Annotated in this window: 50 protein-coding genes and 1 pseudogene (2 of these 51 cut by a window edge); 24 read left to right on the top strand and 27 right to left on the bottom strand. The window is 48.0% G+C overall.

Annotated elements, in window-relative coordinates; translation table 11 throughout:
• The 6 genes in view from ACRJJO_RS05090 to ACRJJO_RS05065 are tightly spaced (at most 18 nt apart) and all read left to right on the top strand, a layout consistent with a single transcriptional unit that may run on beyond the window.
• Nucleotides 1-59, top strand: the 3' end of a protein-coding gene (locus ACRJJO_RS05090; protein ID WP_431064813.1) for a DUF499 domain-containing protein. 3,070 nt of this gene lie to the left of the window's left edge; only the last 59 of its 3,129 coding nucleotides appear in the window; the start codon falls outside the window, past its left edge; its stop codon occupies nucleotides 57-59.
• Entirely contained in the window at nucleotides 56-688 is a 633-nt protein-coding gene (locus ACRJJO_RS05085) for a DUF3780 domain-containing protein (protein ID WP_431064812.1), read from the top strand. Before ACRJJO_RS05090 ends, ACRJJO_RS05085 begins: the two co-directional genes overlap by 4 nt.
• Nucleotides 657-3,650: an anti-phage-associated DUF1156 domain-containing protein gene (locus ACRJJO_RS05080; RefSeq protein ID WP_431064811.1), complete on the top strand. Its 2,994-nt coding sequence runs from the start codon at nucleotides 657-659 to the stop codon at nucleotides 3,648-3,650. Before ACRJJO_RS05085 ends, ACRJJO_RS05080 begins: the two co-directional genes overlap by 32 nt.
• An 18-nt stretch (nucleotides 3,651-3,668) precedes the next feature.
• Entirely contained in the window at nucleotides 3,669-3,866 is a 198-nt protein-coding gene (locus ACRJJO_RS05075) for a type II toxin-antitoxin system VapB family antitoxin (RefSeq protein ID WP_431064810.1), read from the top strand.
• Complete coding sequence (gene vapC / locus ACRJJO_RS05070) at nucleotides 3,863-4,282, top strand: type II toxin-antitoxin system VapC family toxin (RefSeq protein WP_431064809.1); 420 nt, start codon at nucleotides 3,863-3,865, stop codon at nucleotides 4,280-4,282. The genes ACRJJO_RS05075 and vapC overlap by 4 nt, the downstream gene beginning before the upstream one ends.
• The gene (locus ACRJJO_RS05065; RefSeq protein ID WP_431064808.1) at nucleotides 4,283-6,982 is read left to right on the top strand and encodes a phospholipase D-like domain-containing anti-phage protein; all 2,700 of its coding nucleotides are present in this window, start codon (nucleotides 4,283-4,285) and stop codon (nucleotides 6,980-6,982) included. It abuts the gene before it with no gap.
• A 159-nt stretch (nucleotides 6,983-7,141) separates the two neighbouring features.
• Here the strand turns inward: ACRJJO_RS05065 and ACRJJO_RS05060 are convergent, their stop codons facing one another.
• Nucleotides 7,142-7,360, bottom strand: coding sequence for a hypothetical protein (locus ACRJJO_RS05060; RefSeq protein WP_431064807.1), 219 nt, complete (start codon nucleotides 7,358-7,360; stop codon nucleotides 7,142-7,144).
• Between the two features lie 602 nt (nucleotides 7,361-7,962).
• Here ACRJJO_RS05060 and ACRJJO_RS05055 point away from each other — a divergent pair.
• From ACRJJO_RS05055 to ACRJJO_RS05045, 3 genes are all read left to right on the top strand, one after another.
• The gene (locus ACRJJO_RS05055) at nucleotides 7,963-8,268 is read left to right on the top strand and encodes a helix-turn-helix domain-containing protein (protein ID WP_431064806.1); all 306 of its coding nucleotides are present in this window, start codon (nucleotides 7,963-7,965) and stop codon (nucleotides 8,266-8,268) included.
• Nucleotides 8,269-8,395: 127 nt separating this feature from the next.
• The gene (locus ACRJJO_RS05050; RefSeq protein WP_431064805.1) at nucleotides 8,396-9,193 is read left to right on the top strand and encodes a reverse transcriptase family protein; all 798 of its coding nucleotides are present in this window, start codon (nucleotides 8,396-8,398) and stop codon (nucleotides 9,191-9,193) included.
• Nucleotides 9,194-9,493: 300 nt separating this feature from the next.
• Nucleotides 9,494-10,051, top strand: a complete 558-nt coding sequence (locus ACRJJO_RS05045) for a recombinase family protein (protein WP_431064804.1) — start codon at nucleotides 9,494-9,496, stop codon at nucleotides 10,049-10,051.
• A gap of 339 nt (nucleotides 10,052-10,390) precedes the next feature.
• On the opposite strand, the gene ACRJJO_RS05040 is transcribed toward ACRJJO_RS05045, so the two are convergent.
• The 15 genes and pseudogenes from ACRJJO_RS05040 to ACRJJO_RS04970 all read right to left on the bottom strand — a co-directional run bounded on the left by ACRJJO_RS05040 (nucleotide 10,391) and on the right by ACRJJO_RS04970 (nucleotide 31,123).
• A complete protein-coding gene (locus ACRJJO_RS05040; RefSeq protein ID WP_431064803.1) occupies nucleotides 10,391-11,002 on the bottom strand; it encodes a cation transporter in 612 nt (203 codons plus the stop codon).
• Between the two features lie 81 nt (nucleotides 11,003-11,083).
• Nucleotides 11,084-11,512, bottom strand: coding sequence for a putative iron-sulfur cluster-binding metallochaperone (locus ACRJJO_RS05035; protein WP_404361552.1), 429 nt, complete (start codon nucleotides 11,510-11,512; stop codon nucleotides 11,084-11,086).
• A 23-nt stretch (nucleotides 11,513-11,535) separates the two neighbouring features.
• Nucleotides 11,536-12,239: pseudogene (locus ACRJJO_RS05030) on the bottom strand (mercuric transporter MerT family protein).
• Between the two features lie 80 nt (nucleotides 12,240-12,319).
• A complete protein-coding gene (locus ACRJJO_RS05025; protein ID WP_431064802.1) occupies nucleotides 12,320-12,727 on the bottom strand; it encodes a MerR family DNA-binding protein in 408 nt (135 codons plus the stop codon).
• A 119-nt stretch (nucleotides 12,728-12,846) separates the two neighbouring features.
• Entirely contained in the window at nucleotides 12,847-15,999 is a 3,153-nt protein-coding gene (locus tag ACRJJO_RS05020) for an efflux RND transporter permease subunit (RefSeq protein ID WP_431064801.1), read from the bottom strand.
• The gene (locus ACRJJO_RS05015) at nucleotides 15,993-17,486 is read right to left on the bottom strand and encodes an efflux RND transporter periplasmic adaptor subunit (protein ID WP_431064800.1); all 1,494 of its coding nucleotides are present in this window, start codon (nucleotides 17,484-17,486) and stop codon (nucleotides 15,993-15,995) included. The genes ACRJJO_RS05020 and ACRJJO_RS05015 overlap by 7 nt, the downstream gene beginning before the upstream one ends.
• Nucleotides 17,483-18,838, bottom strand: coding sequence for a TolC family protein (locus tag ACRJJO_RS05010; protein WP_431064799.1), 1,356 nt, complete (start codon nucleotides 18,836-18,838; stop codon nucleotides 17,483-17,485). The genes ACRJJO_RS05015 and ACRJJO_RS05010 overlap by 4 nt, the downstream gene beginning before the upstream one ends.
• A gap of 754 nt (nucleotides 18,839-19,592) precedes the next feature.
• A complete protein-coding gene (locus ACRJJO_RS05005) occupies nucleotides 19,593-20,543 on the bottom strand; it encodes an arsenic resistance protein (protein ID WP_036293968.1) in 951 nt (316 codons plus the stop codon).
• A gap of 209 nt (nucleotides 20,544-20,752) precedes the next feature.
• Nucleotides 20,753-23,080, bottom strand: a complete 2,328-nt coding sequence (locus tag ACRJJO_RS05000; protein ID WP_431064798.1) for a heavy metal translocating P-type ATPase — start codon at nucleotides 23,078-23,080, stop codon at nucleotides 20,753-20,755.
• Nucleotides 23,081-23,101: 21 nt separating this feature from the next.
• Nucleotides 23,102-23,443: a P-II family nitrogen regulator gene (locus tag ACRJJO_RS04995; RefSeq protein WP_431064797.1), complete on the bottom strand. Its 342-nt coding sequence runs from the start codon at nucleotides 23,441-23,443 to the stop codon at nucleotides 23,102-23,104.
• Between the two features lie 78 nt (nucleotides 23,444-23,521).
• Nucleotides 23,522-26,623 carry an efflux RND transporter permease subunit gene (locus ACRJJO_RS04990; RefSeq protein ID WP_431064796.1) on the bottom strand — a complete coding sequence of 1,034 codons (3,102 nt, stop codon included), beginning with the start codon at nucleotides 26,621-26,623 and terminating at the stop codon, nucleotides 23,522-23,524.
• A 109-nt stretch (nucleotides 26,624-26,732) separates the two neighbouring features.
• Nucleotides 26,733-27,944, bottom strand: a complete 1,212-nt coding sequence (locus ACRJJO_RS04985) for an efflux RND transporter periplasmic adaptor subunit (protein WP_341328785.1) — start codon at nucleotides 27,942-27,944, stop codon at nucleotides 26,733-26,735.
• Nucleotides 27,941-29,371 carry a TolC family protein gene (locus ACRJJO_RS04980; protein ID WP_341328784.1) on the bottom strand — a complete coding sequence of 477 codons (1,431 nt, stop codon included), beginning with the start codon at nucleotides 29,369-29,371 and terminating at the stop codon, nucleotides 27,941-27,943. The genes ACRJJO_RS04985 and ACRJJO_RS04980 overlap by 4 nt, the downstream gene beginning before the upstream one ends.
• 395 nt (nucleotides 29,372-29,766) lie before the next feature.
• Entirely contained in the window at nucleotides 29,767-30,123 is a 357-nt protein-coding gene (locus tag ACRJJO_RS04975; RefSeq protein WP_341328783.1) for a hypothetical protein, read from the bottom strand.
• Nucleotides 30,124-30,514: 391 nt separating this feature from the next.
• The gene (locus tag ACRJJO_RS04970; protein ID WP_341328782.1) at nucleotides 30,515-31,123 is read right to left on the bottom strand and encodes a recombinase family protein; all 609 of its coding nucleotides are present in this window, start codon (nucleotides 31,121-31,123) and stop codon (nucleotides 30,515-30,517) included.
• 164 nt (nucleotides 31,124-31,287) lie between these two features.
• Between ACRJJO_RS04970 and ACRJJO_RS04965 the strand changes: the two genes are divergently transcribed.
• The 7 genes from ACRJJO_RS04965 to ACRJJO_RS04935 all read left to right on the top strand — a co-directional run bounded on the left by ACRJJO_RS04965 (nucleotide 31,288) and on the right by ACRJJO_RS04935 (nucleotide 37,948).
• Nucleotides 31,288-34,275 (top strand): Tn3 family transposase, encoded by a 2,988-nt coding sequence (locus ACRJJO_RS04965; RefSeq protein ID WP_431064795.1) that lies wholly within the window; start codon nucleotides 31,288-31,290, stop codon nucleotides 34,273-34,275.
• 442 nt (nucleotides 34,276-34,717) lie between these two features.
• Nucleotides 34,718-35,641, top strand: coding sequence for a hypothetical protein (locus ACRJJO_RS04960; RefSeq protein ID WP_431064794.1), 924 nt, complete (start codon nucleotides 34,718-34,720; stop codon nucleotides 35,639-35,641).
• A 17-nt stretch (nucleotides 35,642-35,658) separates the two neighbouring features.
• Nucleotides 35,659-35,949, top strand: coding sequence for a hypothetical protein (locus ACRJJO_RS04955; protein ID WP_431064793.1), 291 nt, complete (start codon nucleotides 35,659-35,661; stop codon nucleotides 35,947-35,949).
• 34 nt (nucleotides 35,950-35,983) lie between these two features.
• Nucleotides 35,984-36,379, top strand: coding sequence for an XRE family transcriptional regulator (locus ACRJJO_RS04950; RefSeq protein WP_431064792.1), 396 nt, complete (start codon nucleotides 35,984-35,986; stop codon nucleotides 36,377-36,379).
• Entirely contained in the window at nucleotides 36,376-37,227 is an 852-nt protein-coding gene (locus tag ACRJJO_RS04945; protein WP_431064791.1) for a hypothetical protein, read from the top strand. Before ACRJJO_RS04950 ends, ACRJJO_RS04945 begins: the two co-directional genes overlap by 4 nt.
• A 114-nt stretch (nucleotides 37,228-37,341) precedes the next feature.
• A complete protein-coding gene (locus ACRJJO_RS04940) occupies nucleotides 37,342-37,584 on the top strand; it encodes a hypothetical protein (protein ID WP_431064790.1) in 243 nt (80 codons plus the stop codon).
• A gap of 58 nt (nucleotides 37,585-37,642) precedes the next feature.
• Nucleotides 37,643-37,948: a hypothetical protein gene (locus ACRJJO_RS04935; RefSeq protein ID WP_431064789.1), complete on the top strand. Its 306-nt coding sequence runs from the start codon at nucleotides 37,643-37,645 to the stop codon at nucleotides 37,946-37,948.
• Between the two features lie 239 nt (nucleotides 37,949-38,187).
• Here the strand turns inward: ACRJJO_RS04935 and ACRJJO_RS04930 are convergent, their stop codons facing one another.
• The 3 genes from ACRJJO_RS04930 to lexA form a co-directional block, all read right to left on the bottom strand.
• Nucleotides 38,188-39,066, bottom strand: coding sequence for an ImmA/IrrE family metallo-endopeptidase (locus ACRJJO_RS04930; RefSeq protein ID WP_431064788.1), 879 nt, complete (start codon nucleotides 39,064-39,066; stop codon nucleotides 38,188-38,190).
• 277 nt (nucleotides 39,067-39,343) lie between these two features.
• Nucleotides 39,344-39,487 (bottom strand): hypothetical protein, encoded by a 144-nt coding sequence (locus ACRJJO_RS04925; RefSeq protein ID WP_431064787.1) that lies wholly within the window; start codon nucleotides 39,485-39,487, stop codon nucleotides 39,344-39,346.
• A gap of 29 nt (nucleotides 39,488-39,516) precedes the next feature.
• A complete protein-coding gene (gene lexA, locus ACRJJO_RS04920; protein ID WP_431064786.1) occupies nucleotides 39,517-40,143 on the bottom strand; it encodes a transcriptional repressor LexA in 627 nt (208 codons plus the stop codon).
• Nucleotides 40,144-40,258: 115 nt separating this feature from the next.
• On the opposite strand from lexA, the gene ACRJJO_RS04915 reads away from it, so the two are divergent.
• From ACRJJO_RS04915 to ACRJJO_RS04895, 5 genes are all read left to right on the top strand, one after another.
• Nucleotides 40,259-40,693, top strand: a complete 435-nt coding sequence (locus tag ACRJJO_RS04915; RefSeq protein ID WP_431064785.1) for a LexA family protein — start codon at nucleotides 40,259-40,261, stop codon at nucleotides 40,691-40,693.
• Entirely contained in the window at nucleotides 40,693-41,982 is a 1,290-nt protein-coding gene (locus ACRJJO_RS04910; RefSeq protein ID WP_431064784.1) for a Y-family DNA polymerase, read from the top strand. Before ACRJJO_RS04915 ends, ACRJJO_RS04910 begins: the two co-directional genes overlap by 1 nt.
• A 154-nt stretch (nucleotides 41,983-42,136) precedes the next feature.
• Nucleotides 42,137-43,390, top strand: a complete 1,254-nt coding sequence (locus tag ACRJJO_RS04905) for a DNA/RNA non-specific endonuclease (RefSeq protein WP_431064783.1) — start codon at nucleotides 42,137-42,139, stop codon at nucleotides 43,388-43,390.
• An 89-nt stretch (nucleotides 43,391-43,479) separates the two neighbouring features.
• Complete coding sequence (locus tag ACRJJO_RS04900; protein ID WP_431064782.1) at nucleotides 43,480-43,875, top strand: thiol-disulfide oxidoreductase DCC family protein; 396 nt, start codon at nucleotides 43,480-43,482, stop codon at nucleotides 43,873-43,875.
• Between the two features lie 414 nt (nucleotides 43,876-44,289).
• Entirely contained in the window at nucleotides 44,290-44,736 is a 447-nt protein-coding gene (locus ACRJJO_RS04895; RefSeq protein WP_431064781.1) for a hypothetical protein, read from the top strand.
• A 309-nt stretch (nucleotides 44,737-45,045) separates the two neighbouring features.
• Here ACRJJO_RS04895 and ACRJJO_RS04890 read toward each other — a convergent pair whose 3' ends face one another.
• Genes ACRJJO_RS04890 through ACRJJO_RS04875 form a run of 4 tightly spaced genes read right to left on the bottom strand, consistent with a single transcriptional unit; the run spans nucleotide 45,046 to nucleotide 49,463 of the window.
• On the bottom strand, nucleotides 45,046-45,948 hold the full coding sequence (locus ACRJJO_RS04890; protein ID WP_431064835.1) for an ATP-dependent DNA helicase: 903 nt from the start codon (nucleotides 45,946-45,948) through the stop codon (nucleotides 45,046-45,048).
• Nucleotides 45,949-45,994: 46 nt separating this feature from the next.
• Nucleotides 45,995-48,565, bottom strand: coding sequence for a Tn3 family transposase (locus ACRJJO_RS04885; RefSeq protein ID WP_431064780.1), 2,571 nt, complete (start codon nucleotides 48,563-48,565; stop codon nucleotides 45,995-45,997).
• The gene (locus tag ACRJJO_RS04880; protein ID WP_431064779.1) at nucleotides 48,566-48,868 is read right to left on the bottom strand and encodes a DUF4158 domain-containing protein; all 303 of its coding nucleotides are present in this window, start codon (nucleotides 48,866-48,868) and stop codon (nucleotides 48,566-48,568) included.
• Nucleotides 48,858-49,463, bottom strand: a complete 606-nt coding sequence (locus ACRJJO_RS04875; RefSeq protein ID WP_431064778.1) for a recombinase family protein — start codon at nucleotides 49,461-49,463, stop codon at nucleotides 48,858-48,860. The genes ACRJJO_RS04880 and ACRJJO_RS04875 overlap by 11 nt, the downstream gene beginning before the upstream one ends.
• A 164-nt stretch (nucleotides 49,464-49,627) precedes the next feature.
• Here ACRJJO_RS04875 and ACRJJO_RS04870 point away from each other — a divergent pair, with 164 nt between their 5' ends.
• A complete protein-coding gene (locus ACRJJO_RS04870; RefSeq protein WP_431064777.1) occupies nucleotides 49,628-52,540 on the top strand; it encodes a Tn3 family transposase in 2,913 nt (970 codons plus the stop codon).
• Between the two features lie 618 nt (nucleotides 52,541-53,158).
• Here the strand turns inward: ACRJJO_RS04870 and ACRJJO_RS04865 are convergent.
• Nucleotides 53,159-54,127: a hypothetical protein gene (locus ACRJJO_RS04865; protein ID WP_431064776.1), complete on the bottom strand. Its 969-nt coding sequence runs from the start codon at nucleotides 54,125-54,127 to the stop codon at nucleotides 53,159-53,161.
• Between the two features lie 631 nt (nucleotides 54,128-54,758).
• On the opposite strand from ACRJJO_RS04865, the gene ACRJJO_RS04860 reads away from it, so the two are divergent.
• On the top strand, nucleotides 54,759-55,124 hold the full coding sequence (locus tag ACRJJO_RS04860; RefSeq protein WP_431064775.1) for a hypothetical protein: 366 nt from the start codon (nucleotides 54,759-54,761) through the stop codon (nucleotides 55,122-55,124).
• Between the two features lie 247 nt (nucleotides 55,125-55,371).
• Here ACRJJO_RS04860 and ACRJJO_RS04855 read toward each other — a convergent pair whose 3' ends face one another.
• From ACRJJO_RS04855 to ACRJJO_RS04845, 3 genes are all read right to left on the bottom strand, one after another.
• Nucleotides 55,372-56,322, bottom strand: coding sequence for a hypothetical protein (locus ACRJJO_RS04855; protein ID WP_431064774.1), 951 nt, complete (start codon nucleotides 56,320-56,322; stop codon nucleotides 55,372-55,374).
• A gap of 350 nt (nucleotides 56,323-56,672) precedes the next feature.
• On the bottom strand, nucleotides 56,673-56,966 hold the full coding sequence (locus tag ACRJJO_RS04850; protein ID WP_431064773.1) for a type II toxin-antitoxin system RelE/ParE family toxin: 294 nt from the start codon (nucleotides 56,964-56,966) through the stop codon (nucleotides 56,673-56,675).
• Nucleotides 56,954-57,226, bottom strand: a complete 273-nt coding sequence (locus tag ACRJJO_RS04845; RefSeq protein ID WP_017842796.1) for a CopG family ribbon-helix-helix protein — start codon at nucleotides 57,224-57,226, stop codon at nucleotides 56,954-56,956. The genes ACRJJO_RS04850 and ACRJJO_RS04845 overlap by 13 nt, the downstream gene beginning before the upstream one ends.
• Before the next feature lie 195 nt (nucleotides 57,227-57,421).
• Here ACRJJO_RS04845 and ACRJJO_RS04840 point away from each other — a divergent pair, with 195 nt between their 5' ends.
• Nucleotides 57,422-57,671: the 5' portion of a tyrosine-type recombinase/integrase gene (locus ACRJJO_RS04840; RefSeq protein ID WP_431064772.1), read on the top strand. Its footprint extends 719 nt past the window's final position; 250 of the gene's 969 nt are visible here — the first part of the coding sequence; its start codon is at nucleotides 57,422-57,424; its stop codon lies off the right edge, out of view.

The raw sequence follows: 57,671 nt of genomic DNA, 5'->3' as shown, positions 1-57,671 counted from the left end.
TAATCGATTGGTTGGCGGAAATCGGTCGCCAGTTACAACCTGGCGAAGTGCGTCAATGACCGGTGCTCAGCCTGAAAATACCCGAGGACAAGCCAAAAAGCCTCAACCCTTGGGTTTTGGTTTCGATCCTGAGCAAACCGATCACTGCTTTATTGTGACAGTGCCCAGTTCAAAGGCCAAAGATGCCAAGGTACTTATATCGGAACATTTTCACTGGATTAAACCTGAGAAAGGTGAAGAAATAAACCCCACCTTTAACGACATTGATGCCCAGTTAAAAGCAGTTTTGAATCGTTACACATGGGAACAAATCGAAGAGCATGTCAAGGCGGAGTTCAACCGTCGCTTGCGGAATTTGGGCGTTAAAACTGGGCGGTGGCTGAAAAAAGGCCAAATACCCATTGATAGAACCTTGGGCAAAGAACTGACATTATTGGCTTGGGCTTTGGAAGATGCAGACCCGGAGCTGGCTGTCACCGCTGTGCATAACTGGTTAGGTTTAGTACCGGAAGAACGTTGGTGGCTATACACCATGACCAATGCGGCCACCGGCCATGCCACGAAAGGCCGCAACAAAGGTTGGCGTAAAGCCGTACGTTTTGCATTAACTGAAAATCCGGTGATGGAAGGTGTGTTGCGCAATAGACGCGCAGAATTTGAACTGTCGCTTATGCCAGGAAAAATCTAGTCTAGCGTCATTTCTGAATAATATTTTAATAAAAACTAATCCTATGCCATCCAACAATAAAACGTTTATTGAAACCCAGTTTCCGGTTTCACTAATTTCAAAAGAGTCATACAAGGAACGAAAAGCCAATCTGGGTCAGACATTGACTGGCTTAGGAAAATGGTGGGGGCGTAAACCACTTATCTTAATACGCGCATCTATCTTAGGCATGTTAATGCCAGCTAGCGACGACCCACAAAAAGATCGAGAGATTTTCCTAAAAATTCTCACCATGGATGCTGAAGGTCTCTGGCAACGCCGCACAAAGGCTATTTCGGCAAAAACGCTTTATGAATGGCTGCCCAAAAGTGAAGCTGAGCTGTTTTTTGAAGAAAATACTCGCGGTGGGGTAAGGTGGATAGCGGATTTGGACCCCAAATTAAAAGATGAAGTGACCCGGCGCTATTTTGATCACTTGAGTTACGACGGAAAATTGGAATATTGTGATCGCCCTGAACAAACCGAAGGGCCGAGTGATTCCTCTTGGCAAGATATAAATGCTCATTTAGACACCACGGCAAACAACCTTCAACAACTTGTTGATCAGCTCGGTCATTTTCGATTTGGTCATACTCCAAAAGTGGGAGATGCCTTTTGTGGTGGTGGTTCGATTCCATTTGAAGCTGCTCGTATAGGCTGCGAGGCATACGGTTCTGATCTCAATCCTGCCGCAACCTTACTCACTTGGGCAAGTATCCATCTAATTGGTGGTGGCAAAGAAGTCCAAGAAAAAATTCAGGCATCTCAACAAGCTGCATTTGATGCTGCCGACAAACAAATTACTGATTGGGGTATTGAGCATAATGATAAGGGTTGGCGTGCAGATGCATATCTATATTGTGTCGAAGCGATTTGCCCAGCTACTGGTTATTTATTACCTCTTGCTCCCAGTTGGGTTATTTCTGAGAAAGATAATATTTGTGCTGTGTTAAGGCCCAATCATGCCAATAAACGTTACGATATTGACGTGATTGTAAATGCCAATGAGGATGTTTTTGCTAAAGCCCAGCAAGGTACTATCCAAAAAGGACGTATGGTTTGCCCGGAAACAGGTGAAAGCTTTGCTATTTCAGCCATCCGGGGCGATAAATCTATCAAGGGAAAGACAATTTACGGATTAAGGTTGTGGGAAAAGCAAGACTTAGTGCCAAGGCAAGAAGACGTTTTCCAAGAACGTTTGTATTGTATACGGTGGGCAGAAACTTATTGGACAACAAATCCTCAAGGTGAAGCCGTTCAAAAAATTCGTAAACATTACTGTGCAGCAGCAGAAGATGATTTTTTGCGAGAGCGCAAAGTTTTGCAATTATTGCAGGAGCGTTTTTTCGATTGGCAATACAAGGGATTTATTCCCAATCGTGAAATTGAACGTGGTGGGGATAAAACAGAGGAGCCGATAAGAACAAGGGGGTGGAGCTATTGGCATCATTTGTTTACACCGCGTCAGTTGTTAATAGGTGGACTGCTCCAAGAACTATCACTCAATGAAGATAAAAATATTGCCGTGGCCAGTTATCTTGGAATTGCAAAATACGCTGATTGGAACTCAAGGCTATGTGCATGGATGCAACATGCAAGCAACTTAAAAGGAAATCAAACCTTTGTTAATCATGCTTTAAATACACTTTATAATTTTTCCGTTAGACCTCTTCAAAAAATTAAAGGGACATGGCTTTCGTCTTCTGAATACACTCCATACAGCTTACATAGCAAAAGTTCAATTTTCACGTTAGATGCTCGCGAAACTTCAAATTGGATGGACCTCTGGATTACTGACCCACCTTATGCAGATGCCATTAATTACCATGAACTTGGTAATTATTTTTTAGCTTGGTATGAACAAGGCATTGAGCGAACTTTTCCTGAATGGAGTCCCACCATTCGTAGCGCTTTAGCTGTCAAAGGGAACAGTCATGACTTTAAAAAAGCTATGGTTGAAATCTATTCGAGCTTATGTCGGCATATTCCTGATAACGGGTTGCAAATGGTGCAATTTACCCATCAAGATCCAGCAGTTTGGGCCGATTTGGGCATGATTTTATGGGCTGCCGGACTTCATGTCAGTTCAGCGTGGACTATTGCTACAGAAACTTCTACGGGTCTTAAAAAAGGAAATTACGTACAAGGTACAGTATTACTCGTACTTCGTAAGCGAACCAATGATGACGTGGTTTTCCCTGATGAGTTACCCAATATGATCGAGGATGAAGTCCGCGCTCAACTCGACGATATGTTGGCATTGGATGATCAAGAACAACCTAATTTTGGCGACACCGACTATCAATTGGCTGCTTATGCAGCAGCCTTGCGGGTGATGACCCAGTTCGCTTCTATTGAGGGGATTAATATTGAAAATGAGCTGTATCGTGATAAGCAGAAAAATCAAAAATCTGAATTCGAGAAACTCATTGATCAGGCTGTAGAGATTGCCTGTAATCATCTAATCCCCGTGGGTTTTGATGAATTTCATTGGAAAGGCTTGGCGGCAGCTGAACGCTTGTATTTAAAAGGCCTGGGATTGGAAAAACACGGTGAATTGCGCTCTGGTGCTTATCAAGAACTGGCAAAAGGCTTTGGTGTGCGTGAATACACTTTTATGTTTGCCAAAACCAAAGCCAATGAGGTACGTTTTAAAACCGGCACGGAATTCAAGCGAGCCAATTTAGGCGGGGATAACTTTGCTGGATCGTTGATGCGCCATGTATTGTTTGCCTTACATGAAACCGTTACGAAAGAAAACGCCAGAGAAGGCGTAAATTATCTGGTTGCAGAAGTGTCTGACTTCTGGGGCAACCGTAAGAAAATCATTGAAATATTGCGTTATTTGAATCGTCTTGCCCATATCGATCATATGCCGCACTGGGAAACCGACGCAGAAGCGGCGCAAACCCTGGCTGGGGCCATAGAGAACTACCACGCATAATTATTGGAGCATAGAGTCATGACAACCCATCTTGCTATTGATGATAATTTAATAAATGAAGCGCTCAAGCTAGGACATTTTAAAACCAAGGAAGATACTGTTGTGACGGCATTGAAAGAATTTATTAATCGACGTAAACAGATGGAGATTGTTGACTTATTTGGTCAATTCGACCCTGATCAAGATTACGATTATAAGCAGGGACGACGTTCTTGAAAGTATTGGTCGACACCTGTATCTGGTCGCACGCATTACGCTCTAAAAAGCCTGAGTTTGAAGCTCAGGCAAAAGCGCTAGCGGCTTTAATTGCCGATCAGCGTGTTTTGATCATGGGAGCTATCCGGCAGGAAGTACTGTCTGGTTATAGTGATCCGACCAAGTTTGAGACATTAAAAACCAAGCTCAATTATTTCGATAATACGCCCGTGCTGGATGAGGATTATGTGGTTGCTGCCAAGTTTTATAACCAATGCCGTCAAAATGGCATTCAAGGTTCGCACATTGATTTGCTGATCTGTGCGGTTGCGGTGCGCTTGGATTGTCCGATATTTACTACCGATAAGGATTTTGGCTTTTACCAACAACACTTGCCAATCAAGCTGTTTTCCACTGAAACGCCATTGTTTCAATAAATGATTACTCGTCATTCATCACGCGAAAACCTACTACAAGAAAGCTTTTTAAACCAAAGGCTGCAAAATGCACAAAGTTATGACCGCATTGCCGGTTACTTTAGATCCAGTATTTTTGAAGTAGCAGGTGAAGCGTTAGACACGGTTACCGGTACCATTCGTGTTGTTTGCAATTCTGACTTGAACCCCGACGATGTCCTTACCGCCAAAGTGGCTCAACAAGCGCTGCGTAAGTCTTGGTGCGCAGGCTCACCGGAGTTGTTACCGGAAGCTAATCGAGGCCGATTTTTCAAGCTATACGAGTATTTAATTTCGGGCAAATTACAAGTCAGGGTTTTGCCCGATGCGACCTTCGGTTTGATCCATGGCAAGGCCGGTGTAATCACGTTAAGTGATGGCTCTAAAACCTGTTTTCTGGGCAGCATCAACGAGTCGTTGACCGCATGGAAGCTGAATTATGAATTGCTTTGGGAAGATAATTCTATCGACGCAATTAATTGGGTACAGCGCGAATTCGATACCTTGTGGAATCACTACCACGCCGTCCCGCTAAGCGATTTTGTGATTGCGGATATTAAGCGCATCGCTGAGCGTGAAACAGTCAGCTCTACGCAATGGCAAGAGAAGCCTGCGCCTGAACAGGCTATCATAGAAACCCCGGTTTACCGCAAAGAGCTGGGCTTATGGCCACATCAAAAATTTTTTGTGCAACGCGCATTTGCCGATCATCAAAATGGTGGGGCTCGGTATATATTGGCCGATCAGGTTGGTTTAGGTAAAACTGTTCAATTAGCGCTTGCCGGGATGTTAATGGCAATGACCGGTACCAAACCGGTTTTAGTATTAGCTCCCAAACCTCTATTGTGGCAATGGCAGGATGAATTGCTAGAATTATTGGAAATACCTTCGGCAATATGGACCGGAAAAAACTGGGTTGATGAACAAGGTATTGTTTGGCCTTCAACAGGCCCGGAAAGCATTACCAAATGCCCGCGCAAGTTGGGTATCGTTTCGCAAGGCTTAATAACATCTGGGTCCAGTATCGCGGATTTACTATTGAGCATTCAATATGAATGCGTCATTGTCGATGAGGCGCATCGTTCGCGTCGCCGAAAGGTGAACGATAAGTCGGTCGAAGAAAAGGCGGAACCGAACAATTTAATGGCGTTCCTACTGAAAATGGGTTTTAGAACCAAAAGCTTGTTGCTGGCAACAGCAACTCCCGTACAGTTGCACCCCATCGAGGCTTTCGATTTATTAACTGTGCTAGCCCAAGGTAATGACCAAGTTTTAGGTGATGCCTGGAGCCCGTGGCGTAATGCAGAAAACACCGTGCCATTAGTTATGGGAGAAACTGAATTCCAAAATTCTGAAGCTTTGGCTTGGGAATGGATACGTAATCCCCTACCCAATGAGCGTGAACATGCCAGTTTCAGATTATTGCGCCGTCGGTTAAATTTAAGGCCGAGCGATTATATTGCACCGTCTGAAGCCTATAACCAACTATCAGGGCCAGATAAGACACAAATAAGACGAGTCCTGGGTAACTATGGACGAGAGTTCAACCCATTTATTTTGCACATTATTCGCCGTACACGGGCATATCTAGAAAGCACAATAGATACGACAACTGGCGAGCCCTATCTACAACCCGTGAAAGTAAAGTTGTTTGGCGAACGCCCTCATGAATCCATTGTTTTGCCGTTGTATTTTCAGCGAGCTTACACTTTAGCCGAGGAATTTTGTACTGCGCTGAGCTCACGAGTGAAAGGTGGCGGCTTTTTTAAAACCTTATTGCTAAGACGTATTGGCAGCACAATGTACGCCGGTCAAAGAACCGTTGAGAAGTTGCTGAATGAATGGAATACCGAAGCCGATGGTGAATTGATGGCTTCGGAAGATGAAGACGATACGGAAATTTTAGCGGCTGACACCATGAAAGATCTAACCGCGAATGAAATCCGGTTATTACAGCAATGTTTAACGGCTTTGCAATCAGATCGTGAAAATGACCCAAAATATCAAAGCGTGGTTGACTATTTGTTTGATAAAGGCTGGCTGGAGTTGGGCTGCATCATCTTCTCGCAATACTATGATTCGGTCTGGTGGTTAGCCAACCAGTTGTCGGAGCATCATATTCCTGATGAGCAGATTGCTATTTATGCGGGTAGTAACCGATCCGGTCTATTAATCAATGGCCAATTCAAACGCATGCCACGTGATGAAATCAAGCGCATGGTGCGTACTGGTGCATTGCGCTTGGTTCTCGGTACCGATGCTGCTAGCGAGGGCCTTAACCTGCAAAGGTTAGGCACCTTAATCAATCTTGACTTACCCTGGAACCCAACGCGTTTAGAACAGCGTAAAGGCCGTATTCAGCGTATTGGTCAGCTTCGAGAGGAGGTGCTTCTCTATAACATGCGTTACCGAGGGTCTGTAGAAGACCGGGTACATGAGTTGCTTTCAGAGCGCTTAGAAGATATTTTTGAGCTATTCGGTCAGGTGCCAGACATTCTGGAAGATGCTTGGGTTGATATCGCCATGGGGGATGAGCAGGAAGCAAAACGAAAGATACGCAGCATTCCTCAGCGCCATCCATTTGATGAGCGTTATAGTCAGGTAGCAGACATTGATTGGGATAGTTGTAGCAAAGTTTTGGAATCTGGAGATCGCCGCAAAATGTTGATTGGGGGATGGTGAGGTTAAATACAGAGCGTACTGCTTAAGTATTTTTAATTGGTAACCACAGAATTCGTAAAAAAATCGTACGCTAAGGCTCTTCAGATATAAGCAGCGGTCTAAATTGCCCAGCATTTAATCTTAAAGTATTCGGCGTCACAATATTTCCTGATGGCAAAGCTAAACGGCGCCCCTATATCTCGGCAAAAAGTACAAAGCCGACGCCGCCACCGCCACCTTCAAACGCCCCGCCACTTCCTCGACCGTACTACCCAGATCGGCCAACATCGTTTTTCCCGCTTGAACACCCTTCTCGGTCAACGCTGGCGGTCGCCCGCGGCCTCCAATCCAGGTGAACGTAGGGATTTGTGCGAAAATGGCAATAGCAGATAGACTCATGTGATCCTGGCTCGAAGGTACGCAAACTACTCATAAAGCGGACATTAAATATCCGGTCCCCGGGAAGAAGTAACCACCTCAAAATTTATTCTTGTTCGCAAATAGCGATGTTTTGTTTGCAAATAGCGATTATTTCTAATATGCTTCTCCCCACGTTGGAAAAGGGAGCCCGTCACCAGTTAATTGAGTGGGTCTAACCTGCTCGCGGAGACCCAGTCTCTACCTTTTGCGCCGCTCATGCTGCCGGGTCAAGCTAAATCGATCCATCTAGCCCAAGTGTGCGTTCACGTCGTGTGGTGACACCACGACGTGAAAACAGGGGTTTATTGCCAGTCACTCCCGACGTTCCTCTGGTAACGGTGACCCAACACTCATTCCGGGTGTTGTTAACTAGAGGAAATATGCTATGAAAATAGACTTTTTTAACGTTGTCTGGCAATCGCTTAAGGAGCGGAAACCTGAGAAGAAGGACCGCAGCAAAACTTGGACACTGCTCAAGTGGTTATTAAGGGTTAGTGTTTTTGTTTGGAAGATACTGAAGTTTTTCTTTGACGAGGGTGACACTGCTTAGGCGGTCCCCTGATTTTTTATCAGAGGTTATTATGATCAATCGAGCATTAAAAACTATTCGCCAGTTTCATGGTTTGACTCAGGCGGAGTTGGCTTTAAAGCTGGATATGTCGAAATCTTATCTTAGTGAAATTGAGTCAGGTAAAAAATCGGTTGGATACGATTTGCTAGAAAAATACTCTGAACTTTTCGATGTGCCTGTATCATCATTGGTATTCTTCTCGGAAAATCTTGAAAATTCAGACGCCATCCCAGAGAAATTTAGAAGCGTTGTAGCTGACAAAATTTTAAAAATTATGGAATGGGTTGTGGTACGAAATGAAGCGAAAACGACGTAAGCCAAAAATCATAACTAAGAAAAAATCGTACCCTTTACAAGACTCCGTCTTCTACAAACTATCCAGCAAAAAGCGTTTAGCTAATCTATTGTCGTCCACTTCTCAAGAACTGAAATCTCTCACGGGTATGGACAATTATCGTTGCTTCACTCAAACAAAGAACGGAAAGCCAAGGCTAATCCAAGAGCCACTACCCAAGCTAGATAAAATTCACTCCAGAGTTGCGAGCTTATTGTGTCGAATCGAGACTATTGACGGATTGCATTCTGGGAAAAAAGGAAGATCAAATATTTCCAATGCGCTTGCCCACATTGGTCTGGGTAAGAAGGTAATTACCGCCGATATTAAGAGCTTTTTCCCTACCACGACTAGGCTAAGCGTATTTGATTTCTTTTATAACACCATGCAATGTGCTCCTGATATTGCAGACCTGTTATCTAAGGTTCTTACCTATGATGAACACGTTCCAACAGGAAGTCGAGTCAGTATGCCGCTTGCATATTTTGCAAACAAAAAAATGTTTGACGAGATCGAGTCTGCTGCTAATGAATGTGGGGCTACGATGACCATTTACGTTGACGATTTAACATTTTCCGGTGTCATGCTCCAGAAAAGTTTTGCTGGTCAGCTAGAAGTAATAGCCAAAAAGTATGGGCATAAAATACATCCGTCAAAGACACGTTTTTATGGCGCCAATGAAGTCAAACTAATTACAGGTACAGCCATAAAGGGAAACGAGATTGCTCCCAGAAATAAACACCTAAAACAGTTACGAGGCGAGCTGTCTGAATGGTTAGAGAGTCCCAACAAAGATAAAAAGCTCACCAATTGTGTTTTGGGGCGAATGACATATATTGGGAGCATAGACTCCCGATACAAAGACAAAGCCAGAAGCTTTAGAAAAACGCATTCAAATAATCGATGAATTTCTGCTAAGTCTTGGGTTGTGAATGTCCTCTTTTTGCCGATCCAAGGATTCTAAAATCTGGCTGGGTTTGCATCGAACTTAGTGGCAATTTTTCGAATGGAATGCCCGATAGCTTTGAAGCCAGAACCAAGTGGCTGATTTTTTCCAAATTCTACGCCCTCACTCATACATCAACACTCTCAATAGACCTTGATCTAAAGATAGAGTCACAACCCCGCTCAAAACCCTATCAATAGACCTTTATTTGCATTATGATAGACGCTCTATCACAGTATCTAAAATTCTATTGAGAGAAATATGATTATCGGTTACGCCAGAACGTCGACAACTGAACAAATTGCAGGGCTTGAAGCACAACTTCGAGAACTCGAAGCGGCTCAGTGCAAAAAAATCTTCCAGGAACAGGTTTCCTCGGTTTCCGTCCGGGCTCAGTTAGAAGCGGCCTTGGAGTTTACCCGGGAAGGCGATGTCTTGGTTGTGACAAAGCTGGACCGGTTAGCTCGATCGGTTGCGGATCTCATGGCCATTATTCAGACGCTGGAAAAAAAGCAGGCCGGCCTGCGCATTCTTAACCTGGGCATGGATACGCAGACGCCCACCGGCAAGCTGATGCTCACCGTCTTGGGCGGTGTCGCTCAATTCGAGCGGGAAATCATGTTGGAGAGGCAGCGGGAAGGCGTCGCCAAGGCAAAAGCCGCCGGCAAGTATAAAGGCCGAAAGCCCTTGGCCGCTGAACTCCGCCAGGAAGTCATTGAACTCGCGGCCAATGGCGTAACAAAAACGCAGATTGCCCGGCAGCTTAACATCGGCGAGGCCAGTGTTTACCGGATTTTAGCTGCCAACAAAAAGGACTAAATAGGAGGACCGTAAGGATTCCTTCGTAAATGAGTAACATCCTAATCAGGTATGCTTCATTTTAATAGAATGCAGACCGATGTTTTACACATTCTAAAGGAAGGGAACGGCCAAAAGAAGACTTTGATACTTTGATCCCGAGTGACGGCAACGGACTATGTAGCGACCTTTAAATTTTTTCTCTGCTTTACTCCTAAACGCTATTTACATGGTGTCGCCGTATAGCAGTAGCCAAATTTTAGCCCGTTAGGTCTATTGCCGATGGCTTATTTTCCAGTCAAGCATCTTGCGTATGGATGCTGTACGGATTCCCCCCTGAACGGCTTTGGCTCCTTTAATCTACTCTGTGCGAAGTTCTTTGATAGCCGAAGAAATGACGCGACCTGAAGAGCGTATCAGCAGCAATACCAAACCGATCGCCACCACAATGTCGGGCCAACCGGAACCAGTCAACCAAACGGCGCCCGCTGCGACGAAAACCGATAGATTGGCCGCAATGTCGTTACGCGAGCACTCCCAGACCGAACTCATATTGACATCTTCGTGACGATGCCGCCAAAGTAGGTAAAGACACAGACCGTTGGCAATCAAACCGAGTAGACTGAAGCTTCCCATCACTTCGAAGATAGGCATCGTCGGAACATAGAACTGGTAACCAATCTGGGCGATGACGGTGACCGAAGCCAGCCCAATGAGCGCACCCTTGAACAAGGCGACCTTGGCCTTGACGGTAGCATCCTTCGTCACCGCATAAAGGCTTAGGGCATAGGTCAACGCATCGCCCAGATTGTCGAGGCTGTCCGCCAACAGGGATGTCGACTTGCCGTACACCGCGGCGCCGGCGATGACGAAGAACATCGCCGCATTGATGGCAAGGACGATTTGCAAGGTGCCGCGCTGACGTTCGCGCATGCGGTCTAAAGAACAATGATTATCGCAACAACCGGCCATGGATTTCTCGCTAATAATTTAACAGATAGGTTTGAACTCTCGGTAAAACGACCTTTATTACTTACGGGGCGTTATGTAATTTTACGTATTTTCCAAACGTTTGAAATTGGCTAAACAGCATTGGCCCGAAGGATTTCTGATTTCACAGGCGCATTCGCCGGATTGGGTTCGTTGAATGACGAAGTTTTTGATCGACTCTCCCTGACTAGTCGTAATCGCAGATAAGTACTCTTCCGCATCGATATCGAAACAATAACATAGCTTGCCATTTTGAATCGCCTGGAAGGTTCTTAGTTGTTGTTTGAGAATAATGTCGCCCGCGATGGAAAAGTAGGCAATCGGGCATTGTATCGATGGACAGAAATAATAGTTATCGGGTGCTATCAGTTGATTTTCCGGGAATCGGACCTGATGGTAAAGCGTCGCCATGCCGACTTTTATGCATGTTGAACCACACTCGGGACAAGCTTGTTTTGTTTTTACAGAGGTTTTCGAACAACAATCGGACATGGATAGATAGTTACTTGCGACAGTTATTGACGGACAATGCGCGCGGTCGCTGGATAACCGGCATCGCTGCTTGCCTTGATTAAAGCCTGAAGATCGGTTTGCCGAGGATCGAAACCGACTTCCGCCGTTTTCGAATCGAAGTCGATTGTGACGCGTTGTACGCCTTCGACGTTCTGCAAGGCCTTTTTGATGGTGAACCTGCACAGCGGGCAAGTCATGTTATGGATGTCCAGCGTCACCACTTGCGTAGCGTTTTGATGTTCAAAGGCTATGCCGGCATGAAGGATAGGCACGAACAGAACGAGTAATGACATACTCAACATCAACCAACAGGTTTTCATCGTCATAGTGATTTATCTCAGAACAATAATAATGGTGCAAACCAAGGAAACGCCAGCAGCAATAGAATCAGGGTGGAGCCGATCCAAAAAATGATACGTTGTCGACGCCGAACATCGGAATGACCGCAGACATGGGCCTCATTACAGCGAGAAGGGAGCCAATAGAGCCGCCGAAAACCTAGGATGATAAAAGCCAATGCCAGGGTGACAAAGAAAGGGCGAGTCGATTCCAATGACGTCAGCGTGCTCATCCAGGCGCCGCCAATACCCAAAGAGACCAGCAAAAGCGGGCCGACACAACAGGCCGAAGCACCGATCGCGGCCAATCCGGCACCTATGCCCAGCCAAACGGAATGTTTATTGGACTTTTCAGGATTTGTTTGCATGGAGACTCATCCTAACTGAACGTTGGCCGGCAGTCTAAACCCTGTTCTCAAGAACAGGGTCAAGCGGGAAGCGATCTTTTCTAATCGGGACTTACCGTATCGTCATCGTTAAACGCGTCAAGAATGGCGCATTGCTCCTTTGCACTTGTCTGGCGACAGCTATCGACCAGCTTTTCCAGTGTCTGCTTGAGCGTCATCAACGCGTTGATTTGTTGGTCGATTTGCCGACATTTTTGCTCGGCGAGCTGTCGTACATCGGCACACTGTTTGCCATCGAGCGACAGCAGAGCAGCAATTTCTTTTAACGTAAAACCGGCCTGCTGGGCTCGTTTGATAAACCGAATCTTGGAAACCGCCCCGGCCTGATAATGGCGATAGCCATTGAGCGGCTTCTCTGGTTCGTCTAACAACCCGATACGTTGATAGTGACGAATGGTTTCTATCGTGACGCCGCTTTGCTTGGCCAGTTTACCGATGGTCAGTTTCATTCGCTTTTTATGAAATCTCTGATTGTGATAATCAATCGTTGCGCAGCCGTTAAGAATAACAAAGATTCAGTCGCGGTTGTTGGATAAATCGGCGATAGTCGATTCGAAACAGCTTCATCTTATCGGAATTTCCAACTCTTCCAATAAGAATAAAGTGCCGGAAAAACGATTAACGCGACGATCAGCGTCGACACGATTCCGCCCACCATCGGTGCCGCGATGCGTTTCATCACGTCAGCGCCGGTTCCCGTCTGCCAAAGAATAGGCGTCAGGCCGATCAGAGTGGTGATACCCGTCATCAGTTTCGGGCGAATGCGGCGGGCAGCGCCTTCAACGATCGCTTCGGTAAGATCCTGCTGTGTTTGCAAGCGGTTTTCTGTTGAGCGCTTTCGATAGCTCATGTCCAGATACAGCGTCATCAGCACGCCCATTTCGGCTGCAAGCCCAGCCAGCGCGATCATGCCTACCCACACCGCGACGCTTAAATTGTAATCGAGCCAATACAACAGCCAGACGGCGCCGATCAGCGAAAACGGAATCGTCAGCATGATAATCAAGGACTCGCCGATGGAGCCGTGGTTTAAGAACAACATCAGAAACACGATCGCCAGCGTCAACGGCACTAGCATGCTTAATTCGGCCTTGGCCTGCTCGAAATACTTGTATTGCCCGGCCCATTCCAAGCGGACGCCTGGCGGCAACGCAACTTCGTCCTGAACGACTTGTTTCGCCAAGTCCACGTAATCGGCAATGCCGGTGTCTTTAACATCGACCAACACAAAAGAAACCATAAAACCGTCTTCGTTACGCAGCATCGGCGGTCCGCTGATAAATTCGAGGCTGGCTAACTGGCTGATAGGGACTTGCGCGCCGCCGGGCGTCGGCACCAACACCCGGCTCAAGGCTTCCGGGTTGTCGCGAAACTCGCGGGCATAGCGTAGATTAATCGCATAGCGTTCGCGCCCTTCTATAGTGCGAGACACCGTTTGTCCGCCTACTGCGGCCGTCAGCACCTGTTCCACGTCATCCACCGTCAGGCCGTAACGGGAAATTTTGTCGCGGTCGATGACGAAATCGATGAAATTGCCACCGGTCAGGCGTTCGCTAAATGCGCTCCGGGTAAAGGGCTGGGTGCGCTTATCCTGTTGTAAGGCCTGCTCAATAGCCAGCGAGGTGCTTTCTATCGTTTTCAGATCGTCGCCGAACACCTTGATGCCCAGATTGGATCGAATGCCGGTGGCCAGCATCTCAGTGCGGGTCTGGATCGGCATCCACCAGATATTGGGCATGCCCGGAAAGCGCAGGGTCTTGTCCATTTCGGCGATCAGATCGTCCCAACTCAGGCCGGCACGCCACTCGGCTTTAGGCTTTAACGTGACGACGGCTTCCACCATCGATAACGGGGCCGGATCGGTCGGACTGGTGGAGCGACCGATCTTGCCGAACACTCGTTCCACTTCCGGAAATGCCTTCAATTGCCGGTCCATCGCTTGTAGCACCTTGCCTGCTTCGGTGATCGACATGCCCGGCAACGTGGTGGGCATGTAGAGTAGGCTGCCTTCGTTCAGCGGCGGCATGAACTCGTTGCCGAGCTTAAAAAACACCGGTAACGAACCAAGCAGCGACAGTAGTGCAATGCCGACCACCCAGCCGCGAAAGCGAAGCACCCAACGGACCACCGGTATGTACACGGACACGATTTTTTGCGACAAGCGGTTTTGCTCTCCGTGCAGTTTGCCGCGAATCAAATGCACCGCCAAGGCCGGAATCAGTGTGACAGCCAGCAAAGCGGCAAAACCCATCGCATAGGTTTTGGTGTAGGCCAATGGCTTGAACAAGCGGCCTTCCGTCCCGTGCAGCGCAAACACCGGCAAAAACGAGACCGTGATGATCAACAACGCGAAGAAGATGCTGGGGCCGACCTCCTGCATGGCCTGGATGATGATGCTGCGCCGTTCCGAGTCGCCTATGTTTTCCCGGTTTTCCAGACGTTTATGAATATTTTCGATGATCGTGATTGCCGCATCGACCATTGCGCCGATGGCCACAGCGATGCCGCCCAAGGACATGATGTCCGCGGTCAGATGCTGTGCCGACATCGGTATGAAAGCCAGCAAAATGGCGACGGGCAAGGTTAGAATCGCGATCAGCGACGAACGGAAATGCCATAAAAAGCCAACGATAACCAGCGAAACCACCAGCATTTCTTCGAACAAGGTATGCTTCAACGTGGCGATCGCACGTTCGATCAAGTCCGAGCGATCGTAGACCGTGACGATTTCGACGCCCGGTGGCAAGGAGCGTTTGATGTTGGCAAGGCGTTGTTTGACCCGATCGATGACGTCCAGCGCATCTTCTCCGTAGCGCATGATGACGATGCCGCCGACCGTTTCGCCGTGGCCGTCCAGTTCCGCCAAACCTCGGCGCATGGCCGGTCCCAAGCTCACCTTCGCGACCTGGCCGATGGTGATCGGCGCACCGGCCGGATTGGCCACCAAGGCGATGCGTTCGATATCGGCGATGCCGTGGATATAACCTCGGCCACGGATAAAATGTTCGTGGCCTGCGATTTCAAGCACCCTGCCGCCGACATCGTTGTTGGAGCGGCGGATGGCACTGGCCACCTGGTTCAGGCTAATGCCATAGCCGGCTAATTTGTCGGGATCGACCGTGACTTGGTATTCCTTCTCGAAACCGCCGATAGCCGCCACTTCCGCCACGCCTTCGACCGACTCCAGCCAATAGCGCAGCTTGAAGTCTTGCAGGCTACGCAGTTCGGCTAGGTCATTTTGCCCGGAGTAATCGACCAGCGCATATTGGTACACCCAGCCCACGCCGGTGGCATCCGGGCCCATGGTCGGCTGCGTACCGTCGGGTAATTGCGTTGACACGGCATCCAGGTATTCGCCGACCCGGGAACGCGCCCAGTAAATATCCGTGTCTTCCTCGAAGATCACATAAACAAAACTTTGCCCCATGAAGCTTTGGCCACGCACCAAACGCACGTTGGGCGCCGCCAACAGCGCCGTGGTCAGCGGATAGGTGATCTGATCTTCGACCAAATCGGGGCTACGTCCGGGCCAGTCGGTGTAGATAATGACCTGGGCATCGGACAAGTCGGGAATGGCGTCCAGCGGTGTGGCGAGCAGTGACCTATAACCCCAGAAAGCGCAGATCGACACGATCAGCAGGGTCACCAGGGCATTGTTGGCGCAATAGGCGATCAGTCGCTGAATCAGGCCCGGATGATGGTTATGCGTTTCGTCTACCATTGTTCCAATCCCGATTTAAGTTTGCTTTCCGATGCGATCAGGAAATTACCGGAGGTGACGATCTCATCGCCCTCAACCAACCCTTCCAGCACCTCAATGTAATCGGCATTGCGCAGCCCGGTCTTGATTTTTTTAGGCAGCAAGCGGCCTTCGCCCAAATCGACAAATACCACCCGCTTTTCGCCGGCATAGATCACCGCCTGTTCCGGAACCAGCAAACGCTTGCCTAGGTCGATTTGAAGATTCATGCGGGCATAGCGGTCGGGACGCAGCTCACCGTCCGAATTCGGCAACGTCATGCGCACCCGCGCGCTACGGCTTACATGATCCAGGCTCGGTTCGATGAAATCGATAGTGCCGCAAAAACGCCTATCCGGTTGATCCTCCAGCACGACTTCGGCGCGCATGCCGGGCTTGAGCCACGGCAAGTCGGATTCGTAAACCTGAGCGTCCACCCAAACCTTGGATAAATCGGCTATGCGTAACAGCGGCATGCCGGCCTTGACGGCGGAACCGGCCACGATATGTTTTTCGACCAGGGTGCCGCTGACGGGGGACGCTATCGTCAAATATTCCAAGGCCTTACCGCGACGGGCCATGTCTTGAATCTGAGCCGGCGCGATGCCCCACAGCGTCATGCGGCGCCGCGCCGCGTCGGCCAGATTGCCTAAACGCTCGTCGCTTCGTCGCAAACTATCGAGGTATTCTTCCTGGGTAGCGACCAATTGCGGATTGTAGACGGTCAACAAGGCTTGGCCTTTTTTCACCACCTTGCCGACATAATCCGCATTAAGCTCACCGATCCAGCCGTCGAACTTGAGACTGATGTCGGTTAGGCGGGTTTCGTCATAGACGATTTGCGCCGGCGAGCGGATAGTTTTAATAAGCTGACGGTATCCGACTCGGCCGGTGGTCACGCCGATTAGTTGCCGACGGTGCGCATCGATCGTGAAAGTGCCTGGTTGTTGCGGAACGGCCTGACCGGAGACGACTTGTCTCGGCTGATGGTCGCTGGCCGTGGAGGACGTCAACTCGACACCTTTTCGGCCGGTGCTCATATCGAAGGTCAGCTGCGCACTGCCTTTGGCTTCGGATCGAATGGACAGCGTCAACGGCCAGTAGCCAGCCATCGGCAGTTCATAATGACCGCGATAATGGCCGGGACTGTCCATTTTCATTTCGATCGGCACCGGCATGGCCGGCATGGAGCCCATTGCCGGCATCTCCGACACGGCCTTGATGCGGGCATCGGAAACGGGCTGCAAGTCTTTGTCTCGGATAAACAAGCTAATTGTGTTTTTGCCTACTTTAGGTTTTTCAGGGATCAGCGTGACATCTATGCCGAAAGGTCCAGCCCAATGGCTGGGCGCATTGTTGGATTTTGGTACGGTATCGCCGGTTGAATGATGGCCAGTCAACGTCATCGCACTGAATACCGCCAGCAAAACGGCAACGCCTATAAAAACAACTTTTTGCCTGGTGTTCATAGCGCTGCCCCCTGCGTTAGTTGTATGGCTGAAAAAGGCGATACGCTGCCGACCGCCTGCTCCAGTTCAGCCAGATGGCGGTGCATATCCGCCAATGCCCGTTCGCTCTTTAATTGGATTTGAATCAGATTTTTCTCGCTGCTGAGCAAGGTCAGAAAATCGCCGTCACCGCTTCGATAATTGATCATTGCCGTTTTTAGGGTTTCGTCCGCCAACGGTAACAATTTGTCTTGATATAACTGATAGACATGCAGGCTTTCAACGGTCAGCTCGTAAGCAATCTGCACTTGTTCTCTGATCTTTGCTATGCGGTCGACACGACTCCATTCCTGTTGTTTTAGACGGGCCCGCGCTTCATCTTCAGCTGCCTGGCGTTTGTCTTGGTCCAATGGCAGATTGACTTCGACACCGACGATGAAGCGTTGCTCATCTTGCCGCCAAAAGTTGTTGTAACCCGCCGAAACCTTAAAATCGGGATAAAAGTCCTTTTCGGCTAAATCGCCACGTGTTTTGGACCCTTGGATGCGAGCAGCCAGTTCTTTCAATTCCGGTCGCGATTGCAAGGCAATTTCTTGTAATGCCGCCGGTTTGGGCAGGGATAGTGCAGTGCTTAGTTTGGCTGGAGGCTGCAAAGGGGTTTCCGGCAGGCGGTTCAGTAACGTATTCAGGCGAGCCAGCAACGTTCGCCTTTCCCGCTCCAATGCGATTTTTTGGTGGTCGAGCAAGGCAATTTCGACCTCGGCCTGCAATGCATCCTGCTTGCTGGCGAGGCCTGTTGCGTAGTGATTGAGAGCGATGCCGTGAAATTCGTTTAATAAGCGTCGGTTGATTTCATTTACATTGAGCGCTTGATGAATGTAATACCAATCCGCAAACAATGTCTTCGCGGTCGCCATGAGCAGCAAGCGCAACGTGCCGACGTTTTCTTTGGCCGCCTCGGCGTCGAAAGCCGCCGCCTCAGCCCGTAGTCGCCTTTTTCCGGGCCAGGGTAGTTTTTGCGAAATAATTGTATTCTGCGAAAAACCGCTTTGCTGACTGTCTATCGTCAGCGGTGCAAAGCTGTGCGAAACCATTGGATCATCCAAGGCCGATGCTTGCACTGTCATACTATTTGCGGCTTGCCATATTGCCTGGACAATTTCCAATTGCGGATTTGCGGCCAGAATATCGGCGACCAATTTGATGGATGATAGGGTTTCTTGAGCTTCGTTGTCAGACGAAGCATCATTACTGAAAATGGTTGGCTCATTAGAAGGAAGGACGGCATGGGGCACGTCGGCTAAGCCGATTGTCGCCCAAGTGAAGATCACAGCCAATAATTGCCATCGGCAGTCATAAAAGCATAATTTCATGAATATTCTCTAAATGAAAATCATCACAGGTGTAAACAAGCGCATTCCCGGGTGACAGGAGGCTTGTTACGTTCATACACCAAAGCTAGGTGCTTGGATTTTTATCAGTAGAGACCGGCTTATAACCGTATGCGAAGAGTACGCAGATAGACTGGCCTGTTACCGCTTATCGGCAACGGTTCGTGCGGAAAGATTGCAAGGATGGGCTGGGCTGGCAGGAGAGTATTCGTTTCCTGGAATCCAACAAGCGGTGGGGGTTGCGGGCTATCCAGCAATAAGGTTAGCGTTTCAACCGTGCTAGAAGCGTGTGTCATGGCCACATCGGTCAATGAGTCCTGGCTGATTTCACAACACTGGCTTTGAGTTGAATTTGCCTGCATCGCGCAACCCTTGGTCATTGGACACGCGTCGGGCATAGCTTCATCGCAACAACACACCATTTTCGGTTTGCCATGCATGAATTCGCAGGCAAACAACAACTGGGTATGGGACAGCAAGGTTGCACCGAGAAAGATGCAACAAAGTAAGCGCTGTAATATTAAGTTGCGGAAAATAACCATGCCGTAATTGTAGTTGAATGATCTAGGCGTTCAAAGTTTATTAAGACAAAAAGCGTTAAAAATTGTCACTTTTCATTTACCGATATCTTAATTATGTTTGCTGATCTAGGGGTCAGCTCACGAAACGGAAAAAATCGTACGCTAAGCGTAGCATGTCCGATCCAGACGGACGACTGTCCGTTGTTCCGAGGAGTCTATCGAAAGAGCTTGCGTGGTATCCACCACAGATAGAACACCATTCCGAAGAGTTCGACCAGAGACTGTAAGACAATTACCACTGCCGCCACTTCCCAGCCATCCGGCAAAGAAAACGCAAAAGGAAGGACGACAAACGAATTGCGGGTGCCCAGGCTGAATGCCAGTGTTCGCCCTTGATCGGTCGGCAGCGCCATCAATCTCGCCAGCCCTTTGGCGATCAGAGCGGCCAACACCAGAAATGCCACGAACAACGGTACGACGACTGGGAAAAGACTCAGTGCATTCCGCACCGCACTGATTTGCACTCCGGCGATCAGGAAGACGACTAGAGCCAATAGTGGCACCGGCCACCAGGCCAACCGCTCACGCAGCTTTTCCCGTGTCGGTTGAGCCTCAAACCAGCGCTCCGATACGGCTGCTGCGATCATCGGCACGATGACAACGAGCAGCGCGGGCCATATTTCGGTGAAGCTAAGGGGTGCGGCCAGTTTGGTGTCGAGCATGAGCCATAGGTAGACTGGCAGAAGCAGGAGTTCCAACAGCAGGTTAAGTGGCGTCACTGCGATGGCTCGAGGCACGTTCCCTGCGCCCAGTTGACTGAAGGTAATGAACCAGTCGGTGCAGGGCACCAACAATACCAACAGTACGCCAAGACGCACAACCGGGTCGACAGGTAGCCATTGCAGAAGTGTCCAACTCAGCAGAGGCAAGGCAATGAAATTGCCGGCCAGTATCGCGGCAACAAATCGCCGGTCGCGAAAAGCTTCACGCAGATGGAGCAACGGCACTTGTACAAAGGTTGTATATAGTAGAAGCACCAACGCCGGCCATAGCAGTTTTTCAAAGAGGTGGGTAACGTCGGGCCAGGTGCTGCCCACCAGCAAGCCGCCGATGATAGTTGACAGATAAATCCAAACCTGTCGACGTTCGAGGGTTAGACGATCCAAGGATGCGCTCCAGTTGGTTAGTGATATCGAGCATCGAGGGCCGATACGCCTGAACTGTCATTTTAAGGCATACCCAAATTTGACAAAATAGAATATAGTGCGGAATCCGGTGAACAGATTTTTTGAAGATCACTTGACCGACTATTTTATGTCAGCCATTTGAAATTTGGCATAGACCGAACTGTTGCTCTGAGAAAAATAACGGTTTCTCAATTAAGAAACATTGGTTTAGCATCTTTTGGTTTTAGTAATCTGAGTCCATTGGCCACCACCAATAAAGAGGCCCCCATATCCGCTGCAATGGCTTGCCATAATGTAGCGACTCCGGCGAAGGCTAATATTGCAAAAGCAGCTTTCAGCGACAGTGCAAAAACAATATTTTGCCGGATAATTCGCAACGTTCTTTTTGAATGCTTGATTAGCCAGGGTAATTTGGATAGATCATCACCCATCAAGGCAATATCCGCTGTTTCTATGGCCGCATCCGAGCCCATCACGCCCATGGCAATGCCCAGGCTGGCTCTGGCCAATGCCGGGGCGTCATTGATACCATCGCCGATCATGGCGACATTTCCGTATTGCTCGACCAATTGACTGACTTTTTTCACTTTGTCCGCAGGCAGTAATTCCGCGTGAACTTCATTCAGTCCGATTTGCCGGGCGATATTTTCAGCCGTGACCTGATTATCGCCGGTCAGCATCGCTAGATGTTTTATGCCGCAATGTTTCAGGGATTGTAAAATCGATTGGATGTGAGGCCGCGGTTGATCAGAGACGGCAATGAGACCACAGACATGTTGATCATTGCCGATGGCGATCACGGTTTGCCCGGTCTTTTCCAATGTCTTTGCCTGTTCACTGATTTCCTCAGTTTCCTGCCCGCGTTCCAACAGATAACGCCTGGAACCCAGCCAGAAATCCGTGTCGTTAAATAAACCCGTTACCCCTTTACCCGGCAAAACGCTTACATTATCCGCATTGGCGATTTGAATGCCCTGGCTTTCGCTATAGTTTAAAATGGCTTTGGCGAGTGGATGGTTGCTGCGCGACTCTAAGGCAGCGGCTCGGCTGAGCAGTTCTTCCTGGGTATGATGATTGAAAGGATAAAGCCCTGTCACGACAGGATCTCCAAGCGTCAACGTGCCGGTTTTATCAAAAGCAATGGCGTTAAGGTGTGCCGGGGCTTCGATGTAAATCCCGCCTTTTACCAGGATACCCTGTCTGGCGGCACAAGCTAATGCGGCAACGATACTGACCGGAGTGGAAATGACCAGCGCGCAAGGGCAGGCAATCACCAATAACACCAGCGCTTTGTACAGCCACAGCTGCCAAATTCCCGAAAAAAATAAAACCGGAATCGCAAAAACAGCTAAGGCCAATAGCATCACAATAGGGGTGTAAATACGGGCAAACTTCTCTACCCATTGTTCGGCTCTGGCACGTTTGCTATGGGCTTCGTCAACCATCCGAATAATATGCGCCAGCGTGGTGTCGGAAGCGATTTTGCCCGCTTTGACTTCTAACACGGCTTCGCCGTTGATACTGCCGGCGAACACTTCATCACCGCTTTGTTTGCTGACAGGGACGCTCTCACCCGTAATCGGCGCCTGATTGACGGAACCCATACCGGCTACCACTTCACCGTCCAGTGGAATTTTATCGCCGGATTTAACAATAAATGTTGTACCGACCGTAACGCTTGCCGCCGGTATCTGACGCTCCTGCCCATTCATATCCTTGATGGTGACATCGGAAGGCGCTAAATCCAGCAAGGCTTCTACGGCTTGTCGGGCGCGGCCGATACTCCAGCTTTCAATGGCTAAAGATAAAGAAAATAAAAAACTGACCGCTGCCGCTTCAAACCATTCATTAATGAACATGGCGCCAATAATGGCGACCAGCATCAATAAGTTCATATCGGCACGGAGCCGTTTTAACGCATAAAAGGCTTTTACAATCACATGACGAACGCCAAAAATAATAGCCAGACCATAAGCTGCCTTTTCGGGGAACGGCATGGTTTGTGAACTATGGGCATATAACAGGCTTTTAAGATATAAGGCCAAGTCCTGCCAGGAATAAGTCCAAGTCTCAGGGACTAGCCATAATTGTTGAATATCGCTAAAACCACCGGCAATGACAACATGCATCAATATCCCTATAACAATGCACAAACCACTGACGGTTGCGTAAAAGGTCTGTGATCGTTGCCGTTGCTTGACATCGGTTGCCGTTTGTCCCGGTTTCCAGCGTGTGGCTTTCATTCCGGTTGCAGCAACCGCCTTGACGATAGCCTTTTCTGGCACCCGTTTAGTATCGCTAAGAATCGTCATCCGGCCATTAATCACATCAAAAGCCAAGTTGTCTGCGCCACCCACTAAAGGGCCGATTTCTGATTTTAAAATCGTCACTTCCTCAACACAGTCGAGTCCTTCAATTTTGAAGATCATGCCATGAGTAGGCAGTGATGCGGGCGGTTGATTCTCGGTTGGCTCGTTATGACAACAGGGTGTTTCCGATTGATTCGACGTACTCATAATGCTAAGACCTCAATAAGATTAAATCGCCATTTCACCGGTATCACCCGTACTAATCCGAACCGCATCCAGTACGGGGAGTAGATAAATTTTTCCATCGCCCCTGAGACCCGTATGCGCACTTTCCTGTATCGCGGCAATGACCTGTTCGACTAGATCGTCACAACAGGCTATTTCCAGTTTTAAGCGGGAAACCAAGCCATATGTTTCTTCATCAAAGATAGCATCTGAAGTTTCTTTACGACTACGTCCACAGCCTTGCATTTTTAGCACGCTGATTCCTGTTAGTCCTTCGATTTTATGTAATGCCAGCATGACATTCTCAAGTTTATGGGGTTTTATATAGGCAATCACTTGTTTCATAATACTTACTCATAGTTTACTGATTTAAAAATGGATGATTGCCCGAATCAAACAGTATCCAGATTCGGGCAATATTGACTATTTTGCTTGCCTGCCTTCTGTTACAAACCATTTATACAATGCCGGTATAACTAACAAGGTCAGTAATGTTGAAGTCACAAGCCCGCCAACCACAACGGTGGCTAAAGGTTTTTGCACCTCAGAGCCTGTGCCGGATGCCAGCAATAACGGAATGAGTCCCAATGCCGTGGTGACAGCCGTCATTAACACCGGCCTGACTCTCAAACACGCCCCCTGAACAGACGCTTCATCAATCGCCACGCCATCCCGGATCAATTGGTTCAGATAAGTCACCAGCACCATGCCGTTTTCCAGGGCAATGCCGAACAGCGCGATAAACCCGACCGATGCAGGAACGGAAAGATTTTGTCCACTGATCCACAAGGCAATCACACCGCCGACTAATGCCAATGGAATATTCAATAAGATCAGGGCGGCGTTTTTAACCGAGCCAAAACTACTGTATAGCAGCAGTGAAATAAATACTAAAGTCACCGGAATCACAATGGCCAGACGTTTATTCGCTTCCTGCTGCAACCGGAACTGTCCTCCCCAGGTGGTATAATAACCGGGAGGCAGTTTTATTTGACTATCAATTACTTGCTGTGCCTCTTCAACAAAAGACACAATATCCCGATCAATGACATTCGCTTGAATGCTGATAAAACGCTGGTTGTTTTCCCGGGTGATTTGTCTCGGCCCTACAATTTCTTCAATACTGGCAATTTGAGCTAATGGGACTTTGATTCCATCCGGCCCACTGATCAGTAAATTACGAATTGCTTCGATATTATCCCTATCTTGCTTTTGGTAACGCACCAGAATATCAAAGCGCCGAATACCCTCAAATACTTGTCCTGCCGTCGTGCCACCAATTGCACTTTTAATGACGTCTTGAACATCAATTAAATTAAGACCATAGCGGGCAATGGCTTGGCGATCCGGCGTAATCACTAATTGAGGCGTGCCGGAGACCTGGTCCACCTGCACATCGGCGGCGCCCTCAACCTTTCTGACAACGGCAGCGATTTCATCCGCTTTGCTTTTTAGTTGCTGCAAGTCATCGCCAAAGAGTTTAACGGCCAGCTCCGCCTTGACGCCTTCCATTAGCTCATCCACAGTCATTTCAATCGGTTGAGTTAAATTCGCGGTGATACCCGGTAAATCAGCCACTATTTTCCGAATGTCCTTTTCGATAAGTCCTTGATTTCCTGGCTCTCGCCATTCATCCTTGCTTTTAAGAATAAGATACATTTCCGCTGAATTGATCGGGTCGGCATGGGCGCCGACTTCGCCCCGTCCAATTCGGCTGGTGACTTCAATCACCTCAGGAATTTTCAATAAGCGTCTTTCCACAATCAATGCATTTCGTTTACTTTCATTAATGGAGATTGACGGCGCCATGGTCAAACGAACAACGATGGTGCCTTCCTGCAACTTTGGCGTGAATTCAGAACCCAGAAAAGGAAATACCGCCATCCCCAGTAACAAAAGCCCGCCAGACAGGAGGGTCGCAACTTTACGATGGTTGACGAAGTATTCAACCAAAGGGCGATAAGGTTTCAGCAAGGCATTGAGGATGCGCTCATCCAGGCTGATTTTGCCATCAGCCTGTACGGATGCGCGTCTCATAAATACATCGGATAAAACCGGTGCGATAAAAAGCGCATACACCAATGAACCCAACATCGCCAATGCCACGGTATAGGCTAACGGCCTAAAGGTTTTGCCTTCCACCCCTTCTAAGGTAAATAGTGGTAAAAACACGATGATAATAATGGCAATGGCAAACAAAATCGGCTTTCCCACTTCGCGGCAGGCTCTACCGACAACGTGTAAACGTGACTCATCGTGATTGGATTCTCTTAATAGACGGTCTACATTTTCGACCATCACAATGGTGCCATCGACCATCATGCCAATAGCAATCGCCAGCCCGCCTAATGACATTAAATTAGCCGACATACCCAGTAAGCCCATGCCGATAAAGGCAAACATCACCGAAAAAGGAATGGACAGGGCAACGACCAGGCTGGGGCGAAAACCGCCCATAAACACCAGTAATACCAGTGCCACCAGAATAATGCCTTGCACCAACGCACTGCTGACCGTGTTGACGGCCCCTTCAACAATATCCTTTTGTTGATAATAAGGCACAATACTGACGCCTTCCGGTAAGGTTTTATTGATGTCTTGAATTTTTTGCTCAACCCGTTCAATCACCGTGGAGGCATTGGTGCCATACAATTTAATGGCCATGCCGGCAACCACTTCACCCTCGCCATTTCGGGTCTGTAGTCCACGCCGGATCGCGCCGCCAATTTTTATCTCAGCCAGTTCCGATAAATAGACGGGGCGGCCATCCACGGTTTTAACCACAATATTTTCAATATCCGTAATGCCTTTAGCCAAGCCCACGGAACGAATGATGAACTGTTCGTTGTTTTTTTCCAGGTATTGCGCGCCGACATTAAGATTATTGGAACGGACACGTTGAATCAGTTCATCCATTGAAATGTCGTAGCGCAGCAAAGCATCTGGCTTTACCACGACATGAAATTGTTTTTCAAAACCGCCGATGCCCAGAACCTCGGTCACGCCCCGTACTGTTTGCAGATTGAATTTAACGATCCAGTCCTGCATGGTGCGCAATTCCTCCAGTGAATACTTGTGCGACTCATCCTTGAGATAATAAAAAAGCACCAATCCCATACCGGTTGAGATCGGTCCCATCGCCGGTTCGCCGAAACTGGCCGGAATCTGGTCACGCGCTTCCTGCAAGCGTTCGCCGACCACTTGCCGGGCAAAATAAATGTCTATATCGTCCTGAAAATAAATACTGACTACCGACAAGCCGAAATTGGACAACGAACGAATCTTTTCTATACCGGGTAACCCGGTCATCGCCGCTTCAACCGGATAGGTCACGTACATTTCAATTTCTTCAGGCGCCAGTCCTTCAGTTATGGTGAATACTTGCACCAGATTGGGTGAGACATCCGGAAAAGCATCGACCGGCAACTTTTGGTAACTGCGATAGCCCGCTGCGATGACCAGAATGCCAAGCACAAGCATCAACAGGCGGCTGCGTAAAGATAAATTAATTATTTGATTGATCATAAATTCTCCATAATAGGATGAGCTGACGATAGGAAGCGCACCTGTGATGTGCTTCTATCTGATGCGCTTCGTGCCTCAGCGCATCCTACATTTGTTTGTACACTCGAAATCAATGATGATGTCCTTCGCCAAACTCTCCTTTTTGCAACTGTGCTTTCAAGGAAAAGGCATTCTGGCTGACGTAAGTTTGGCCAGGCTTTAAACCTTGGAGAATTTCCACATTTTTAAAATCTCTACGCCCGGTCTGAACCGGCTGGGGTTCAAAATCCCCGTCTTCATGCCGGACAAAAACCACTGTTTTTCCTTCCAGGGTTTGTAAGGCCGATAAAGGGATAACCAGCGCGGCATCGTGCTCTGCTATAACGACATTGCCGCTGACAAACATGCCCGGACGCCAGCGTCCGTCCGCATTTTCCAACACCACGCGGGCTGTTGCGCTCCGGGTTTTTTCATCAAGGGTCGGACTCATCCAGCTTAGGGTGCCGACTGCGGCCGCTTCTGTTTCAGCCCCTCCAAAACGACTGCCGACCCGTACCGGTTGGCCCAAATGAATCAAAGCCAAATCCTTTTGATAGACGGTCAGATTGACCCAAATTTCAGATAAATCGGCAATGGTAAAACTACGGGTATCGGTTGTAATCAATTCACCGTAAACAGCATGTTTGTCGATGATGACGCCGTCCGCGGGCGCGCGTAATTCATAGCGGGTTAGATCTTTATTCACATCCTGTAAAACAGCGCTGATTGACGTTTCAGACAAGCCTAACGCCAGCAGTTGTTGTTTTGCCGCCTTCCGCTTGATCGACATTTCCGCCTGTTCTTGTTTGGCTTTAAGATAATTTCGTTTCGCGGTGATATTTTCTTTATACAGCTTTGTTTCCCGTTGTAGATTGGTGCTTGCCAATCGTAATAAACTGTCAGCGGTAACGTACTGCGCTTTAGCGGCGGCAAGTTCACGGCTTGACAAAATGGCCAAAAGATCGCCGTTTTTTACCTGTTCACCGAGATGTTTATAAACCTGGCGCACCACGCCGGATACCCAGGGAACGACATGATACAAACGCTCCGGCGCGACAATCACTTCGCCGGTCAATTCCAGTGATTTGCTGATTTTTCCGGATTTCGCCTGAGCCAGCTTGATGTCAAATTCTTGCAGTTCTTCCGCCGAAAATTCTAATGCGGTTTCCTCATGGCCTTCATGCTCATGATCGCCAGCAAAAGAAGCCGGTTGAAATGAAAAACATAGCCATAACACCGCTGGTAAGAGAGGGGTTTTCAATTTGACCTGTGTCCGCAGGTTTCGCTTAATCGTTTGTTTCATGGTAATGACTCGCTACTCGTTTCGGTCGATGGATTCAGTGAACCACCGAGTAATCGTTCAATGTCGGCAACATTCAGATGATAATCCGCAAGTGACTGTAAATATTGTATTTTTACGCCAAATAATGTTCGTTGCGCATCCAATACGTCGAGAATACCGAATTCGCCCAGCCGATAGCCACGATCGGCGACCTTAAAAGCCGTTTCCGCGCCGGGTATGACGGTTTCTTGTAATGCGACAATTTCGGCATAAGCGGCATGAAGTTGTTGATAAACGGTATTCAGCTCGGTAGTCATTTGAACTTCAACATGCCGGCGTTCATCTTTTGCTTTATTCAGCTGTCGTTCGGCCGCCATAACATTGCCCTGATTGCGATTAAACAGGGGTAAAGGCATGGAAATTCCGGCATTCAGGTTGTAGTTGTCGCCGTCGAGATACTTATTGGTGCCTAAACTCACGGTAATATTTGGAATCACTTTAGATTCCTCTACACGAACCAAAGCTTGCCGTTGACTGATTTCAGTGGCCCAACGCGCTAAATTCGGATTCAGTTTTATACGTTGCAACAATTGTTGCAGGGACGGGGGTTGTCGAACGGAAGTCAATTCCCCCTGGACGGAATCAAAACGCGCTTCGGTACTGCCCCAACTGGCGGCCAGGCGTTTACGTTTCGCTTGCAGCTCTCTTTGTGCGCGGTTCCATTCAATTTTGGTTGAAGCACGCATGACTTTTGCCTTGGTTTCTTCCAATGGCGTCACGCTACCTGCTTGCACCCTGGCTGTGGCTGATTTAACCACTTGGTCGGCCAGATCGATCAGTTGTTGTGCTAGTTGTAAACGGCGCTGCGCCGCCAAAACCTCGATAAAATCTTTGGTTACCTGAGTCAGAACGGCAATCCGCTGGGTTTCATAATCCCAGTCCGCCAATTCCTTATTCAAGGCCGCCGCTTCAGTCCGGGCAGCCCTTTTACCCCCTAATTCAATAAGCTGACTGAGTTGCAAGGTCACCACATCCGCATCGGCTCCTGAAAAGGTATTGTTGGCAAAATTGGATGCTTGAACACCCAAAACCGGGTTAGGAATCAGGCTGGCCTGCAAGGTTGCCGCTTCTCGTGCGCGAATTTCATTAGAAAAGGCCGCCAATTGTGGGTTGCGAGTGAGCGCCAGCGCCAGTGCTTGCGACAGAACCATAACGCCGACAGGTTCTTGGAGCGTACTTGCATCAGCCGGGAGTCGACTCGGTTCATCGGCTGAATTTCCGCGATTCCGCAATTCAAGCGGATGGTTAGGCCGTCGTTTGACTTCCGCAGCTAATCCAGTGTCCTGGATGGCGGCGGCACGCGTTTGAAAAAGCATTAAACAGCATGCCAAACCGGCCAATATTTGCACGCATTGCTTAAAACAACGATTACTTGTGTGTGGGTCCATTGAACCTCCGAATCTTTAATACATCGATCATCCCAGATAAAAATCTGCGATATGGAAGAGAGGAGGCGTTAGATAGTTTGGATAACTTTGTTGCTTGGCAGAAATTCACCCCATTTTGTCGTTGTCGTGCATAGGGTTATTTTTACTTTATGTATCAATAACCTAAAAAGACACCTATGACAAGGCGGCGTTACTATTCGGGCGCTATCCGCTCGGCAGGATTTGGCAAGGAGACCATCAACCGTGAACGATGCGCTTCGCTTGGGTTCCGCACATCGACCGGAATGAACGCTTTGCTAACACGTTATGACAGGAATAGCTTGATAGCGCTGCATATGAGCAATCGCTACAGCTCGTGTCTCCTGAAAAAGGTTATCCATCAAACGCCAAAGCGCTCAGGCAATGGGAGGACGGAGTTTGGGCGATATCTTTCTGGAATACCAGATTTCGGATTGAAGAGGGAATTGATGTGAGTTTTGTGCAGGAAAGCTTTTTGTTACATAGGAGAGCGCAGCTAGTGCTTGTCCCATGTGTCCGCCATGGTCGTAACTACAAACTCCACAACGCGGATTGTCGTCTGTTGTAGCTGTTTGAATATCAGAGTCAGGGTGAGAGTGCTGCACAGAGAAAACAGGATGAGGTTGATCAGCATCAGCTAGCGACCAATCATGGATATCGGTCACCATCCAGGTGGACATCCAAAAAGTCAAAAATGCTAAAAAATAAATACTCACTCGTTTCATAATCTGCATAATACACAACAATTAGTTAATGAGCAACGATCTTTATTTAGTCAAATCTTCGGATAGTCTGCGTTTTTAAGAGAGATAACCTGGCTCGACCCCTGGAATTATTTTTACTTCGTAAGATTATTCAGTGAAAGCGGTCTGGTAGCAAGCGGGTTAGTCAATATTGCTTTCAACTAATGAGTCATCTTAGAGTCTGATGTATCCCCAGAACATTTTGTTTTATATCGATATTTTCTGGGGATACATCAGTCTTAGAGTACGATTTTTTCCGTTTCGTGAGCAGACCCCATCTAAGCTAAAACAAACTGTCAAAAAACTATCGTGGAAGTCGATTTTGGATCGATAGCTACAATATTTTTCTATAATTCAATGACTGCTTTTGTCAAAAATCAATTTATCCAATGATGGATTGACCTGCCTCTTTTAACGATCCATCGCCGTTGACATACATATAAAGGGTTGTGGTCGTGATCCCAAGTCTTTTGGCCACATCGGACGCATTGGCTTTAGGGTCGGACAACGCCGACATCGCCATCATCAAGGTTGGCCGGTCCATCTTGCGCGGTCGACCGCCTTTGCGTCCCCGTGCCCTGGCCGCAGCAAGTCCGGCACGGGTGCGTTCAGCGATGAGTTCCCGCTCAAATTCGGCAAGCGCGGCAAATATCCCGAAAAACAAGCGTCCATTCGGTGTGGTGGTGTCGATCTGAGCCCCGGCACCGGCCAACACCTTTAGGCCCACATTACGCTTTCTGAGCTCGTCAATGACCGTGACCAAATGTTTTAAATCACGGCCAAGCCGATCCAACTTCCAGATCACTAAGGTATTTCCCGGTTGCAGGGCTTTAAGGCAAGCATTCAGTCCCGGCCTGTCATCTTTACGACCGGAAGCCAGGTCTTCATAAATACGGCTTTCTTCAACACCGGCACCTAATAAGGCATCTCGTTGGGGATTCAATGTTTGGCTGCCATCACTTTTGGAAACCCGAATATAACCCACCAGCATAATGATCAACAAATAGTGCAAGAAAAGATAAAGGCAAAGATACAATATTGCTTTGATTTTCTCAATGGGTTTTCTTGTGGTTTTCCGCCCCAATTATTGTATGATTCTATCTATCAGATAAACGGACGTTTTTCTTGTACTAAATCCATTCCCGGTTTTCAACTTTGCAACCCAGCGATACCGCCTATCCCCGATTCAAAAGCCGACTTGCCCAATCGGAATTGGAGCGTTTCTACACAGTGACGGATGCCGAACGGGCCTATTGCGATACTGCCACTCGCTCAAGCACCACGCGCTTGGGATTTGCTCTGCTTTTAAAAACCTATCAACGACTGGGTTATTTTGTAACTTCAGAGCAAGTGCCGAATGCCATTGCCGAGCATGTCGCCTCTAGCATGGGCGAACCCTATGACCGGGAGAATTTGCGGCAGTACGATGTTTCGCAGGCCAGACGCAAACACTTGTCGGCGGTGCGTGAATTTTTGGCGGTCAAACCCTTCGGCGACGATGGCAAAGAGCTGATGCGACAAACTTTTGCCGAAGCAGCACTGACCAAGGAAGATGTCATCGATATTATCAATATCGGCATTGAAACGTTGGTGCGTCATCGTTACGAGTTGCCGGCATTCGACACCTTGCTGCGCGAAGCTCGCGTCTCGCGGATTGCAACAAACCAGGCGCTGCACAGGCAAATTCACGATGCACTTGGGGATGAGGGTCGGGCTTTTCTCGATAACCTTTTCGTGGTGGGAGATGATCCGCGCCGCGTGAGTCTATGGAACGACATTAAGCAAGATGCCGCCAAGCCTACGATAGACGGCATGCGGGAGTTGGTCGAACGCTATGACCGGCTGACTGAGCTGGCTTGCTACGCAGACCTATTAAAAATCATGCCGGTCATCAAAATCAAACAATGGGCGCTGGAAGGCAATAGTCTCGATGCTGCCAGTATGATGGATATGGTGGCCGCTAAACGCTACGCCGTTGCCTTATCCTTGATTAGGCAACGGCTGGCGATTGTGACCGATGATCTCTGCAATCTCTTTTGCCGACAGATGAAGCGTGCGTTGCATAGCGCCGAAGAAGCCCTTGAAAAATATCTGGCCGACAATCAAGAAAAAACCGATGAGATTTTGCGCCGGTTTGCGATGCTGGAAACACTCCTGAATTCCAGTCAATCGGCAGACGAACAATTGAAAGGCGTTCGCCAGGCGGTGACGGCTCGCCCCGATTTGTGCGAATTCTCGCGCTTGCATGCGGAATACGGCGGGAAGAACGAATTCCGTTTTGTCTGGCAGTTCTTCAAGCCACGGCGAGCGGCGATGCTACGGATTTTGAGTAAGTTAAAGCTGGAATCCACCAGTCAGGATGCCAGTTTTGAGCGGTCTCTGGCTTTTATGCTGGAAAACAGCCATCGGCAAAGCGAGTGGCTAACGCTCAAGGACAAAGGCAAGATTGCCTTAACGGCGGACGATCTGGGCTGGATTTCCGAAAAATGGTGGAAGTTGGTGACTGGCGAAATCAAGCGCGATACTGTTCCGACTCGAATCAATCGCCGCCAGTTCGAAGCATGCGTCTGTTCGCAAATGGTTAGGGAACTGAAATCTGGCGACCTTTGCGTGATCGGCAGCGATGCATATTCTGACCACCGGAACGAGCTGGTGCCGATGGCCGAATGCGAACGTACACGCGCGGATTATGGTGAGAAAGTGGGCTTGCCAGTCGAGAGCGCAGCCTTTATCGAGCATGTTCGCACCCTACTGACCGAGGCGGCACAACAGGCTGACAAGACTTATCAGGAAAATGCATATTTCAAGATCATAAATGGCAGGCCAAAGCTGGGCCGGCAACAGAAAAAAGAGATTCCGCAAGGCTTCAAAGAGATGGATGACGCGTTAAGAAGAAAACTCGATAGCATGGGTCTTTCGTTGTTGGATGTGCTTGCCGATACCATGCAATGGCTTGGGTGGGGCAAGCATTTTGGCCCGTTGAGTGGTCACAAAGGTAAGTTACTGGAGGAAGACCGGCGTAAGATTCTGACGGTGTTCGCCTATGGCACAGGTTTAGGGCCGACACAAATTGCCAAGAACATTGCCGATGTCAGTGCTCGGCAAGTGTCATTCGTCAATCAACGCCAAGTCACGACGGAAAAGCTGGAGGCCGCTATCTGCACGACGATTAATGCGTACAATCAATTTCAACTGCCACGCTATTGGGGCGATACAAAACGCGCAGCGGCAGACGGTACGCAATGGAATCTGTATGAAAATAATCTGCTGTCGGAACGGCATATCCGTTATGGCGGCTATGGCGGCATTGCTTATTACCATGTCAGCGATACATATATTGCGCTGTTTTCGCATTTCATTCCCTGCGGTGTCTGGGAAGCCGTTTACATCCTGGATGGGCTGACAAAGAACAAGTCGGATATTCAGCCCGATACTTTACATGGCGATACCCAGGCGCAAAGCGCACCGGTTTATGGCTTGGCGTTTTTGCTGGGTATCAAGCTGATGCCACGTATTCGCAACTGGAAAGATTTGAAATGGTTCCGTCCGAGCGCCGACGAAGTGTATAAACACATTGATGACCTGTTTACCAAGGATGCGATAGATTGGGATTTGATCGCCTGTCATTTGCCGGACATGCTGCAAGTAGCGCAATCGATTCGTGCCGGGCGTATTCAACCATCGACCATCTTGCGCAAGCTCGGCACTGCAAGCCGGAAAAACAAACTGTATTTCGCCTTTCGTGAGCTGGGCCGGGTCGTCCGCACTATTTTCCTGCTGGAATATATCAGCGACGACGCGCTACGCCAGGTCATCCAAGCGGCGCAAAACAAGTGCGAAGGTTTCAACAACTTTGCGCAGTGGGCGTATTTCGGATCGGACACCATCGAGGAAAATGTGCGCGAGGATCAGTTGAAGATAATCAAGTACAATCACCTGATTGCCAATCTGATGATTTTCCACAACTGTCATACGATGACGCAGGCATTCAAAGAGTTGGAAACCGAAGGAATGAAGTTGACGCCAGAGTTGGCCGCTGTGTTTAGTCCATTTCGGACGCATCACGCCAATCGTTTTGGCACATACGAACTTCGGGATCGGGATTTGGAGCCAATTGATTACGGCGTGACGTTCCAGATGTAACCAAGCCAGGGATGTTACTCATTTACGAAGGAATCCTTACGGTCCCCCAAATATAATGGTACTTTCCTGAACACCGAAAAATGACCTTTTTTGAGAGGCCATCTGCTGTCCTCCTATGCGTTACCATTTAATTCCCGCCCGTACCGCCTAATGAAGTACTAAGGAAAATTTTTCCCGTTTCTTCATTTTACATCCTTGCCGGTCAACACTTATAGCCACTCTTATATAAGCAAATAAAGCTGAGCTGTAAATCTTTTTAGTCCATAGGAGAGTTATGCACCCTATTTCTAATAAATGAATAAATGACTCCTTAATTCCCTTGACTGGCAAAAATAATCATCTATAATGTTTTTCAACGGGAACAAATGAGTCCCTAAGACAATTTGAGGGTACTATGATAGCTTTGTCAAAAATCACAAAAGAAGACGCTAAAAAAGCCGCGATGGAGTTTTTGGGCATTTTGGCAATGTGGACCGATTGTTTCTTTGATGAAAAAGCCGGCGCCAGATTGCTGAAAATCGATGAAGAAAGCTATGAGGTCGGCGATATTGACTACAACGGCTCGACGGAAGCACTCGAATCGTATATTGAAAAGAGTGACCTAGAAAATTCAGTTTTCGTAGAAAAAATTGAGCAAATTTTTGAATTCGCCCAAACAGGTATTGAAGATAATTTAGGATGGAATTTGCTTGATTTGATGACTGAATTCGGATCGTTTCGTCAAATGTTTTGTTCACGCCCTATTGTTTCATTTAAAGATAATGGTGTTTCTATGTTAGGTGGCGATGACGATCCTATTTTAGACACTTTACTAACAGTTACAGAGGCAGCCTACGCAAGATGGAAGATTCTTGAAGGCGATACTTTAACACTGGACGAAATCGCCTTGCTAGCAGGGGTTGGGATAAAAACTGTTAGGAATGCCGTTAGCTCAAAGGGGCATGACCGCTTGATTACGGCCGGTCGCCAAGATGACAAGACGGTCGTGGAGGCTGCTGAAGCCTATCGGTGGCTATTGACCAAAAAAGGATTCACTGGACCATTTTTATATCACGAAGAACCTCCCTACAACACATACGAGACGTTAGGCCAGTTTAGGCATCATTGTTATGTCTTGAGGATGTTGGCGAAGCTGGAGATTGCCGACTTGGCAAAACAACTGGGTTGGAATGAATCACTCACCCAGGCATACACCGACTTGGAAAATTTAGACGTCTCCGAGAAGTTAAGCATTTTGTCGCCCAATACATTGTTGGAGCTGGGCAAGTTTTATAAATCCGAGAATCTCAATACTTTTGTAATCGAAGGTAGCCGAATTTTGGCTTCGGCAGTCGCCGAGTACCAAGCCAAACAATTGTTCAACTGATCCAGAAGGTGTTCGTCATGATTTTAACCAAACACGCAGAAACGAGAATTCAACAACGCTGTATTCCGAAGCTCGTATTAGACCTGTTGCTTGAGCATGGAGCGATCGAACACCAACACGGCGGCACTGAGCTGGTTTATTTCAAGACCAAGAACTTCGAAAGAGCAAGGAATCAGCTGGAACGGACACTAAAGGAGTTCGATAAATTGAGGGAAGCCTACCTGATCAAAAGCAACCAAGAGGAGGAGAGCCTAATTATTACGGCAGGCTATTTGAAGGGGAGCCCTAAAACAAAAACCCACTTGTAAATCTTTACACCGACAGACTAGGCAAAGAAAAAATATGCGCGAAAAATCAAAGGCCAAATTAGAAGTAGCGGATTTTTTAGAAAAGGTGATCAACCAAAGTACATATTCACAGAAGGAAATTGCCGATATGGCTGGTTTCAACTCACCAAACATCATCACCATGCTCAAACAGGGTTTAACTAAAGTTCCTGTTGAAAGGATACCGGCATTGGCCAGGGTATTGGATATTGATCGTGTCGAGTTTTTCGAGTTAGTGATGAAAAGCTATAGACCGAAAGAGTATGCCGTGATCGTCGAAATTTTCGGAGATCCGATATCCGATGCTGAAAGAAGGATTATCAGGCTTTTGAGGGAAGTTATCCCTGATGGTCAACTGGTCAATAACACCAACCATTATCGAAATAAAATTCGGGCCGCCTTGGAAAATTGAGCAAGTTCGAGCCAAAACCACCCATCTTATTTAATTTAGGAATTGATATGCCATCCACCCCATGCCTGTTTAATCAGTACCAACCCACCATTTCAAGTCTGAACCCAAATAACTTAGAGAATGGCTATTTTCCAGAAGACTTGTTGATCGAAAAAGAAGGGGCATTTTCGGTCTGGTATGCGCCTTTCGACTACATTAACCTGCAGGCTAAGGTCGTGATTGTCGGCATCACGCCCGGTTATCAGCAAGCTACAAATGCTTTAAGAAAGGCTCATCAAGTCTTAATGGCCGGCGGTTCTAGCGAGCAAGCCAAAGCTGAATCTAAAAAATTCGCTAGTTTCAGCGGGCCTATGCGTACCAACTTGACTGATATGCTGGATTTTATCGGCATACCGCTATTGCTTGATATCCCATCTACCAAAGCCTTGTTTGAAGATCAAACGCATTTGGTGCATTTTACTTCGGCGCTTAGGTATCCGGTCATGAAAAATGGTGAAAACTATAGCGGTACCCCTGCGATCACCAGCACACCATTTCTGAACCATCAATTAGAGTCTTGGTTTGCCAAGGAATGTCAAATGTTGTCTGATGCGCTTTTTGTGCCACTCGGCCCGAAAGTAAGTGACTCATTATGGGCGTTAAACAAAAAAGGCACACTGAAAAGCGATCAAATTTTGGACGGTCTGCCGCATCCATCCGGCGCGAACGCCGAACGTATTAAATATTTTCTAATGAAAAAAAGTAAAGATGCCTTGTCATCGCGTACTAATCCATTGGTAATCGATCAGGCACGCGAAAAGCTGGTACAAAAAGTAAAGGTCGCAATTGCCCTTAAACAAGATAAATAATGAATAAAGGAATCATATTGTCCTTGACAAAAGACAGCCACAAATTTACACTTTGCCTTAACAGGAACAAAGGAGTCCTGTTATCAATTTTTTAATTTTTGAGAGGCGAGGCATATGAAACTACTTTACACCGTACGTCGTGGAAAGCAGCAAGGCTCTGTTCTGGTCCCGGTTAAACAAAAAAATGGCCGGTTTGTCGTGAGTAAAACACGATTCCAGTCTGATCAGATTTACGTTTCTTCGCTTGAAGACGTATATGCCTATCTTCAGAGAGGCTACAAAGTCAGGATGGGAAATCCTGATTCTAAAATTGCCCCCAGTTTGGTGAAGCTGGAATCAATCCAGGTTGTCATGTAACAAACTTGTTGCCCTGGATTCAATTTTTGAAAGTCTCTATCTTAAATGAGGGTCAACTATGAATGATAAATCGCTCGGCAGAACATTTCTCAAGTCAACTCAACATGTGAAAGTCTTAGAGCAGCCAGAACGCTCTTGGCGATCGGTGCTGGTGGGATTGCAATGCGGCATTCTTTTTCTACCTTATGAGATTGTCTCACTGGTTTTATGGCCTTTGATTTACAATCTGGCGATTGATATTTATCAAGCCGCTTATGTCCTGTGCTTGGTATTCAAATCCGCGGCTGAGGCGATTAAATTCGGATTTATGGGATACTTAGAGGCCAGTGATGAGCCGTTTATTGTGGATATCGAGGACGAATAAACTCTTGATGACATGCTAATTTGTTAAGTTTTTAGTTATATCGCTACACCGTAATAACGAGTTCAATGGGCGATTTAGGTCGCCCATCATTTTTGATCTAACCTTTGCGGGTCACTTTAAAAAACCCGGTGAACATCGGATACAGCATGAAACTCACCAAACCACCCCCACCAACAAAATCCCGGCAATCGCCAACACCTTCATTCCCAAAGCGCTTGCACGCCAGCCTCTTCGACTCGCTAAAAATAATTATGCGCCGTAAGCTCAAGCACTGTCTCGATTTGGCCGGCGGTCTTCAGCAAGGCGTATAAATCAAAATGATCGACCGTCATTTCTTGCCGGACATAATCCGCCAGGTAACGGTCCGAATCGGGTTTTACCCCGTTACGGCGGCAGATCATGTAACAAACGGATTCCGCCTCCAATTCTTTGTGGTCGTGCGTCAAGCCACTACGATCCGGTATCTTCAAATAGTCGTCTTCGCCCAAATGCCCCAGGTACAAATGTGCCAGCTCATGAATCAACGTGGCGAAACGGATATTTGGATCGTGGGCTTTGTTCAAACGAATGCGGTAGTGCGGCTTTTCCTTGGTATCCTTTTTTTCTTTGGTTTTGGGGATGCGCTTGATGACTTCCATCGTATTGCCCAGTTTACCGATGTTACCCGCCAGGCCATCGCCAAATTCGATTTGCTGGGTTTCTATGCCCTGCCGGCCGAGCAATTCCAAAAACCGTGCGATTCTATGGTCCGTCATAGCCCCGATAGCCCTGAAAGCTTCGGCCACATCATGGGGCAATGGATCGCCTTCGGTATCTTCGACGTCATAAACCAGGACCAGCGGCGCAAAGGGCCATAAAATCAGCAGCGGCCTGGCGCCCGGCCTGACCGTGCGCCTGAACCGATTGAGCCAATCCCTTCGTGACGCGGCAAAGCGCAGGCCTGGTTTTTGGATGTGCAGGATAAAGGCATTGAAGGGTGCGAAGTTGCGTAGGCGCACGACAAAATCGAGCATTTCCTGATAGTCTTGGCCGCTTTTATAAAGCTTGGAATCTTCGAGTAATTCGGAAAGCAGCGAACGGGCATGCGGCGCCATTGAGTCATAGTTCTGGGTGGGCATTGTTATTTTTCCTTAATCGACGCCTTCATTTCGGGCATGAACACAACGCTTAGTTTACCGTCAAAATCATTGTTGCATCGTCCCCACGACGTAAATTTCCAAGTAAACGCGGGTATTTTTTTCAGTCCATAGATGGACTCGGAAAATTAGCGCAACTTTTTCAAATCCAAGCTTGTAAGCCTTGATATTGCTGGGATTAGGCGATTTTCCTGAGCAATATGTTGCGTAATTTTGATGTTGCCCGTGCAACCTTGGGCGCAACCATCTAAAGACTGCCTCACCAAACCACCCCGACCAACAAAATCCCGGCGATCACCAACACCTTCATGCCCAAAGCGGTCAGGCAAACCGATCGACCATCGTCCATAATCTCGGCTACCCGATTCCTGACCTGATCCTGCATGTGAATTTTTCGTTGCATGGCGACTCTCCTAGTTTAAGGGTTTGTTGCTAATGCGCCCGGTAACTGCGCATTTGTCCGACCAAAATGCCCTGAATTTGAACTTGTTCGGGCGCATAAATTTGAGTTGTCATCGCTGAATTAGCCGGTATCAACAGCACTTTGCCCGGCGATTGCTCGATATATTTCAACGTCGCTTCGTGATTGTCGATCAACGCCACGACTATTTCTCCGTTGCGTGCGTAATCGCGCTGCTCGATCACCACCCAATCCCCGTCGAAAATGCCTGCCTCTTTCATCGAATCCCCTTTGACCTGCAAGACGTAACACGGCTTGTCGCTTTTCAGCAGCTCCGGGACCGGCAGGTAATGCACATCGGCCAATGCTTCGATCGGTTTGCCGGCGGCGATTTTGCCGACATAGGGCAAGGCATGTTCGCACGCGGCATAATCCCGCTGCGCCTGGACCGTCAAACGAATGCCGGTTTGTTTGCTGCCCGCGAACGGTTCGATCAGTCCGGCGTCGATCAAGGCGCTGATGTGCTTGTGTAACGATCCGCGCGAAGCCATGCCCAAGGATTCGCAAAGCTCGTCGAGCGTAGGCGGATAGGCAAAGCGTTCGTAGTTATCGCGCAAAAACTCGAAGATTTGTCGTTGTCGGCGGGTCAGTTCAGTCATTGTGTCAACATCATTTGCTTTTGGGATGTTTGGCAGTTTAGCAAAAAGCGCCTAAAATGAGAACATAAAGAGAACATAAAAACGCCTTTCGGCTTCGCCTCGCTCTCAACCCGCTATGCTCATTATGCCAACGAATTTTTATTCCGCTGCTTCAAACCCCAAAACTGTGACCTTGCCGCTGTTTTCCGGCAAAGTCTCGGCCGGTTTCCCGTCGCCGGCCGACGATTACATCGAGAAAACCCTGGACCTGAACGAGCTGCTGGTGCAAAAGCCCGCCGCGACGTTCTTCGTCCGCGCGCAAGGCGAATCGATGCTCGGCGCCGGTATTCATCCGAACGATATTTTGGTCGTCGACCGTTCGCTGAAACCGGTGCCGGGCAGGGTCGTGATTTGCGCGCTGAACGACGAACTGGTCGTCAAGCGCTTGAAGCGCCGGGGCGGCCAGTGGCTGTTAGGTTCGGAAAACCCGGCCTACCGGGATATCATTCTTCTCGAAGAGCTGGAAATAGTGATATGGGGTGTGGTGACCAACGTGATTCACCCGCTGTAATGTCCCCGCAACGGCTGATCGCCCTGGTCGATTGCAACAACTTCTATGTAAGCTGCGAACGCGTGTTCAGGCCTGACCTGATCGGCAAGCCGGTTGCCGTACTCAGCAATAATGACGGCTGCGTCGTCGCCCGCAGTGCCGAAGTCAAGAAATTGGGCATCAAAATGGGTGTGCCGCTGTTCCAGATTCAGCAACTGGTCAACCAGCACCAAATCAAACTTTTCTCATCAAACTATGCGCTGTATGCCGATATGTCGGCGAGAGTCATGGCCACTTTGGAACAGTTCGCCCCCAATCTTGAGGTGTATTCCATTGATGAAGGCTTTCTGGACTTAACCGGCGTTTATCCTTGCGGCAAAGACCCGATTGCTTACGGCCAGCTGATCAGAAAAACGGTTGTTCGAGCCACCGGCATTCCGGTTTGCGTGGGGCTAGGACCGACCAAAACGCTCGCTAAACTGGCGAACTTCGCCGCCAAAAAATGGCCGCAAACCGGCGGTGTTCTGGATCTGTCCGACCCGGTGCGCCGGGAAAAGCTGATGCGCATTGTGCCGGTCGGCGAGGTGTGGGGCATAGGCCCGCGCACGGCGGCCAAGCTGAACCGGCTTGGCATTCATACCGTTTGGGATTTAGCGTCCCAATCCAGCAAGCGCATTCAAGCCCAGTTTAATGTTGTGGTGGCTAGAACCGTGATGGAGTTGAATGGCACGCCTTGCCTGGCATTGGAAGAAATCGCCCCGGATAAACAGCAAATTGTCTGCTCCAGAAGTTTTAGCCGCCGCTTAACCGAATACGCCGAGCTGTCGCAAGCCATGGCCGAGTTCTGCAGCCGGGCCGCCGAAAAACTCCGGAATCAAGACTCAGTGACCGGCTGCATTACAATCTTTATCCGGACCAGCCCATTCAATCCGGATGAGCCGCAATATCAACGGGCGGCCAGTAGTAAGCTGAATGCGGCTACGCAAGACACACGGATCATCATTGCTACCGCTAACCGGATACTCAAAGAGATCTACAGGCCAGGCTATAACTATCAGAAATGCGGCGTCCAGCTGAGTCATATTCAGCCGGAAACCACGCCAGGGCAAATGGATGTATTCGACTTGACGGTTGACGGCCTATCTTCTGAAAACCGACACTTAATGAAAGCCATTGACCGGATCAACCGGCGCTTTCCGAGCGCTGTTTCAATCGCGGCAACTGGTTTTGACAAGAGCTGGAAGCCGAAGGCGGAGCGGATTTCGCAGCGTTATACGACCGATTGGCGGGAGTTGGTGGGGGTGAAATGAGGGTTGAAAAAAAGCTTAACGTACGATTTTTTCCGAATTCTGCAACCATGCCAAAACAAAAAATAGCTACACTAAGCAAAACCCGAATCCTGTTCGCCGAGTCGTCTACACTATAACCGTTCTGATAATGGCTGACTGATCTTAGGGGGCAAGCATGGCGGGCTATCAACAAGATTTTCTGGGCAATGGCATTATCTTGCCCATTCCAAGATTTTCAATCGATCTTTCTCCCGAAGTACACGAAGCCGGAAAAGTATTCGACTACCCCACTTACTCATTGGTGATGAACAGAAGCGCTAACAAGCGCTCACCGGTGATCGTCTGTCTAAACATCGATCAAGATAAATTAAAAAGCACCAGCCGAAGTAACCGTTGGCGAACCGACCCACGTATCGGTGCCGACAATCAATTGGATAACGCCTATTACGCCAACAACCCTTGGGACCGCGGCCATATGGCTCGAAGAACTTCGGCCGCATGGGGTAACACCAAGCGGGATGCGCAGTTTGCGGCCGACGAGACGTTTTTCTATTCAAATAGCTGTCTGCAACACGAAAACCTGAATCAAGACGAATGGGTGGCGCTTGAGGAATGGGTTTACGATTTAAATTTGGACAGCAACGACAAAATCACGTCTTTCTCGGGGCCGTTTTACGGCGATTTCGACCGCAGCGTGCATCCTTCAGGTCGCAGTTTAGCGCTTGTTCCCGCCGGCTTCTTTAAAGTCGCGTGTTTCGTCAACAAAGACACGCAAAAATTGGATGTCCGCGCGTTCGTGATGTATCAGGATGCCGATGCGATCAGGGATAAACGGGGACGCACGGTCTACAACAACGAGCATTATCAAGTCACGATTACTGAAATCGAGCAATTGACCGGGCTCCGCTTCGATGACAGCATCTACCATGCAAATCCGCTGTACTATCGGGAAGACAACACACAACCCGGCGAAAACGTCGTACATGTGCCGGAGCATATCGAAGTCTCAAAGCCCGAAGACATCATTGCCCAAGGCGAAGCCAGGCAAACGCTCCATGACGATATCGTCGATATTTTCATTGCGGCCGCGATGGTCGATCCGGAAGGTCCGGATGCGCATCACGAATGGGTGTCGTTGATCAATTTGGGCAATGAGATAGTCGATATCAGCGGCTGGACGCTGTCCGACAATTCGAACAAAAAATTATTGATCGATAGCGTACTCACCGATCCCACTCGCCGGATCATGAATCCCGGCGAATCTGTAGTCATTAAGGACGTGAGCCCTTTGCAACTCTCGAATAACCAGGATGTTATCATGCTCTGCGACTCTGACGGCGCACGGATCGACAGAGTGACTTACCTCAAACACATGGTGCGTACCGGGAAACCGGTTCTTTTCCTGACGCCGCGTGATACCCTGGAATAAAACTGCACAGGGCCGGATAACATTCAATCATACGGCCTATCGTCAACTTATCCCTAAAAAAGCCAACGCCTTCGCGAAAAGACAGCCTCATGAATAACCCGCCTGATTTTACGCTCTTCTACGACGGCCATTGCCCGATTTGCCAAAAGGAAGTGGCCTGGCTGCGCCGGAAAAACCAAAAGGGCCGCTTGGCTTTCCAGGACATTCAGGACGAAAATTTCGATCCGCAGGTTTACGGCAAGACCTTTGACGACTTCATGGCCGAGATTCATGGGCTTTATCCGGACGGTCGGTTGATAAAAGGCGTCGAGGTATTCTGCGCCGCTTATAGCGCCGTCGGTTTGGGCTGGCTCGCGGCTCCGATGCGCTGGCGATTGTTGAGGCCACTATTCGATCGGCTCTACGCTGGGTTCGCGCGTCATCGCTTGCGCTTGGGGTCGCGGTTTGGCAAAAAAACCTGTGACGAGGATCGCTGCCGGTTTTAAACGGTGCTTTTTAAGCTTGATCGGATTGTAACGGCCGCTTCGCTGTGGAAGGTGACGCCCTCGATCGAGTCGGAAAGACGTTCAATATGGGATGAAGTATCAATAATAGGTGAAATTATCTATGACTGGTTAAACCGAATTCCCGAGCTTAGCCACTATAGCCAGGCAATTCTACCGGAGTTGGCACCGATGGTGGAACGAAATTCGAAACGTTCCAAAAAGACGACCTTAGCCTTTTGTAATCGAATATAAGCACTGCCGTGAAATTTCTTGCTAACGACCGTTTAACTGATAAGTTGATTTTGCAGTGTGATTAATTAAAATTTAACGTCAAAATAATTTTTTAATCATTATAAATCAACAAGGTATACCATTGATACTGCATCATTAACTTGCCACAGGAGTCCGTTCCAAATGAAAAAAACAACCTCAAACTGCATGATAGCTGCTTGGTTAAGTCTCTTGTTTTTTAGTTTTTTTATCAGCAAAATTGGTTTCGCTGCTGACCATGAAGACCAATGTTTCAACGAAGTTCAAGGAAAAATCCCCTGGAATGATGAAAAAAACATGAATTGGCGTGATGATAATATAAAGCAGTTATGCAAAGGCACTACTAAGCCACTTGAGCCAGGCAAATGTTTCTCGAAAGTAAGATCAGAACGGGTGAATTGGGGTAAGGGCAGCCAATGGGAATGGAAAAACATCATCAATTTGTGCGCTGGCACCAATGACGCGGAGAAGACCGTTGAATGCTTTAACAAAGGGATTGCTAGCGGCGCAGATTGGAGGGATGCCATCTTGACCTGTCAACGCAAATTAAGCAGCCAAGGCAAAAGTAATAAACTAGATTGGAATCAATAATTCTTTTTTTCTGATATAGCATCTGGATTTAATTAAGCTGGATAGGCAGTTCAAAAGCCTTTTCCAGCTAGTTAAGGGTTATTCGTAGTACCTTCTTACCTGTTTTTTTCGGGTATTACTGCTTAGCCGCTTTATCCCTGAGGATACAAACTTAGTTCTTTTGTGGATTTAGGGCTAAATTCAAGCGGCGGAGACCATCCAGTAATTGGTCCGCTCAAAGGAATCTCGCCCAGTCGAAGCGCTTAGGATACGGTAAACAACGTACGCCGCAACGACACTCCACCAAACGCAATCAACCACTCAAACCTCCTACCTCAACCGCCCCACCAAATTCGTCACCCTTCTCCCCGACTTCTGCGTCCGCACCGCCATGCCCAAGGCCTTTGGCTCGCAGATCAGCACGACCAACTGTTTACCGCGCGTCACGCCGGTATACACCAGATTCCGCTCCAGCAGCGTGTAATGCTGCATCGCCAGCGGCATCACCACGACCGGGTATTCCGAGCCCTGGCTTTTATGGATGCTGGTGGCGTAGGCCAATGATATTTCATCCAGTTCGTTGAATTCGTATTCGACTTCGCGCTCGTCGAAGCGGATGGTCAGCAGGCTTTCCTCGGTATCGATGCGCTCGATGCGGCCGATATCGCCATTGAACACTTCCTTTTCGTAGTTGTTGATGTTCTGGATCACCTTGTCGCCCGGCGCATAGGTCGTGCCGTATTTGGCGATCTTCGGTTCGCTGTCGCCGTTCAGCCGTGCCTGCAATTCGACGTTCAACGCCCTCGCCCCCAAGCCGCCCCGGTTCATTGGCGTCAGCACCTGGATGTCGTCGATCGGATCGACGCCGAAGCGGATCGGGATGCGCTTTGTGACGATGTGCATCAGTTTCGTGAAAATGGCGTCCGGCGTGTCGGCGTGGAGACAATAAAAGTCGGTCGACTCGGCGTGGTTTTGATTCGGCTTCGGCACCTCGCCCCGGTTGATCTTGTGGGCGTTGACGATGATTTCCGAAGTGGCCGCCTGGCGGAAGATTTCGGTCAGCCGCACCGTGGTTATTTGCCCGGATTCGATGATGTCGGCCAACACAGCCCCCGGCCCGACCGACGGCAATTGATCGACGTCGCCGACGACCAGCACGGCGGCATGATCGGGCACCGCCTTCAGCAATTGGTTCATCAACAACACGTCCATCATCGAGGCCTCGTCGATCACCAACACGGGGTAACACAAGCAGTCGTGTCATTAGCCGCCATTTCGATTATGGCAAATCCAGTCGGGTATTCATATCAAGGTCAAATCGCCCGTACGGATTGATATGTCCCCAAATCAGTGGAGTTAACGCGGCGTAGTCTCGTATTGTCATCTTGTCTTGCCAGTGTGGCTGCGATAACACCTGTTGAATCATTAACGTGTTGATGTAAATCATGCAGTTTTGAATGAGATGCAAAGCAAGCATGCTAATCTCGTGATCTTCCCGGCGATTGCTCGACATTTCACCACGACGAGCAAAGAACACAAAATCAGTTGCGCCATTCCATTGCTCAACCACATTCAGTCCTTCGTGAATTTCCCGGCGCAACGATTCATCGTGCAGATAGCGGCATAGAAAAATAGTCTTAATCGCCTTGCCTAATTCTGCGAATGCCTTGTAAGTGGGATGCTGGACGTTCTTTCGAGTAAATCGCCGTAAGATAGCTTCTGTTTCCGCTGTTCGAAGACGAAGAGCGGTCGTGTATTTAACCATTTGATCATATTGCTGCCGCACGCAATCCCAATCAATCGGTTTTGTTAAAATCTGTTGTAAATTAGGATACGCATCAGCCATGCCAACATCCGGCCGATTTAACTTCTGCGAGTGAATAGCTTTTAGTCTGGGTAGTAACTGAAACCCTAATAAGCGGCAAAAGGCAAACGCAACCGTGCTTTGGCCGTGAGAATCGACATATTGGCGGTCAACTTCCATCTCGGTGCAATGATGGATAACGCCTTCGATCATTGACGCCACTTCCGAAGAGGATGGCGATTTAAGTTGCGAATGGATACACAGTGAATTGCGTTCGACATGCCAGTAAATCATGATGCCGCGGCCACCATAACGAACATGCCATTGTGTGGTTAGATTCTGATCCCATGCGCCGAAATGCTTGGAGTCGGATGCACAAGCCGTAGTACCGTCACCCCATATTGCCGGATTACGCGCATGTAACGTACCATCGGCGACAATAGCGATCGCGCGGCGCATAGCGTCAACGCCAATATAACGGCGACGAACATAAGCCAAGTCTCTTGCCGTTGTGCCGGAATCAAGCCCGGCCATGCGCTGTAAGCCCGCATTGGTGCCAAGACCGTGCAGGCAAAGTAATAATCGTGGCTGCAACACTGACCGATCCATCGTTTCATAGGAGGTTGGACTTTTCAATACGTCTGTAAAACTTAGCCGCAGATCGGTTTCCTTTACGACATCGAGCAAACTGGTCATCGGCCACAGCGCATTAAGTTCGGCTTTGAGCGTTGCCAAATTGGGCGGTTCGGGCTGGGCGTCCAACGGTGTTAAGATGATCCAGCCGTTATTTTTGTCGCTTAGTCGAACGTAAGGATTCTTTTTCAGGCTAATGTCGAAGGCGTTTAATGCTTCGCGCATTTCGGCCTGTAAAGTGGTGATGAACTGCTCCGCATCGAGCGGCAGATTTAACGCTTGATAGTGATCCTCACGGTTCTCATTAAAATCGGTAGGCAGGTCTTCATCGGGATTGCGGTAACGGTTTGCACCGACCACCCAAATTTCCTTGCAGCGCAGCCGTTCGCGTAACGCTTCAAGCACAGCAATTTCATAAGTGATGCGATTGACGCGATCCCGGTCGGCGGCGTCCTTTTCCATCACAGCCTCACGCCATAATCCACGCACTACGCCATCAAGCGGTACATTTTCATCGGCCGGAAAGGTATGTACTTTGGAGTCTGTAAAACGTTTTACCAATTCAAGCGCATCCATCACCGGACGGTGAAGGTCATTGTTGCTCCGAAATTCCAGGGCGCCAAGCAAAGTAGGCACCATGCGGCGATAGTGGCCCTTATACGAATTACGAATCACGGTGCGTAGCGTAATCCGGTAGGTCGGGCCAGTGGCTTTCCATTCTTTAACCAAATCACGTAGGGTTTGTTCGCCGACTACAGGAAATACTACATCGCGCACCACCCCATCGGGTTGGGCAAGCGTAGCATCTGCCAGTTCGAACAATAGGTTTTGTTTGCCGGAAACGCGCTTAAGGTCTTCCAACAATTCCCGCTCGACTTTACGCTCTGCCCGTGCGCCGATCTTATGAATGGTTTCAATCAGCAAATCCACAAGATCATCGGTCAAACTGCGGGCACGCAAATAAACGAATGCTGCCAGCCAAGTAATACGTACAGCATCGGGATGTCTGCGTAAATCGCGGGGCACTTCGACGGAAACGCGTTTACGGCAACGTTCCAAATCGAGCGGTGAAACCTTATCGAATAAATCGGCCGGCAAACCGATTTTCCGGATGATTTCTAATTTAGCTAATTCGTCTTGCATGCTGGCAAGGTTTGGGCGACCAGGATTGCCTAGCAGCTTCAATAAGAGCGCCGGCGCACTGCTAGTAACACCTTCTTGGTCGTTATTCTCGCCGTCGCCCTTCTCCGGTCGCAACAAGGCGTCTAAGTTTTCGCGCTGTTTGGGCGAAAGACGCTCATAGACAGTATGATGGAAACGGTCCTCGTGAGCACGTAATGCGCTACGTGCAATACGTTCCATTCGATCAGGCGTAGGCGGTTCAATGGAAAGCTCGCGGCAGTGTGCTTCCAATCAAGCCATCATGGATTCGATATCGCCAGCCACTTCGCCGGCCACATGATCGCGTAGTCGTTCGGCAGTACGACCCGTCAGGATAACCTCGCCATCTATTGGAATCGGTACCTCCAACTGCTGGCTTAATAAAGCTATACCTTGTGTTTCGATTTCGGATTCATCGCGCGGGAACCTACCGCGTTCGCGGAAGAAAGTCAGCAGAATAGCAAAGCCTAACCGGTTTGCTCGGTTCTTGGACATGACCAGAGAACGTTCGGCGGGTGTCAATATCCACTGATCTTTCTCGCTGCTATTGTCCATTACGCCGGTATGGAGTCAGATTTGAATCAGGCCAGCCGATGCGAGCCAAGGTGTCAATCAGCGTGGTTCGTTTGACCTCAAAATTACGACAGACGGCAGCTTTCGACATGCCGTTGTTTAAGGCTTCAAGAATAGCATCGAGTTTTTCCCCAGTAATCGCCGGTGGACGACCACCAACCCGACCGCGTTTTTTGGCCGCTTCAAGACCGGCCACTACGCGTTCTTGAATCAAAGCCCGTTCGTACTGAGCCAAGGCACCAAACACATGAAACAATAATTCACCGGAAGGCGTAGTGGTGTCCATCCCTTCAGTCAGTGAACGGAAAGCGACTTGTTTCTCTTTGAGCGTATTGATGATGGAAAGCAGATGAGATAACGACCGACCCAACCGATCCAATTTCCACACGACCAGCACATCGCCCGGTCGGACAAAGTCCAGCGCTTTGGTCAATCCGGCACGGTCATCTTTGGCCCCTGACGCTCGGTCTTCAAAAAGATGTCGGACATCGACACCGGCAGCCAGCAAAGCATCGCGTTGCAAATCGGTGCTTTGCCGATCGGATTCAGAAGACACCCGCATATAACCCACTAACATAGACGGAAAACCCTAGCTTTGATGTTTCCGTATCATACCACTTCCCGACAGGGTTTTTCGTTTATTTTTTGGGGGGAGTTGTGTAGGATTTTAAGCTCGGCGTGAGAGCTGTCGGAAAACAGATGTTTTCTGAGCCTATCACTCCATGGAAGCCTATCGAGTCAATGAATACCTTTCCTTATAGCCGCGAGCAATTAGTCAGTGCTGCCAAATTTTCAGAGAGTGATTTAGAAATCATCAAGCAACGCCGCTATGAGTATACGCAACTTGGTTTTGGTTATCAGTTAGCCTATGTCCGGCTCCTGAATCGATTTCCTGCTCAAAATCCGTTGGAAATCTATGAAGAAATTCTAACCTTTGTGTCACTACAATTAAGGATTGCCGAGCAGTACGTTACACAATATGAAAAACGCCAACCGACTATTTCCGAACACCAAGAAATCATTCGTCGCTACCTGGGGTTCCGCTTATTCAGTTCCGCAGTGGTCGAGGCGGAAGCCTTTGTGTTCAAGTTGTCCTATAGCCTTGAGCAGACCGGAGCTTTGACGGTTCAGTTGCGAGATTTTCTAAAAAAACATCAGATTCTGGAACCCTCGCAAGATACATTACAACGCATCATCCAAACCCAGCGACAAGCCGCTAGAATCGCGATCTATGACCAAATATTACAAGCTTTACCCGTTGCAATACGTCAGTCTCTCGACAAATTGTTGATAACAGAGAATAGTACCCATTCACCGCTACACACACTCAAACAACCTCCTGTTAACCCTTCTCCTGCGGCGTTCAATGCCTTAACCACAAAACTCGAAATCATCCAACAGACAGGCATTTTATCGGTTGATATGACGTGGCTTAACAATAATTTTCAACGCAGTTTGGCCCGTTATGCCCGGCAATGTTCAACCTTCCGTCTGCAACAGTTAAAAGAAGAACGCCGTTACGCCGTGTTGGTTTGTTTTCTGTCTCAGTTGTACCAGGACACTTTTGATGCAATGGTGGAAATGTATGACAAACTGGTAAACAAAATATACAACCGGGCGGACAGTGAAATTAATGACTTCCTGAAAAAGCGACGCCGCCAAGTCCGCACATCATTAGCCCGTTACAAAACTATCCTTGATGTGCTGCTGAGCGATAATATTTCACAAGCTGACGTTCGACAAACAATTTTTGGCAGGATCGATTTACAGATATTAAAAGCAGAGCAAGAAGAACTCGATACGCTGTTAAGCAGCAAATATCATGATGCGTTCAACCGAGTAGTGGCTAGGTTTAGTTATATACGCCAGTTTACACCTGCTTTATTCAAACATCTTCAGCTCCAGGCTGAAACCGAGGATGAATTCTCTGATGGTTTGCTGGAAGCGATCAATATGCTTAATCAGATGAATACTGAAGGTCGTTATAAATTGCCTGATGATGCGCCAATTGATTTTATTCCTAAAAAGCTCCGCACAATGGTAATCCAAGATGATAGACCCAAAAAGTCCGCCTGGGAATGTGCTTTGTTGACCGTTGTTCGTGACCAAATAAAATCAGGTAATCTCTCGGTTCAGCACAGCAAGCGGTTTGCCACGCTAGACACGTTTTTTATTCCCTCTTCTGAGTGGGCAACCAAACGCAAAGCCTTTTTTGGTCGCTCTGGGTTACCTGCCGATCCAGGAGATATTGCGCCTTATCTGACCAAACGACTCAATCATGCCTATGACGACTTTCTGCAGAGCCTACCGAAAAATGAATATGCACAGCTGGATAGCCAGGGTTGGCAAATTACGTCTGATCCAGGCGAAAAACTCGATAGTGGCACCGACAGTCGTCTTAATTCGCTAAAAGCCTGGTTAGGTCAACACATTCGCACCATCAAACTTCCGGACCTATTGATTGAGGTGGATAACGAATTACAGTTTTCACGTCACTTCATGGCAGAAGCGGATAAAGAGCATCCCGCTGCGCAGCAAGTGTGTGAAATCTTAGCCGCTATCATGGCCCATGCCAGCGAAATCGGCACTTACACGATGGCTCAGATTATCGATGGCATCAGCTACCACCGCCTCAAGCAAATCAGTGACTGGCAGTTGCATGAGGAGAATCAGCGCAGCTCACTGGCCAAGGTGGTCAACGCTATCAGTAATCTGGATATTACCCAAGCCTGGGGCAAAGGAAAAACATCCAGTAGTGATGGACAACGGTTTGCATTACGCCGCAAAGTGCTAACGCAGACTTATAGCCATGCTTTCAATGATTTTGCCGTCGAGTTTTACAGCTTTGTGGCCGATAATTATGCGCCTTATTTCAGTTTGCTGCATGAATGCGCTGACCGGGATGCGCCATTTGTGCTCGATGGCCTACTTTACAACGAAAGTGATCTCAATATCGAAGAGCATTACACGGATTCCCATGGGTTTACTGATATCAATTTTGCAGCCTTTGCTATGCTTGGCAAACGCTTTGTCCCAAGAATCAAGGGACTAAAAAATTACGCAATCTTTCGTGTTGATACTGAAAAAGATTATGGCCCACTCAGCGTTCTGCTCAATAAAAAAGACCGCACCCTGCATCTGGACTGGATCGTTGAACAGTGGGATCGCATGGGGCATTTTTATGCCTCGCTGGAATGTGGTCATGTCACCGCGTCCACAGCCTTAAGGCGGCTCAACGGTTTTAGCGGAAAAAATCATTTTTATCGGGCAAACCGAGAACTGGGACGGCTGTTCCGTACAGAACATACACTTTCTTTTATGTCTGATCCGGCACTGCGTCGCCGTAATCGCCGTGGATTGCTCAAAGGTGAACAGATTCATGCTCTGGCACGAGATATCAAATTGGGTAAGCGTGGCAGAGTCAACAAACGTGACTTGTTAGAACAGCGGCACTCCTGTAGCTGCCTAACGTTAGTTATGGCCTGTATTATCTACTGGCAGGCCAAAGAAATTAACCGTGTCATTCAGGATCATATGCCAGAGGATGACAGCATCGACATCTCGTTGATCCAGCATATTAGCCCTATTTCTTGGGAAAATATCATCCTCTATGGAGATTACATCTTAAATCGAGCGAAAATTAAACTGGACTAGCGTATATTTACGGATGATTATGCACAGTACCCTATGTGCAGCGGCTTTGCCGAAACCATGATGTAAGCTGGCTTTAAAGCCTCTACCTCGCTCGCAATCTTTGCATAATTTCCATGATTTAAAACAAGCTTTCAAATACATCAAAAAGGAGCAATATCAGCGTTTATTCCAGTCGAAGTCATCAGGCGTATCGAATGCTCACTTTTTATCGACATGGCGGATAAATTTCGCATGATTGTTTCCCTGTTGTGAACTATTTTAAGTAGAAAAAGCTATCTGTAGTGCTGAAGGTTGGTTTCTGAATTGAATAACAGAAAATCGCTCCCTGAAGTTTGCAAAAATTATGACAAGCTTTTTATCTGGCTGCCTTGCTAAATCCGCTTGATTCCTAATGTCAACTATTCGAAACCAAAACACTGTGCATAAAAGGAAACTTCACATAAGGGTCGTTATGCAAAGCTTTGCATAACGGCCAAAACCCGCCATACAAAACAAAAGTACGAATGGCAAATATCCAGCCAAAAGCAGGCGTTGGATTTGGTGAGTTTACTGACAGCACCAATCGCGAACGATGCGTGTCACGCCGTTCAGCACATTTTATGACTTTATCAGGCTCAATCACTTTCCAAATAGCCTTGTCAAACCGAAGGCACCGCCATCTTTAGCTTGTGCCAAAAATCCACTTTCCTCGCTTCGGGACATCTGCCGTAAGAATTCAACTTGTAGTTCCGCATATGCAGCGGGCGTTTCCGTATTCAGCCTAAGAATGGGAAGCAACTTGGCCACATTAACGCGACTCTTCGCAAGAACTTCGAGATGTTTGTAAGACTGATAATTTCTCCAACAGGCAAAGATGAATAAGGCAAGAGTCACTCCAAATGTTAATCGAGGAAAGAGTGCGTACAGCAGGTACCAAGATCCCGCGTCTGCAGGTTTCTTCGATGAGATATCTGCTAGAAAAACTGGCAGACTCGTCGTAGCATCCCAAACTATCCAGAAGAACCCGGCAAGAATCACAAGACACGAGATCAACCATATGGTTGAGTTTCTACCATATTTTGAACAGTCCCTAATGAATTCGGCGTGTAATGAGTCTACCGCTTGATCGTTGACATATTGTCGAAGTACGGAACCAGCATCCTGCAGCATTTTTACTACTTTGTTTAATTCTTCGATATTTTTTATCAGCCCGTTGTAATGCTCTGTCAGTGCACCTTTTCCTCCCCACTCTAGGACTTTCTGTGAGATACGGTCAACGAAGTGGCCGGATAGCTCATAAAGTTTGTCGCGTTGTACCGAATTTTTGTCTTTGACGTAGCCGAACGCCTCACCACGAAATTTAATTAGCGAAATCTGTGCCTGATGTAGTTCTATGCCTCGAACTATCAGATCAGGATTTCCACGGTTTAGCTCCCATGTCGTCTGTACAGCGTTCTCCATCATTGAAACGTTGGCAGCAACAACGGGATCCTCGAGAATCTCAGGTTGGCTCCCTAAGGCAGTCTTAAATTCGTCAAACGACTTTTTCACCTCTTCAATCGTCGTCTGCTCATTTTTTGCTGCAGCGCTATTCGGATCACTACCCATTTCATTCTCCTTCGGTACCAAAATAGATTGTGATTTTCTGTTCTTCGCATGAACAATAGCAATTGTTCATGCGAAAAGAAGTAACAATCCGCAACAATTTAATTCATTATTTATCAATAAATTGCTCAAAATTAAAATGAAAAATTCGTAGCACAGTATCATTAACTGTACGGTCACAAATTCTGTTAGTCAGCGCATCTCCGAGTAGCGATAGCGTATCGGAGGATATTGTTGGTCTCAAAATATGCAGTTACGCAAGCTATTCGCACCTATGTTTTGATCGACAGCTTATTGTCATTTCTTGTCATTGCAAGTTAAACCCTATTTGGCAGCAATGGGTCGGTTGAACTCAGTGACGACTGGCCGCTTTCGGGAGTCAGAATTTCATTGACCGCTTTCCGGCGATGAATCTGAAGATAAGACGGTCCCTTGGCGATCCTAAATTGCCGGTGACTTGGCCAAATTTAATGACAAAAATTCATCCGTAATCAGTCAGTCCGCACTATTATCGCGTCTCAAGTTCACCTCCTAAAAATTTCAGTATCAAACTGGATTGGAGTATGACGAGAATCACAGTTCACAATGATTTTTTGCAATAGTATTTCGAAAGTTTAATCAGTTAGGATAACAAATGAGTTACGAAGTATTAGCGTTGGCATGCGAGCAATTACCTTATCGAGACAAGCTGCGTCTTGCTCAGTTGCTAATACAATTAGCAAGAAAAGAGGAAGAAGAGCTTCATCCTGAAAAAAGAGCACCAGAACCGAAAAAAGCCGAAAGCACTAATGGCAAAGAACAAAATAACGATACCTTAACTTATGTTGTAGAGAGGCTTTTAAAGTCTAAGCCACAAAAAAAGGCCGCACTACAAAACTTTATCAAAGCAATGTATCAATTTAAGGGAGCGCTTTCAGATGCTGATGCCGAAAAAATAATTAATGAGTTACAAAAAGGAAAAGTAATCAAAATTGATGGTTTAAAGGTAACCTATTTATAAATTAGCTCGGTAGGCTACCATTAATCACATTATGCTAGTCTGTAGGACAGTCTGTTTCTTTTGAGAATATCCAAGAATAACGTGGACATTTTTCAATCCCCTTTATCAAACTTCTAGCAGATTTCCATAAAATACCAGCAACTGCATCATAAGTTGCTCTCTGGTCATGTTTGTTTAATTTATCAACGATAAAATCTAAGCTAAGCTGCAATTCTCTAACTATATGATTATAAATTAAAATAAAAAATCATTGTGTTTTCTGACCGAATATCCAGCCTTCCACAGATTTCACAGTCGCATCATTAGGTAAGCCATCATCACGAACACCCAAAACGACTGAAAGCATGCCGAGAAGCCCAACAAATGCGTCAAACTGATCCTCGCCAATTACAGTTTCTCCAAATCCATCTGAGATTGCCGATTCAACTTGGCTGATGTCGATTTCCATCTCCTTGGCACATTGTCTGATTGCCGGAGCCCTACTGACCCTACCAAGTCTATTACGTTTACTCCAGCCTCGGCCAGGTGCACCGATGCCCAATTGTACACAGGCGTCGCCCGGATAAGTCTCGACAATAATAGCTGATTTTATTTCAGTCAATCTATCGAGTTGAACATCAAATGGCCAAATAGCCACTTCCGATCTTATTGAATTAATGGTTGGGACTAAGATTTCTCGCCAACCAGTAATGGCTGCTTTTCCTACTTGGTTCCCGCCCAATGTCCAGAACAGTGAACATGCATTATTCCGATCCTCATTGCCGAGCTCACATCGTCTCAGAAGATTCATGATTTCAGAAACACCTATGCCAGCAAGCAAATGGCTCTGGGTCGCTTGACCACGATGGATACACCTTTGGGGATAAAATGGCCTGTAAACGGTAACATCTTCAGGACGTTCTGCTACTTTGTAAAAATCCTTCCATAGCCCTTTTCCGAATTCAGGCAGCACATCCATGAATCGGTTAAATCCTGCCAAATCAGCATAAGCCTTAGGAACACCAATCGGGAAATCAAACCCAAGAATAACGCCATGGTCGTTGGCCTGTCGTAATGATGTTACTACCAGAGATTCTGGTTTTTGTACCGGGACTGGAGCCGAGACACGATAAGTGTTGCTATCAAGTATCGCAGAACAGATCCATCGTTTATACGGGTCTTTGCTCCAATCTGCATGAACAATCAATTTTGGAAGCATTCTTAAGTCTTATCCCATTAAATAAGTTGCCAGTTTATAAGCATCAAAAAGTTGGTGCAAAATATAACCTCTGAACAGAACAAGTTCACCAAAGCTATAACTGACGTGTCGGCTACATGTCATAAAACCTACACTTTCCGAAGTGAGCATCCGTGCGCTTATTGGGCGGTTGGCGAGGTCTCCAATGGCCGCTTTGTAGACTTCCAGTTCGAAGAATCTGAATTTGCCTGACTGGCCGGTTTGGAGAAAGTCGTATGACGAGTTTGGGTCGTTTGCAAACCTTCGAGCCAGGAACACATGAGGTTATCCGCTATTGCCCATCTTCGCACGAATCCTTAAGGTCACCCTAATTAATAACCCGCTTCTTTCTGGTGTCGAAAGGCAAGTACATAAAGAGCATTATCATCCGGTTCATAGCGATAGAGTGCCACAAAACCGGAATCGCCGAATGGAATGAGTAATTCACGTAATTCTGGAAGATCTTCCCACGGCCTGCCGATTTCGGGTTCTGTTTCTAGGCGCTCAAATCGCTGTGCAATTGCCCGCGCGGCTCTTGCCGCGGCCAAAGGATTTTTTTCGGCTAAAAAGAGGCGACAGCGTTCCAAACCTTGAGCCGCCCCTTCGGTAATAATTATTCGTGGCACTCAGGGCTCTCTTGCTCATGCTCTGTACCCCAGGTGCTCAGCCAATGACGCGCTTCTTGGCCCGTTAGATGTTTGCCCGTTTCTTGGTAAGCCTGCCAAGCTGACAAGGCTTCTTGTTTGAAACTTTCTCGGGCTTCTTCGCGTTCAACATAGTCGCGAATGGCTTCGCGCATAATCCAATGCGATGATCGATTCCTCAGATCAGCCAGATGCTGAACTCGATTCTTCAAGTCCGCATCGAGTTTAACAGATGTTGCCATAGTGATCGCCTCGTTAGTAAAAGGTAGTACTTTTAAATACTCTAGCATAAGGAGGTGGCATTTTTCCAATGAAATGTCAGCGAAGCTTTAGCTTGGGCTCCGCCCACTTTACGTCCTATAATGTATTTTATAGGACCTAAAAACACGCCCCCAAAATCCTGCCTCATTTGCACCACTATATAAGGTATAAATACCATGACCGACTTGTTGCTCAAAAATCCGGAACGCGCACTGACCGCGAAACAATTTCAGCAGTTATCCGACGTGCCGCCGGAACTCGAATGGTTTGCCAACATCAGTTCCGAGAAAACCCGAAAAGCTTACCAGAATGACATTCGCGATTTCGCGCAATTTGTCGGCATCAGCCAACCGGCTGAGTTTCGTATCGTCACCCGGTCCCATGTCATTGCCTGGCGAAAAACCATTGAAGAGAAAAAATTCTCCG

The organism is Methylotuvimicrobium sp. (assembly GCF_050611805.1).
Classification (GTDB): Bacteria; Pseudomonadota; Gammaproteobacteria; order Methylococcales; family Methylomonadaceae; genus Methylotuvimicrobium.
The sequence above is the reverse complement of the archived record's forward strand: the minus strand, read 5'-3'. Positions and strand labels throughout refer to the sequence as shown.

What these genes read in the sequence shown, in the direction of transcription:
- ACRJJO_RS04845 (WP_017842796.1), bottom strand. Translation starts at nt 57,226, where the DNA reads ATGGCAACATCTGTTAAACTCGATGCGGACTTGAAGAATCGAGTTCAG.
- ACRJJO_RS05075 (WP_431064810.1), top strand. Translation starts at nt 3,669, where the DNA reads ATGACAACCCATCTTGCTATTGATGATAATTTAATAAATGAAGCGCTC.
- ACRJJO_RS04930 (WP_431064788.1), bottom strand. Translation starts at nt 39,066, where the DNA reads ATGCCCACCCAGAACTATGACTCAATGGCGCCGCATGCCCGTTCGCTG.
- ACRJJO_RS04980 (WP_341328784.1), bottom strand. Translation starts at nt 29,371, where the DNA reads ATGGACCCACACACAAGTAATCGTTGTTTTAAGCAATGCGTGCAAATA.
- ACRJJO_RS05065 (WP_431064808.1), top strand. Translation starts at nt 4,283, where the DNA reads ATGATTACTCGTCATTCATCACGCGAAAACCTACTACAAGAAAGCTTT.
- ACRJJO_RS04895 (WP_431064781.1), top strand. Translation starts at nt 44,290, where the DNA reads ATGAAAAAAACAACCTCAAACTGCATGATAGCTGCTTGGTTAAGTCTC.
- ACRJJO_RS05025 (WP_431064802.1), bottom strand. Translation starts at nt 12,727, where the DNA reads ATGAAACTGACCATCGGTAAACTGGCCAAGCAAAGCGGCGTCACGATA.
- ACRJJO_RS04875 (WP_431064778.1), bottom strand. Translation starts at nt 49,463, where the DNA reads ATGTTAGTGGGTTATATGCGGGTGTCTTCTGAATCCGATCGGCAAAGC.
- ACRJJO_RS04940 (WP_431064790.1), top strand. Translation starts at nt 37,342, where the DNA reads ATGAAACTACTTTACACCGTACGTCGTGGAAAGCAGCAAGGCTCTGTT.
- ACRJJO_RS05050 (WP_431064805.1), top strand. Translation starts at nt 8,396, where the DNA reads ATGGACAATTATCGTTGCTTCACTCAAACAAAGAACGGAAAGCCAAGG.
- ACRJJO_RS04995 (WP_431064797.1), bottom strand. Translation starts at nt 23,443, where the DNA reads ATGAAACAAGTGATTGCCTATATAAAACCCCATAAACTTGAGAATGTC.
- ACRJJO_RS04910 (WP_431064784.1), top strand. Translation starts at nt 40,693, where the DNA reads ATGTCCCCGCAACGGCTGATCGCCCTGGTCGATTGCAACAACTTCTAT.
- ACRJJO_RS05055 (WP_431064806.1), top strand. Translation starts at nt 7,963, where the DNA reads ATGATCAATCGAGCATTAAAAACTATTCGCCAGTTTCATGGTTTGACT.
- ACRJJO_RS04990 (WP_431064796.1), bottom strand. Translation starts at nt 26,623, where the DNA reads ATGATCAATCAAATAATTAATTTATCTTTACGCAGCCGCCTGTTGATG.
- ACRJJO_RS04855 (WP_431064774.1), bottom strand. Translation starts at nt 56,322, where the DNA reads ATGCTTCCAAAATTGATTGTTCATGCAGATTGGAGCAAAGACCCGTAT.
- ACRJJO_RS04860 (WP_431064775.1), top strand. Translation starts at nt 54,759, where the DNA reads ATGAGTTACGAAGTATTAGCGTTGGCATGCGAGCAATTACCTTATCGA.
- ACRJJO_RS04935 (WP_431064789.1), top strand. Translation starts at nt 37,643, where the DNA reads ATGAATGATAAATCGCTCGGCAGAACATTTCTCAAGTCAACTCAACAT.
- ACRJJO_RS04880 (WP_431064779.1), bottom strand. Translation starts at nt 48,868, where the DNA reads ATGGACAATAGCAGCGAGAAAGATCAGTGGATATTGACACCCGCCGAA.
- ACRJJO_RS04950 (WP_431064792.1), top strand. Translation starts at nt 35,984, where the DNA reads ATGCGCGAAAAATCAAAGGCCAAATTAGAAGTAGCGGATTTTTTAGAA.
- ACRJJO_RS05040 (WP_431064803.1), bottom strand. Translation starts at nt 11,002, where the DNA reads ATGGCCGGTTGTTGCGATAATCATTGTTCTTTAGACCGCATGCGCGAA.
- ACRJJO_RS04985 (WP_341328785.1), bottom strand. Translation starts at nt 27,944, where the DNA reads ATGAAACAAACGATTAAGCGAAACCTGCGGACACAGGTCAAATTGAAA.
- ACRJJO_RS04915 (WP_431064785.1), top strand. Translation starts at nt 40,259, where the DNA reads ATGCTCATTATGCCAACGAATTTTTATTCCGCTGCTTCAAACCCCAAA.
- ACRJJO_RS05000 (WP_431064798.1), bottom strand. Translation starts at nt 23,080, where the DNA reads ATGAGTACGTCGAATCAATCGGAAACACCCTGTTGTCATAACGAGCCA.
- ACRJJO_RS04955 (WP_431064793.1), top strand. Translation starts at nt 35,659, where the DNA reads ATGATTTTAACCAAACACGCAGAAACGAGAATTCAACAACGCTGTATT.
- lexA (WP_431064786.1), bottom strand. Translation starts at nt 40,143, where the DNA reads ATGACTGAACTGACCCGCCGACAACGACAAATCTTCGAGTTTTTGCGC.
- ACRJJO_RS05035 (WP_404361552.1), bottom strand. Translation starts at nt 11,512, where the DNA reads ATGTCCGATTGTTGTTCGAAAACCTCTGTAAAAACAAAACAAGCTTGT.
- ACRJJO_RS05045 (WP_431064804.1), top strand. Translation starts at nt 9,494, where the DNA reads ATGATTATCGGTTACGCCAGAACGTCGACAACTGAACAAATTGCAGGG.
- ACRJJO_RS04975 (WP_341328783.1), bottom strand. Translation starts at nt 30,123, where the DNA reads ATGCAGATTATGAAACGAGTGAGTATTTATTTTTTAGCATTTTTGACT.
- ACRJJO_RS04865 (WP_431064776.1), bottom strand. Translation starts at nt 54,127, where the DNA reads ATGGGTAGTGATCCGAATAGCGCTGCAGCAAAAAATGAGCAGACGACG.
- ACRJJO_RS04925 (WP_431064787.1), bottom strand. Translation starts at nt 39,487, where the DNA reads ATGCAACGAAAAATTCACATGCAGGATCAGGTCAGGAATCGGGTAGCC.
- ACRJJO_RS05020 (WP_431064801.1), bottom strand. Translation starts at nt 15,999, where the DNA reads ATGGTAGACGAAACGCATAACCATCATCCGGGCCTGATTCAGCGACTG.
- ACRJJO_RS05015 (WP_431064800.1), bottom strand. Translation starts at nt 17,486, where the DNA reads ATGAACACCAGGCAAAAAGTTGTTTTTATAGGCGTTGCCGTTTTGCTG.
- ACRJJO_RS05085 (WP_431064812.1), top strand. Translation starts at nt 56, where the DNA reads ATGACCGGTGCTCAGCCTGAAAATACCCGAGGACAAGCCAAAAAGCCT.
- ACRJJO_RS05060 (WP_431064807.1), bottom strand. Translation starts at nt 7,360, where the DNA reads ATGAGTCTATCTGCTATTGCCATTTTCGCACAAATCCCTACGTTCACC.
- ACRJJO_RS04900 (WP_431064782.1), top strand. Translation starts at nt 43,480, where the DNA reads ATGAATAACCCGCCTGATTTTACGCTCTTCTACGACGGCCATTGCCCG.
- ACRJJO_RS04970 (WP_341328782.1), bottom strand. Translation starts at nt 31,123, where the DNA reads ATGCTGGTGGGTTATATTCGGGTTTCCAAAAGTGATGGCAGCCAAACA.
- ACRJJO_RS04905 (WP_431064783.1), top strand. Translation starts at nt 42,137, where the DNA reads ATGGCGGGCTATCAACAAGATTTTCTGGGCAATGGCATTATCTTGCCC.
- ACRJJO_RS05010 (WP_431064799.1), bottom strand. Translation starts at nt 18,838, where the DNA reads ATGAAATTATGCTTTTATGACTGCCGATGGCAATTATTGGCTGTGATC.
- ACRJJO_RS04870 (WP_431064777.1), top strand. Translation starts at nt 49,628, where the DNA reads ATGAATACCTTTCCTTATAGCCGCGAGCAATTAGTCAGTGCTGCCAAA.
- ACRJJO_RS04960 (WP_431064794.1), top strand. Translation starts at nt 34,718, where the DNA reads ATGGAGTTTTTGGGCATTTTGGCAATGTGGACCGATTGTTTCTTTGAT.